Raw genomic sequence first — 56,745 nt, forward strand, 5'->3', positions numbered from 1 at the left:
AGGTAGTAATAGCGCTGCTCGCTCGGCGATTGTTGCGGACGGCCGGCGAAGACGAGACGGCTCACCGTGCTGATATCGCCGGTGTTGATGGTGCTGAGGGCGAAGGGCTTGCCGTTGGTGGTGACGAAAGTCGAGCCGAGCAGCGGGTCGGTGAACTGGAAGAAGCTGCGCGTCGCGTCGAGTGGGCCGAGCACGTCCAGCGTGACGTTGAAGCCGAACGGCGTGGCCGAGCCACCGACGCCGCGGAAAACCGGATAGTTCAAGGCACCGACCAGCCCGCCGCCGGTTGGCGGGTCGAAATACATCATGCCGGCCTCGAACTGGACGAGGTCGGTGGTCGCCAGTTCAAACGCGGCGCTTGCCGTACCAGCGAGCGGTCCGCTGAGCGCCAAGCTCGCGAATGGCGCGGCCGACTGGAATGTCACCGTGGCACCGGCTGGCGGCGTCGCCGTCAACAGCAGCGCCGCCGGCGGCTGGCTGTTGGCGATCTGCAGGCTGTTGGAGGCGTCGTCGAACAGCACCGTCGTGGACAGCGTGAACAGGTCGGGCTGAACCTGGAACGTCACGCTCTGCCGGAATGCCAGCGAGAAGGACTCCCCCACCGTCGGCGACGAGGTGCCTTGCCCGGTGACCGAGACCAGGATCGGCGCGATGCTGAGCGGCTCGGGAAACCAGCCGATCTGGGTTCCGGGACTGTCGGCGAAGGCTTTGCGGATGCCTATCTCGAAAGCGTTCCAGTCGCGTGTCGCCGAAGGGACGAAGAACGCGATGTAACCAAGCTGACCGGGGTCGACCCAGCTCTGGGCGGTCAGATCGAATGTCGGGTCGGCGCGTGACTTATCCTGGAACAGAAAGGCGACACGTGCGCCGGCTAATGGGTCCGCCAGATAAAGACCGCTCGCATCGCGTTTGAAAGCGATCATCCCCACCTCCCATGCATTCTACGGCACTATCCGGCCATCTCCTGCCGCCGCTTTGAGTCGGGCGGAAGGACTTGGCGCAGCGCTTATATTACCAAGACGTAAAGTATAATTGTAAGACGAAGAAAGAGATTTGTAAAAGACTATATTTGGGTGGATTTCAAAATGAAATAAATTTTATCTATATGGTGACCCGGCTAACTCATCGGTATGAATGGGTTCTGATTTGATACCGAGCGGCGCAGTAATACGCACCTCAACAGAATCAATCACTTAGTATGACGAGTGGAATCATCTTATGCCGATGGCGGTCGCGTACGTAACCGCAAAAGCTATCCCGGCACCGGCGCGACGCGCTTCAGGGGCGGCTAGCCATTTGTCCCAATCCGAAAAACTCGCTGGGGAACATCGCCGCCAATCAGGGCGGCAAAATCTTTCCGCCCCTCTATGTCAAAGTTTATAGACGGCAAACTTTAGCCTGCTCTAATGGAGTTTCATGCTGTCTGGGGGGTGGTGGGGCAGGCAAGCATGGGGCCGTCGTTTGTGGGAAAACGACGGCCTTTCCTTTCGACGGCTACCTGGCTTCAGGGTTTTGCCGGCGCGCAAAATGTTCATAGGTGATTTGCCAGGGGTCGCTCTCGGAATCTCTTTCCTCGCCGATCCAATGGAAGCTGTCGGCAGTGATCTCGGTGAAACGCCATCGGGTTTTCAAACCGCGCGAGTCATTGCCGAGCTGGACGATGTCCTTCCCCTAGGTCCGCCCGACCTGGTGCGAGTGATCCCGGTTGAGCGGGTCGTTCCATATGATGTGCCAGCCATCGATCCCAGGATCGAAGATGCGCAATGTCGTGCCATACATCGTTGACGGCGCAGGCCGCTTGGGCCTGATCCAAACGTCCTGGATCGCGCGGCCTCCAAGCACCCAGCCAAAATGGCATTCTCCATTCCATTTCTGCGTTGTGCCGTCGTCGAGGTGGTGGACCGTATCCATTTCCCAACTTCCAACCAGCCATCCATACAGGGCCATGTCTTTCGCCCGGTCGGCTGGGGGACCTTCGGATCCGAGAGCGGTGAGAAACGGAGAAATCGTCATCGTCCTATGCCTTTCCAGCTAAACGAACCAAACTGCCTGAGCAGCCCTGCCGGCCATTGTCGCGCTCGCCCGCCGCAAGAGCGCCGCCTAGTGGAATTTTGCGATGGAGGCCCGTGTCGGCGTCGGAACATTGCCGCCACAACTTGCGGCGTTGCGGTGTCCAGGGCTTGGGGAAAATTGCTGTAGTTCCGCTATGAATGAGATCGTCTGCGAAACGCGATGGCGAGCGGACCCGCATGCGCATCCTTCGCGATATGCGCGCAGGATAGGCCATTTGGCTTAATTGCGAGATTGCTAATATGCTTGTACTTTGATCGTTGCTGGTCCCTCGAAGCCCCAGCATTGGCCGGCACGGCCCAGCGCCACCCCGAAGGCTGCAACCGTGCCGGCCTACCACGTGGCTGCCGTTCTCCACTTCGATCAATTCTAGCGTGTTGGCGCGTGCCAGCGACGACAGGTGCTAAGCAATCTTGCGTTTCGGCGAGGCGCTCTTTGTAGGCGGCCCCAACCCTTCCTGCTTGAGGCTCTTTTTCAGCACCTCGGCCAGGTTGATGACGTTCTCTTTCGGCTTCGGCGCGGGCTTCGGCGGCTGCTTGCCCCTGCGTTTGGCATCGATCATGGCGATCAGCGCATCTTCGTAGGTGTCCTCGAACTTCGAAGGATCGAATGTCGTCACCTTCTTGTCGATGAGCATGCCGGCGATTTCAAGCAGCTCGGGATCATATTTCTGCTTCTTCAAGCCATCGAACACGCTGTCCTGCGAGACCATTTCATTGTGGTTGCGCAGCTCGGTCATCACCATGCCCTTGCCATAGGGCTGGATCAGAACCTCGCGGCCGCGCTGATACAGCACGACGCAGGATCGTGCAGCGACGCCCTTGTTCTTCATGGCATCGCGGATCACGCAGTAGGCCTCCAGTGCAGCTCCATCGGCCGGGATCAAATAGTAGGGTTTCTCGAGATAGCGCGTATCGACCTCGTCAATCGACACGAACTCGCCGACCTCGAGCGTATGCTTCGACGTCAGCTTGAGCGCCTTGATGTCGTCGGGCTCGATCTGGAGGAACTCATCCTTTTCGACTTCGAAGCCCTTCACCTGGTCTTCCGCGTCGACCGGCTTTCCAGTGTCCTCGTCGGCGTAGACGCTTTTGACCGGGAGTCCGTCCTTGCGGTTCAATATCCTGAAATGAACCTTCGACGCCTCGCTGGTGGCGCCGACGATCTTCACGCCGCAGGACACCGAACCAACCTTCAAAAAACCCTTCCAGGCAGCACGCGGGGCGACCATTTTGCTCATCCTGTTTCCAGTCAGGGCAAACGGGTTTCCGTGCAAATCGTTCCTACGATTGGCTTCCCTGACAGGTGCGCAACACCTATCTCTTATCAACGAGCAACGCGGGCGGCAGAAATTGGCGCAACGATCTGGAAGTGCTGATCTCCCACTGCATGGCGGTCGCGTGCCCAAATGGCTCGGTGATCGCATGACGCGCCTTGGGGCGGTGATGTGCGAGGCGATCATCCATCACTATGGTCGCACCGAATTGCTGCGCCGCCTGGCACACCCGTTCTGGTTCCAGTCTTTCGGCGCGGTGATGGGGATGGACTGGCATTCCTCCGGCATCACGACAAGCGTTGTCGGCGCCCTGAAACGTGGCCTGTCTCCACTCTCCGACGAACTCGGGATCCATGTCTGTGGCGGACGTGGCGCACATTCGCGCAAGACTCCGCACGAACTGACATTGATCGGCGAGCGCGTCGGTTTCGACGGGTCGGGCCTGGCCAAGGCCAGTCGGCTGGTCGCCAAGGTCGATAGCGCCGCCGTTCAGGACGGCTTCGACCTCTACCTTCATGGCTTCATCGTTACCGACGATGGCGAGTGGGTCGTGGTGCAACAAGGCATGAACGGCGACAGCAAGGTGGCGCGTCGCTACCACTGGCTGTCCGAGGGGCTGACGAGCTTTGTCGACCAGCCGCATGCCGCGATCGAAGGCGCCAATCAGGGCGAGATCGTCAATCTGACCGACCGGCGCGCCGATGCTTCGCGTCACGGCCAACTGGAGCTGCTGCGGGATCTGGGTCCCGATCGCATCGTGAAAGAGTTCGCCTTGCTGGAGCACGGCTCGCCACCCGCTCCCGCGCAGCCCCTGCTGCCGCATCTGATCATGCCGGCCCATCACGACGTCCGCGAAAGCGATGTCGTCATGCGCCGCCTGCACGGCAATATCGCCGCCGCCGTCGAACGCGGGCCTGCGGATTTCCCGGAGCTGCTCTTGGTGCCAGGCGTCGGTGCCCGCACCGTGCGTGCATTGGCGATGGTGGCCGAGGTCGTGCATGGAGCGCCATGCCGGTTCTCGGACCCCGGCCGGTTCTCGCTGGCCCATGGCGGCAAGGACAGGCACCCGTTCCCCGTGCCGCTGAAAGTCTATGACGAGACGATCGGCGTGCTGAAATCGGCCGTTCACAAGGCCAAGCTCGGCCGCACCGAGGAAATCGATGCATTGAGACGGCTGGACGACCAGTCACGCCAGGTCGAGCGCTATGTCACCGGTCCCAGCCTGAAGGAAATCGTGGCAGGCGAGTTCGACCAGTCGCACATGCTGGGCGGACGCAGTGTTTTTGGATGGGAGCCACCGCCGCAAGCGCAGCCGGCTCGATCCGGCACCGAGGAATGACGTCAGCCGAAAGGCCCTATCCCTCGGCCCTGAAATTCTTTGCGAAGGCTCCAACAAATGCCGGAGCCTTCGCGTTTTACGGGATTTCAATAGAAGCGGATCCAGTAGGATTGGTGAAAACGTCTCCGGCGCCAGCGGCCTCGACGCCAGTAGCGACGGCAAACCACGCGCCATCCACGCCGCCGCCTCCATACACGCTGCCGCCTCCATCGATAGTACTGCACGGGTTCGACGTCATTCTGGCTATCAGGACCGGCTCCACAAGGTCGTCTACCGGCTTGTCCAGCTCATCGAGAATGCCGTTCCCCCGTGCTCGGGGTGCCAGCCACCGCCCTAACCGGGCAAGCTACCGCGACCACGGCCGCAGCGCTCGCGAGGCGCCCAGATGCCGAGCTAGATCTGTTTAAAAACCCGAAGTCGGTGTTGGTCGAGGTTCGCGGTGGCAAGAAACTTGCGAGTTTGGCGATGAAGACTTCACGCCGCGCCCGCCAAAAGCGGTCGCGCCGGAGGTCGTCAGATGTCGGCGACTCCCGGTAAAGGCCAAAACCGATCTACATGGCTCTATTTCACGCCGATGCCGGCAGTCAGGCCGCCATCGATTTTGTAGTCCGCTCCGGTGCAGAAACCGGCTTTGGCCGAACACAGAAAGGCGATGAGTTCCGCCACTTCCTCCGGCTCGCCGATGCGCCCGATGGGATGCGCTTCGCCGAAGCGCTTGTAGGCGGCCTCGACATCCGCATCGGTGCCGTTTTCGCCGCGTGCCGCTTTTTCCAGGATCGGGGTGCGGATCGAGCCGGGGCTCACGGAGTTGACGCGGATGCCGGAGCGCGCGTAGTCGAGCGCCAGCGAGCGCGTCAGCGTATGGATCGCCCCCTTGGTCGTCGCATAGGCGGCGACATTCTGCTGGCAAGCGTGACCCTGCACCGAGGCCACGTTGACGATGGCTCCGCCGCCCCGCCGGATCATTTCCGGAATGCCGAAATGCGCGGTCAGGTAGATCGAGCCGACATTGACCGACATTGCCTTGTTCCAGGTCTCGAAATCGGTGCTGGTAGCTGTTCCGTATGGATGGACCGCCGCCGAATTGACGATGATATCGAGGCCGCCGAACCGCTCGACGCCGGCCGCGACCGCATCGCGAACCTGATCCGGCACAGAGACGTCGGTGTCTATGACCAGCACGCCTGGCCCGGAGCTTTCCAGTTGCGCTTGCATCGCCGCGTTGGCCGCGCGGTCGATGCCACAGGCGATGATCGCGGCACCACCTGCCGCCAGGCGTATAGCGCTTGCGAGGCCAATCCCGGTCGTACCCGTCACCAGAGCGACCTTGCCGTCGAAATCCTTCATTGCGGGTACTCCGTTATTTGCTGTGGTCCTTAATGCATGTCGCCCAAAACTGGCCCCGGTTTTCGGGCAACGACATCCATAAAAACAAGGACCTAAAGCGCGTCGCCTGAATCCGCTCAAACGCGACGCGCTTTAGTTTGACACTCATTGCGGTCCAACAATAGGTTGCCGTCCTCGCAGAAGGAAAGCCGTAATGGAACAATGCTGGCGCTGGTATGGACCGAACGACCCGGTGACGCTCGATCATGTCAGGCAGGCGGGCGCGACGGGCATCGTTTCCGCCCTGCACGACATCTATGACGGGCGCGCCTGGCCGCTTGAGAACATTCTGGAGCGCAAGCGGATCATCGAGGCGGCAGGGCTGACGTGGTCGGTCGTCGAGAGCATTCCCGTCCACAATTCCTTCAAGATCGGTGCGCCGGAGCGCGAGCGCTACGCAGGCTACTATCGCGACACGATCCGCGCCCTTGCCAAGGCCGGCATCACAACGGTCTGTTACAATTTCATGCCCGTGGTCGATTGGACCCGCACCGATCTGGCCTATCGGCTTCCGACGACGGGCTACGCCCTGCGTTTCGATGCGATCGATTTCGCTGCCTACGACCTGTTCGTGCTGAAACGCAGGAATGCCGAGGCCGGCTACAGCGCCGCCCGCATTGCCGAGGCGGAAACGCGACTAAGGGAATTGAGCGACGAGCAGATCGACAGGATCGAGCGCAACCTCATCGCCGGCCTGCCGGCAACAGAGCGCAGCTACGACCGTGACAGTTTTCGCGAGGCCCTGGCGGACTACGATGCGATCGGTCCGAAGGAATTGCGCGACAACCTTGCCTGGTTCCTGCGCGAGATCATTCCGGTGGCCGAGCAGGAAGGGGTGCGCATGTGCATCCATCCTGACGATCCGCCCTTCTCGCTCTATGGCCTGCCGCGCATCGTTTCGACCGCCGCGGATGCACGTTTTATTCTCAACGCCGTCGACAGCCCCGCCAATGGCCTGACATTCTGCACCGGCTCCTACGGGACGCGCGCCGACAACGACATCGTCGCCATGGTCAAGGAATTCGCCGACCGCATCCATTTCGCCCATTTGCGCAACATCACCATCGAGGAGGATGGCTCGTTCTATGAAGCCGAGCATCTCGAGGGTGGCACCGACATGGCGCATGTCATCCTCGCACTGATGCAGGAAGAGGCGCGTCGCAGCAGGGAAGGCCGCGCCGACTGGCGCATCCCGATGCGCCCCGATCACGGCCACCTGCTTGCCGACGATATCGGCAAGACCAGGATCAATCCCGGCTACTCGCTGATCGGCCGGCTGAAAGGCCTCGCCGAACTGCGCGGCATCATGCGCGCCGTGGAGACGTTCGGGCTGGCTTGAAGTCATCAGACAGGCGGCGTGAGGAGGGATCCAGGCGCAACGGCCAACCTGCCGGGCCTTCAGTTCATGCGGAAGTCCGCATAAACGTCTCCGATCTACGTCTCGTCGCAACATGCATGAAACATCCGTTGGGATATTATTTTGCCCTCGGGAAACAATATGCAGCGCTGACTTTCTTCCGTTGGCGCCGAGATTGGGGTGCCCATTGCTTTGATCGGCTGCCCCTGCGTGGCACCTTGGATGCACGTCCACGCCTCGAGTGCTTGCCGATGGTCGCTTCTACTTCTCCTCGGCAAGGGCGGCGAAAAGAAGGAACCTGCCCATGCCCAGAATTGTGCCGGTACTCGATCTGAGCCGTCTCGAACAAGGAGCGTCCGAGCACCGCACCTTTCTCCTGGATCTGCGCACGGCGGCCCGCGACGTCGGCTTCTTCTATCTCAGCGGCCACGGAATTTCGGCGTCAGAGACTGATGAAGTGCTCGATGCCTCGCGCCGGTTCTTCGCCTTGCCGGAGACCGACAAGCTGGCGATCGAAATGGTCAAGTCCTCGCAGTTTCGCGGCTACACGCGCGCCGGCGGTGAACTGACCAAGGGCGCTGCCGACTGGCGTGAACAACTCGACATCGGCGTCGAGCGCCAGCCCATCCCGCAAGGGCCGGGAATTGCGCCTTGGACACGGCTGCAAGGACCGAACCAATGGCCCTCGGCATTGCCCGATCTCAAGCCGGCGCTGCTGGCATGGCAGACCAGGGCTACGGCTGTGGCGATCCGGCTGCTGAAAGCCTTCGCGCTGTCGCTTGATCAGCCCGAGGACGCCTTCGACGCGATCTACAGGGACTCGCCCAATCATCGCATGAAGATCGTGCGTTATCCCGGGCGTGACGCGACGGATGGCGACCAGGGTGTCGGCGCGCACAAGGATGGCGGCTTCCTGACGCTGCTGCTGCAGGACGACAACAAGGGGCTGCAGGTTGAATATGACGGCAGCTGGGTGAATGTGGACCCGCTCCCCGGAACTCTTGTCGTCAACATTGGTGAACTGCTCGAATTGGCGTCGAATGGCTATCTGCGCGCCACCGTTCACCGCGTCGTGACCCCGCCTGCCGGCGTCGAGCGAATTTCCGTTCCCTTCTTCTTCAGCGCGCGGCTGGATGCGACGATACCGCTGCTGAATTTGCCCGAGGAACTGGCGGCCGAAGCACGCGGACCGGCAAGCGACCCGGACAACCCATTGTTCCGCGATGTCGGCACTAATGTCCTGAAAAGCCGTCTGCGTTCGCATCCCGACGTGGCGCGCCGCCACTATGCCGATCTTCTCCAGACGGGAGCGGAGCGCCCGTGAAGCCCAAAGCATGTCGCCCAAAAGTGGCCCCGGTTTTAGGCGGACGACATGCATAACAAAGCCTCGATGCCGAACGGATTTTCGCCATTTTGCGTGTTCTTTGGAACGTTATTCGTCGCCAAGTCGCGGAAATAAGCTCAGAAAGGCAAAATCGTTCGGCGGTCTCCTCCCATTCCGCTGAGCGGTGTTCCCCTCTGAAGGTTTGAACCTTCTTTTGGCCGGGCCGCATTCGAGCCCGGCCATTTTTTGTGCCGCGGTCATGGATCGCAAAACGGAATTGCTGCAAAAACCCGACGCGGCGCAACGGAATACCTTCCCGGGTTGGGCGGACCGGCCGATCCTAAAGATCAGGATTCGAGCGATGGCGCTCGACCATATTGATCGGTCGGAACGATTTTCATGACACAGAAACAATTGCGGCTTGGCGCTTTCATGCGCCCCGTCAGCCTGCACACCGGCGCCTGGCGCTATCCGGGCGCCTATCCCGACGCCAATTTCAACTTCGCGCATCTGAAGCGCTTCGCCCAGACCCTGGAGGCGGCGAAGTTCGACGCCTTCTTCATGGCCGACCATCTGGCCGTTCTCAACATGCCGATCGAGGCGCTGCGGCGCAGCCACACGGTTACGTCGTTCGAGCCGTTCACGCTGCTGTCGGCGCTGGCCGCCGTCACCGATCATATCGGGCTGGTCGCAACCGCATCGACGACGTTCGACGCGCCCTACCACATCGCCCGCCGCTTCGCCTCGCTGGACCATATCAGCGGCGGCCGCGCCGGCTGGAACATCGTCACCACATCCAACCCCGATGCGGCGCTCAACTTCGGCATCGACGAACATGTCGAGCATGACGAGCGCTACCGGCGGGCACGGGAATTCTATGATGTCGTGACCGGCCTGTGGGACAGCTTCGCTGACGATGCCTTCATCCGCGACGCTGAAAGCGGTCTCTATTTCGATCCTTCCAGATTGCGTGTGCTCGATCACAAGGGCGAGCATCTCTCGGTGCGCGGGCCGCTCAACATCGCCCGGCCAATCCAGGGCTGGCCGGTCATCGTCCAGGCCGGCGCGTCGGAGGCAGGGCGGCAACTGGCGGCAGAGACGGCGGAAGTCATTTTTGCCGCGCATGCCGACCTCGCCGCGGGCCAACGTTTCTTCGCCGACGTCAAAAGTCGTGCGGAGAAACTCGGCCGCTCGCGCGACGACATCAAGATCCTGCCCGGCGCCTTTGTCGTCGTCGGTGACAGCGTCGAGGACGCGCAGTCCCAAGCGGGCGAAGCTCGACAGCCTCGTCTATTACGAGAGCGGCATTGCTTCGCTGTCGATCGCGATCGGGCATGACGCATCCGGTTTTGATCCGGACGCGGCCTTGCCCAAAATCCCCGAAACCAATGCCAGCAAGAGCGGCCGCGAGCGTGTCATCGAACTGGCGCGCAACGAGAACCTGACCGTCAGGCAGCTTGCCCAGAGGCTGGGTGGCTATTCCGGCCTTGCTTTCGTCGGTACACCTCAAACGATCGCAGACGAAATGGAGGAATGGCTGGCCACCGAGGGCTCCGACGGGTTCAACATCATGTTTCCCTATCTGCCCGCCGGGCTCGACGACTTTGTCGAGAAGGTCGTGCCCGAACTGCAGAGTAGGGGGATCTTCAGGCGGCAGTACGAGGGAACGACATTGCGCCAGAATCTTGGCCTGAAGCGGCCGCCCAACCGGTTTTTCGAGTAGAGTGTCCTTGACAGCGAGGTCGTCCCCAAATGTCAGCCCAGACAAACACCCGCATCGTGCTTGCAGCGCGACCGCAAGGCCGGCCGAAGCCAGGCGATTTTCGTATCGAGACGGTTAAAATTGTCGAGCCGGCGGAGAACGAACTCCTCCTGCAGATCCTCTATCTGTCGCTTGATCCCTATATGCGCGGGCGGATGAACGACGCCAAATCCTATGCCAAGCCGGTCGAGATCGACGGCGTGATGGAAGGCGGTACGGTTGCGCGTGTCGTCAGATCCCGCCACGCCGGCTTCGCTGAAGGCGATGTCGTCCTGTCGCACTCGGGATGGCAGAGCTTTGCACTGTCCGACGGCGTCGGGCTGCGCAAGCTCGAACCCGCGGCGGCGCCCGTCACCACGGCACTCGGCGTTCTCGGCATGCCGGGCTTCACCGCCTATGCCGGCCTGCTCACGATTGGACAGCCAAAGCCTGGCGAGACGGTCGTCGTGGCGGCGGCCAGCGGCGCGGTCGGGTCAGCCGTTGGACAGATCGCCCGCATCAAGGGCGCGCGTGCCGTTGGCATTGCCGGCGGAGCTGACAAATGCGCTTTCGTGCGGCAGGAGCTCGGCTTCGATGCGGTCGTCGATCACCGTGCCGATGATTTTGCCGCGCAGCTGAAGGCGGCGTGCCCTGATGGCATCGACATCTATTTCGAGAATGTCGGCGGCCCTGTCTGGGATGCGGTGTTCCCCCTGTTGAACGATTTTGCCCGCGTGCCGGTCTGCGGGTTGATCGCGCAATACAATGTCATCGCGGAGTCCGGCATCGATCGGCTGCCGACGCTGATGCAGCAGGTACTCCACCGAAGCCTGACGATCAGGGGGTTCATTCAGCGTGAATTCGTCGACCAGCGCCCGGCTTTCTACCGCGACATGGCCGACTGGATAGCATCCGGCCGCGTTCGCTACCGGGAAGATATCGTGGATGGCATAGAGAACGCTCCGCGAGCCTTCCTTGGCCTTCTCGAGGGTAAGAATTTCGGCAAGCTCATCGTGCGGGTCGCCGAAAGTCCCTGAGGGCTTTGCCCAAGAGGATTTTCGGGGTTTCGAATCCAGAAATGGTCGCTCAATCCTTGGCCCGCATGGATACTCTAACTTGTTGACGCTCCCATCGGGCTCGACGTTCTTGAAAGAACCGTCCAATAGTCGAGTGCTTTCAACTGCTCGACACCATCCAGCACCATGCTGCCTGCGACATAGACGATGACCGCAAGGCCGAGCCAGCCGATCCAGCGATGCCTGGCCAGCAGCGCCGCCACCAGCGTCGAGGCGACCGCCATCAGAACCACCGACAGGATGAGGCCGAAGACCAGCGCATCCATGTCGTCGCTGGCAGCGCCTGCCACGGCGAGCACATTGTCCAACGACATCGAAACGTCGGCAACGACGATCTGCACGATCGCTGTGCGCAGCGCCTTGGCCGGTCGTGTCGCTGCAAGGAAAGCCACGGTCGGATCGGCGTCTGCACCGTCCCCGTCATCGGCATCGCCGGCGGATCGCAATTCCCCGAACATGTTCCAGCAGACCCAGAACAACAGCAGGCCGCCGACCAGCATGATGCCCGGGATCGCCAGCAACTGCACGGCCACCACGGCAAAGACGATGCGGATGACAGCCGCTGCGGCGATGCCGGCGATGATCGCCTTCTGCCGCAGCGCCTTTGCCAGGCCCGCGGCCGCCATGCCGATCACCACGACATTGTCGCCCGACAGAACGAGATTGATGGTGATGACTTCCAGATAGGCTGTGATCGTCGCCTGATCGATCCCAAGGGACATCCGGTAAGCTTCCCTGTCGTTCGCAGTTTTTCCTACCCTAAGCAGGGACTCAGCAAGACGAATGGATCCTACCATGCATATGGGGCTTCGCTTCCGGCAAGATAGGGGTAGCCTGTTGCAACCGCACCTCGCCCTGCGGCAGCGTCAATGGCGGCATGAACTCCAGCACATTATCGGCCTGGACGCGGCGGCGGCATTCCCTGCGCCGTTGTCGATGCGCATGATCGGGTGGTGTCTCGGTTTGAAGGCTCGCTGGTCGCGATCCGGGCCGAACTCCTGTATGCTTTCCGCAAAGCATGGGGGAGGCTTCATGCCATATGCCGTCCAGACATGCCCGGATGACGTGGATCGCCTTAATGCGCTCCTCGTTGGACGCAACTGCGCCGAAGCCGGGCCACGCGGATGGCATAGCGAGCGCTCTGCCAAGGAATAACGGAGGTGTGGGCAATGGCTGAAGATATGCCCGTTCAACCAATTCGCCGCGAACTCCTGCTTGGAAGCTGGCGAATGACGTCTTGGATGACGAGAGACGTTTCGACCGGGGAGCGGCAGCCAGCTCTGGGTCAGGAACCTCATGGCATCGTCATCTATACACCTGAGCGCGTCATTTTCTTTATCCTTAGGAACAATCGCAATCGGCCGCAGCGTTTGCCACCATCCGACGAAGAGAAGATTGCGTTGTTCGACTCGATGTTCGCCTATTCGGGCAGCTATACGGTTGAGTCAGATCGCGTTGTCCATCATGTCGACATGAGCTGGAATGAAGCATGGAGTGGCACGGAACAGGTGCGGTTCTGCAAAGTCGACGAACATACGCTGACTTACACCTCGCCCCCCACCCAAAATCCGTTCGACGGGCGCGAGATTATTCACGAAGTGACCTATGTGCGAGAGAAATGACCCTGGGTCGATCTGCCTCTCAGGTCTCGGCATCGACCGCATCGCAAGATTTCAAACTGAGATACTACCTGATGGCGAGCAGAGTCGACATTGCGTGAGGATGTCACTATATACCGGCGGCTTCGACCCGCGCGCCTCAGGGCAGCGCCGCCGAAGCGACTGTAAATGTGTTACGGATTGCGCCATCTATTGTGACGAAATCGGCTAGGAAACCGGAAAAAAGCAAATAGAAACAGTGGCGCAAAGCTGGGCGTGATCCCAGCCAACGGTACCGATCCCTCAGAAACAGAATGCTCTTGACCCCTCGATTTCCTTTGACGCTGTGGACCTTGGACAAGATCGGCTTGCCGGCTGGCGACGACTCGGTTCGTATGGGAGCATGCATCCTTTGCGGGGTGTCGGCGTTTATGATTACCAACCGGCTTTGCCGCCAGGGAACAGCAGTATGAGTGAACACGCGATCGAGTTCTTGCGGGGATGGATAGGCGAAAAGGTCCACTGCCAGTCATCCCACGCCAGGATCGACAAGCAGGCCGAGTCTCTGGCCAAGGAATGCGCTGCCAAGGCGGCAGAGGTCGGCATCCCTCTGGAGGATATCCAGGAAGAGGTCGGCGACATTCAGGAACTGATCGCCTCCCGGCTCGAGGAAGCGGCCGAGGCCGACGAGAACCAGCAGGCCCCCAGCAAAGCCGCGGAATAGCCGCTTAGAGCAATTCCAGGAAAACTGTCTGAAACGCGGGCTATTCGGCCCGCGTCTTCGTATTAATCATCCCCTCCGCCAAATTTCTCTTTCAGCCACACTTTCGGCAACGCCGGCACGAAATTGCCGTCGCGTCCGCTCATGTCGTCATTGGCGACCAAGGCGTTGAGGATCGATTCCTCCACGCTCTGGATCACCGCATCGAAAAACGGATCGATGTCGGTGTCGGGAACAAAATCGGCGCTAGCGATGCGGCCGGATGGTGCCAGCGCCGCGCTCGCATTGGCGGTCGAGAAGGCGATAAAGATGTCGCCTGAACTGTGATAGCCGAAGCCGCCGGTCATGGCGACGCCAAGCGGCACACGGCGGGCCAGCCGCTTCATCTGATGCGGCAGGAATGGCGCGTCGGTGGCGATGACGGCGATGATCGAGCCCTTTTCGGCACGCGGTGCGCCCTGCCGGATCGCCGGCTCGGCAAGCTCTGGCCCTGCGCGCAGGCCGCGAACCGTAAAATTGTGGCGCTTGCCGAAATTCGACTGCACGAAGGCGCCGACAGTGTAGGCGCGGCCGTGCCATTCGACGATGCGCGACGCGGTCCCGGATCCGGCCTTGAAGCCGAAGGTGATCATGCCGGTGCCGCCGCCGACGCTGCCTTCCTCGATCGGCCCGCTGGCCGCACCGTCAAGTGCCTGCGCAACATGCTCTGATGTCAAATGGTGGCCGTTGATGTCGTTGAGGAAGCCGTCAAAGGTCTCCGCCGCCACCGGCAGGCCCCAGGCGCTGTCGAGTGCCGCCGGCAGCACGCTTTGCATCCAGCGCAGCGTGCCATCGCGTGAAACACCGCATGAATGCGTGTTGGTGATGGTGATCGGAAAGTTGAATGCGCCGGTTTCCTCGACGATGTGCGAGCCGGTCAGTTCGCCATTGCCGTTCTGGCTGAAGATGCCGGCAAAGACCGGCGTGGCGAGATCGGCGCGCGGCCTGGGCAGGATCGCGGTGACGCCGGTACGCACCGGTCCCTGGCCGACGACGAGCGCTCCATCGCCTGAAATCAGCGTCGTGTAACCGACGGCAACGCCCGGCACATCGGTGATCGCGTTGAACGGACCGGGTGTGCCGTCGAAACCGGTGCCGAAACGCCGCGCGCGCGGCTTGCCGGAAGGCGTTGCCAGATGGTTCGGATTGTCGGTCATGATCTCAGAACAGCGATCCCTGATTGCCGGGTTCTTTGGCCTTTGCCGCCGGCTTGGCCACGGCTTTCGGTCTTGCCGTGCCGCTGGTGGCAATCGCATCGGCGGTGCCGTCGGCGAACTCCAGCGAAAGCGCCATTCCCGACGCCACCTCAGCCGCATGTTTGATCACTGCCCCATCGGCGTCCTTCACCAGGGCGAAGCCGCGCGCCAGCACTGCCTTGTGCGAAAGCGTGGTCAACAGGCGATCGGCCTGGCTCAATTGTCCGCGCAGGCGCTCGAGCCGGACGGAGATCACCCGATCCTGTCGCCGCGCCAGCGCTGCCAGCGTGTCCCCTTGCAGCTTTTGGCGCCGCACGATCGGGGCCGGCGAAAGCCGCGTCGCGGTGCGCGAAAATCGTGCGCGACGTTCGCGCACGATGGCAAAAAATGCCGCTTGCGCGCGGGCGAGGTCGCGGCCGGTCAGCGTGCGGGCTTCATTCATGCGCCGCGACAGCGTGGCCGGCGTCAGCCTTTGGCCTTGAAGCCGCGCCCGCTTGCGGTCGACGCTGACGGACAGCGCCCGGCCGAGCCGGCTTGTCGCCTCGTCGAGGCGGCGGCGCGGCAGCGCCAGCAATTGATCGGGCGAGGGCAGCGCGCGGGCGGCGGCACGCGCGGCTTGCCGCTTGCGCTCGAAATTGCGCAAGACCGCCGCCTTGAGCCGCGCACCAAGGCTGGCAAGCGTCGCTTCGAGGTCGGCCTTCACCGGCACCGCAATTTCGGCGGCACCTGTCGGTGTCGGGGCCCGGCGATCCGCGACGAGGTCGATCAGCGTCCAGTCGGTCTCGTGGCCGACAGCCGAGATCACCGGAATGGCGGAGGCGGCAACGGCACGCGCCAGCGCCTCGTCGTTGAAGCCCCAAAGGTCTTCGAGGCTGCCGCCGCCGCGCGCCACGATCAGCAGATCGGGGCGCTGGATGGCACCGTCCCAGGCCAGCGCGTTGAAGCCATTGACAGCGGCGGTCACTTCCGCGCCCGCCGTCTCGCCCTGCACGCGCACCGGCCAGACCAGCACATGCAATGGAAACCGGTCCTTGATGCGATGAATGATGTCGCGGATGACGGAACCTGTCGGCGAGGTGACGACGCCGATGACGCGCGGCATGAACGGCAGCAACCGCTTGCGGCCGGGGTCGAACAGGCCCTCGGCCTGCAGCCGGCGCTTTCGCTCTTCCAGCAGCGCCATCAGGGCGCCGGCGCCGGCTGGCTCCAGATTGTCGATGACGATCTGGTAGTTCGATTTGCCGGGATAGGTGGTGAGCTTGCCGGTGGCGATTACCTCCATCCCCTCCTCGGGGCGGAATTTCAGCCGGCTCATCGTCCCCTTCCACACCACGGCATCGAGCCGCGCGCGGTCGTCCTTCAGCGCAAAATAGGCATGACCGGACGAATGCGGCCCGCGATAGCCGGATATTTCGCCACGCACCCGCACATTGCCGAACACGTCCTCGACCGTGCGCTTCAGCGCGCCGGAAATCTCGCTCACCGTGTATTCGGTGGCGTTCGTGCGTGATTCGGATGCTGCCTCGCTCATTGGCCGATTGGGGAACGGTTGAACGCCCACGTCAAGGCGCCTGTGACGGACCACTACGTCATAACGCGATGTTAAGCCTGCTTTGATTGAGTTGCATCCAACGAAGCTGGCCAAGGACGCATGAGCGCAAGCGGACATCGCAGCCCATTGACGTATCAGGTCACGCTGACCGTGCTGGCGCTTGCCGCTTTTGCGCTGGTCATGGTCGTCGGATTTGGCTTCTACGCGGCCGTGCAGACCGATCGTGCCTCGCTTGAGCGACAAAAGGTATTCTTCGCCAACGGTTTGCAGGATCAGATCGCTACCGTGGAGCGCGAGCAGGAAAGTATCTCGGTCTGGGACGATTCCATCCTCAACGCCAAGGCCGGCAACCAGCAATGGATGGTCGAGAACATCAGCGTCTGGATGTATACCTACTACGGTCACAACCGTGTCTATGTGCTGGACGAGGCAAACCGGCCGATCCACGCCATGCAGGAAGGCAAGGTGATGCCGCTGGCCGTCTACGGCGCGGATGAGCCTGCTTTGCGCCCCACCATCGAAAAGCTGCGCCAGCTGATCGCTCAACCGCCGCAACAGAACGCATCCGGCGGCCCGACCAAAATGGTCGCCGAGGACCTCGTGTCGCTTGGGGGCAAGCCGGCGATCCTCAGCATCGCACCGCTGGTGCCGAGTTCGGACCGCGTCACCCAGGCGCCGGGCAGCGAATATCTGCATGTCTCGATCGAGTTCATCAACGACGCTGTCATCGGCAAGATCGCCGAAAAATATCTGCTCGATGGCGCGCACCTGCTGCTGTTGTCGCAACCGGTCAGCTCCGCCGCCATTCCGCTGATGAATTCACGCGGTGTCATTCTCGGCTACATCGGCTGGGATCAGGAGCGCCCCGGTCTGACGCTGGTGCGCAAGGCGGGCCCGGCGTTGGTCGCCGGCGTGCTGCTTGCCGCGGGTGCATTGATCTTTCTTCTGCGGCGCCTGCGGCGGACATCGCTGGCGCTGCAGACCAGTCAGGCGCAGGCGCAGTATCTCGCCTTTCACGATACGCTGACGGGCCTCCCCAACCGGGCTCTCTTCGAGGACAGGTTGCGGCGGGCCTTGCTGACGACCGGGCGCGATACGGCAAGGATGGCGCTGTTTTATCTCGATATCGATCGTTTCAAGCATGTCAACGACACGCTCGGCCATCCCGCTGGCGACGAGCTTGTGCGCCAGACGGCAACCAGGCTGCAGCAGACGATCCGGGAAATCGACACGGTGGCGCGGCTCGGCGGCGACGAGTTCGCGATCATTCTGGTCGATGTTCGCGACATCAGGGCGGCCGAGGATGTTTCGGAACGGCTGCTGCGGAAGATGCAGGAGCCGTTCAGGCTGATGGACGATCAGGTCTTCGTCAGCGCCAGCATCGGAATTGCCCTGGCGTTGGGTCCGCAAGTCGATGCTGACGATTTGCTGCGCAAGGCCGACATTGCGCTTTACGAGGCCAAGAAGAACGGCCGCGGTCGCCATCAGATCTTCGCCGGCGACATGGACGACCTCCTGCTGCACAAGCGCAAGGTCGAGAACGAGCTCCGCAGCGCCCTTGCTGGCGGGACCGGGATAAAACTGGCCTATCAGCCGATTTTCGCCGCGGATGGCAGGACGATCGCCGGCGCCGAAGCGCTGATCCGCTGGGCGCATGAGATCCATGGCGCGTTGCCGCCGCAACAGTTCATCGCCATTGCCGAGGAACGCGGCATGATCGGCGAGCTCGGCAAATGGGTGCTGGCCGAGGCCTGCCGGTTCGCCGTCGGCACGCAATTGCCCTGGGTTGCCGTCAACGTCTCGCCGCTGCAACTGCGCGACGCCGGGTTCGCCGACGAGGTTGCGTTGATCCTTGCCGAGACCGGGCTGGCGCCGTCGCGGTTGCAACTCGAGATCACCGAAAGTGTGCTTCTGGAAAACAACGACACCACCAGGACGGTACTGGCGGCCTTGCGCCAAACCGGCATCGGGGTCGCGCTCGATGATTTCGGCACCGGCTATTCTTCGCTGAACTACTTGCGCCGCCATGCCATCGACAAGCTCAAGATCGACCGTTCCTTCGTGCGCCTTCTCGACAATGATCGAAACTCCACCGCGATCGTCAAGGCGTTGGTCGACCTTGCCATCGCTCTCGACGTCGAGGTCACCGCGGAGGGGGTCGAGACCGAGGAGCAAAAGGCCCTGCTCGTCGGCATGGGCTGCCATCAGTTGCAGGGCTATCTGCTGTCACCGCCGCTGGAGCCGGCCCAGATGCTGGCCCTGGCAGGCCCTTCGCCCGGCGAGGGCAGATCGGCTTCGGCCCTTGGTTGATCTTCCTGTCAGGGAGGATCTGGCCTACCAGCCCGGCAGGATCTGGTTCGGCTTCGTCCTCTTCATCTTGGCATAGGCGAGGGCGGCGAAGTCGAATGTCCCGGTCTCTTCGCCGATCGGCACGGAAATATTGTCCAGGCTTTCCGAAATGTGGCGGGCAAGCGCATCGACGATCTCCGGCCGCGACGTCTGCCCGCGCATGATGCCGATACGGCAATCGGGCAGGGCGCCAAAGCCGTCGGCTTCACCCAGCACCCGCATGCCGGGCCTGAGCGCGCATTCCGGCAACACCGAGATCGCCAGGCCAGAAAGTACGGCGGCGGTGATGACAGTTGCCGAGAAGCTGGTGAACAAGATGCGATAGTCCCGGTGCTGCTGGTCTAGCACGTCGACGGCGGCGCGCCGCCAGATGCAATTCGGCCGGCCGAAGGCCATCGGCAGCGTCGGCTGCTCGTGCGTCGCATGGTTGGCCGAGGTGACCCACAGCAGCGGCTCGCGCCGCACCACTTCCGACTGGCCGCGTACATCATTGTGCGTCACCAGTGCCAGGTCGAGATTGCCGCGCTTGATATGCTCGACCAGCCCTGGCGTCGGCTCGCAGATGACGGTCAGTTCGACGCGCGGATTGGAGCGCGTGAAGCGCGCCATGATCTCGGGCAGGAAACGGTCGGCATAGTCGTCCGGCGTGCCGATGCGGATCGTGCCTTCGAGCCGCCGGTCGTCGAAGGCGGCCAGTGTTTCGCGGTTGAGATAGAGCAGCCGCCGCGCATAGGAGAGCAGCTTGTCGCCCTCCTCGGTCAGCCTGTTGGTACGCCCGTCCTTTTCGAACAGCGGCTTGCCGATCCGCTCTTCCAGCCGGCGCATCTGCATCGATACTGCCGACTGTGTCCGGTGCACCTCTTCGGCCGCCCGCGTAAAGCTGCCGGTGTCGGCAATCGAGATGAAGGTCTGCAACTGATCGAGATCGAGTGGCGCTTTCATCGGTCCAATCCATCACTAGTGTTGATGCCTAGGATTAGAAACATTCGTTGGATTAATCAATCGGTCGATGGCAAATTGTCATTGTCCACATGAAGGCATGTGAATCGAAGCCGAAACGGTCGCTGTCGTCAGCGCCGATGGCAGGGCTTTGTCCGTTCGAGTCTGAAGGAGACCGACATGACCACGTTTGATTTCGCCACCGAGACCTCGCGCATTACCTCGCGTCCGGCCGTTGCGACGCGCGTGGCAAACACCGTCTCCAACGTTTACCGCGCCTGGAAAAACCGCCGCGCCTTCTATCGCCTTGGCGAGATGTCGGATTCCGAACTCGCCGATATCGGCCTGACGCGCGCCGATCTCCATGTCGCCATCGACATACCGTTTGGCCGCGATCCGACGAAGATCTTGCGCGAAATCGCCAGCGATCGCGTCGAAACGATCGAGCATTTCGCCCGCAAGGGGGCCTGATCGCCTGGCTTGGTTGCTATCGCACCGGTTGCCGTGAACCTTTTTAAGGTTCGACGCGACTGACGAGTATGCAGGCCCCCACTCCCTGCCGGATCCCCGCCGGCCCGCCTGCACGCTGGCCCGGTCCTCCCAGGACCGGGCTTTTCTTTTGAAGTGCCGATCGGTGCTACCGCCGATCCATGTCCCGCTTGAACTGGTCGAAGATCGTTTCCACGCCCTTCTGGTACTCGTCACGCTGCTGGGCGCCGGTCTCGAACATCTTGCCGAACAGGTCGTCGAACGGGTTCCTCGGCCGGCCGCTCGGATTGGTCTGCGGCTGCGGCGCCTGCCGCTGCGGTGGTGCCTGTGGCTGTTGCGGTGCGGGCTGTCCGCCCCCGCCGAAGCCGCCACCACCTTGTCGCAGCATCTCCTCGAAGATCTTGCCGAGTGGGTTGTCGCCATAGGGGCTCTGGGTCTGCTGCGGTTGCGATTGCTGCGGCTGCGGCGCTCCACCGCCGAACATGTCCTGCAGCACCTTGCCGAGCGGATTGTCGCCATAGGGATTGGGTGCCTGCTGCGGATGGCTTTGCGGCTGCGGGGCACCGCCGCCGAACATGTCCTGCAAAACCTTGCCGAGCGGGTTGTCCATCGGATTCTGCGGCTGCGGTGCCTGGCGCGGCTGTGGAGCGGGGGCTTGCATGCCGCTTTGCCGCATCATCTGCTCGATGATCTCGCCGAGCGGATTGTTGCCGCCGCCAAGGCCGCCGGCCGCCTGCATCTGATTTGTCGTCTGCTTGAACAGCCCGCCCATGACCATCGAGGCGATGGTCGGCAGCATCTGCTGCAGGATCTGCTGGCTGACGCCGCTGGCTTGCGCTGCCTGGCTAGCCACGGCCCGCGACAGGTCCTTCGAGCCGAACAGGTGCCCCAAAATGCCGTTGCCCTCATCGACGCCTTGCGGCGAGAAGGCTCGGGTCGCGTCCTCGAAATACTTGGCGTGCTGGCCGCTCGCCATCGCCGTCATGAAGGCGCCGAGCCCATAGGGATCGGCCGTGTTGCGCTGCAGCCCCTGCGAAAAGGCCGGCAGCAGAGCGGCAACGGCTGCCTGTGTCTGCTGCATCGAAAGCCCGTATTGCTGGGCAAGGGCCTGCATGCCGTTGCCGTTCTGGGCCTGGGCCAGCATATCGAACAAGGTAGGCATCGGCTTTCTCCTCCGGGAAATCCTAGGGTGGAGAGCCTAATTCGTTTCGATGGCCGATTGAAGCGGCTTTTGCCAATCAATCGGCCGCGCCTGCACTCGCAGGGTTAGTAGGCGTATTCCATGAAGACCGGCTCGATCGAGCCGCCCCAGCGCGTGTGGTAGGCGGAGAGCATCTCCTCGGCGCTGGTGGTGCCGCGTGCGACCACTTCATCGAGCGTGTTGAGGAACGAGGTCTCGTCATAGCCGTCGCGGTTCTTGCGGCCGCGGTTCTTCAAGCCCATGCGCGAGATGACCATCACGTCGCGGGCGATCTCGCGCAGCGTGGTGTTGCGGAAGGGCGCTGAAATGCCTTGTTCCGGCACCGCGTTGCGCATCGCCAGCACTTCGTCATATGTCCAGCTTGAGGTCAGTGCCTCGGCGGCGTCGAGCGCTGCCTCGTCATAGAGCAATCCGACCCAGAAAGCCGGCAACGCGCAGATGCGCCGCCACGGCCCGCCATCGGCGCCGCGCATCTCGAGGAAACGCTTCAGCCGCACGTCCGGGAACAGCGTCGACAGATGGTTCGCCCAGTCGCCCATCGTCGGCAGCCCGTCCGGCACTTCATTGCGCGCGGCGCCGGCCATGAACTGGCGGAAGGTGATGTGCGTCATGTCGTGATAGTGGCCGTCGCGTATGACGAAATACATCGGCACGTCGAGCGCCCATTCGACATAGTCGGCGAAACCGAAATCGGGCGAGAAGCAGAATTCGAGCAGGCCCGAGCGCTGGTTGTCGGTGTCGCGCCAGATGTCGCCGCGCCAGCTCTGCAATCTGTTCGGCCGGCTCTCGGTGAACGGCGAATTGGCGAACAATGCCGTCGACAGCGGCTGCAGCTTCAGCGACACCTGCATCTTGCGGCGCATGTCGGCCTCGCTCTCGAAATCGAGGTTCACCTGGATCGTGCAGGTGCGGTACATCATGTCGAGACCCTTGGTGCCGACCTTGGGCATGTAGCGCGTCATGATCTCATAGCGCGACTTCGGCATTTTCGGCGTCTCGGCCAGCGACCATTTCGGGCTGCCGCCGAGGCCGAGAAAGCGGATGCCCATCGGCTCGGCGATCTCGCGCACCTGTGCCAGATGCGCATTGCCCTCGCGGCAGGTCTGGTGGATCGTCTCCAGCGGCGCGCCGGACAGCTCGAACTGGCCACCCGGCTCTAGCGAAATCGCACCCTGGCCGGTCGGTTCGACCAGGCCGATGATGCGGCCGTCATCGATGATCGGATCCCAGCCGAGTTTCTGCTGCATGCCTTCGAGGATGGCGCGGATGCCGCGCTCGCCGCCATAGGGCACAGGCGCGTTGCCATCGACATAGAACGGGAATTTCTCGTGCTCGGTGCCGATGCGCCACTTGTCGCGCGGCTTGTTGCCTTCGGCCAGATGCTCGACGAGTTCATCGACGCCTTCGATCGGGCGGAAATCGGTAGTGTCGCGCGCCATGATAGAGCCCTCCGCACATAATCCCGAAGATCGGCTTTCGATTATCGGAAAGGATCACGTGCCCCTTCAAGTGTTACAGCGTCCTTTGCGCGTCCGAAAGGACACGCGGAGTTGTAGGACGGTCGGACGACCGCCGGCGCTAGATGGACGAAATGTCAGTAGTCGATCAAGCGAAAAATCCTGAGCCACAGGTCAACAGGAATTGAACGATACTGCGCTCTCCGTCCCTTGCAAGGAATGAAGTCTCACCAGTCTCCGACGGTTGCCTGGATCACCGAAAGTGCTGCCACCGCCGCCGTATCGGCGCGCAGGATACGCGGTCCGAGCGGAATGGCCGTGACGAAGGGCAGGGCGCGCAGCATCTTGCGCTCGTCATCGGAGAAGCCGCCCTCCGGCCCGACCAGCAGCCCGAGCTTCTTTTCCTTGACCGCCTGCAGAGCCGGCAGCGGATTGTTGGTCGAGGCGTCCTCGTCGCAGAAGATCAACCGCCGCTCTCTGTCCCAGCCGGTCAGCAGGCGGTCGAACTTTTCGGCTTCACACACCTCCGGCACCGCCAGGATGCCGCACTGTTCGGCGGCCTCGACGACATTGGCGCGCAGGCGATCGATGGAAGGTTTTGCCACTTGCGTGTGCTGGGTGATGACCGGCTGCAGGACACCGGCGCCCATTTCGACCGCCTTCTGCACGAGATAGTCAAGCCGGCCCTGCTTCAGCGGCGCAAAGCAGTAGATGAGATCGGGCAGTGGCGGTTGCGGCCGTTGCAGCGTCAGCACCTTCAGCCGCACCGCCCTTTTTGTCTTCGCCGCGATGGCCGCCGACCATTCACCGTCACGACCGTTGAACACCAGGATTTCGGCGCCTTCGCCAAGCCTCAGCACATGCAGCAGATAGTGGCTCTGCTGCTGACCGGCATCGAACTCGATCTCGGGCCCGAGGTCGTCGGGCACGAACAGGCGTTGCATCTTGTAATTGGCGCGCATCGCCGAGGAATGAGCGAGCCGCCCGCCGGCGTCAAGCCTCGGCGGTCGGATGCCACACCGGTCGAAAGCCATGCTGCAAGACGGCGAGCGTCGTGGCCGGCGTCAGCAACGCAAGCGCCTTGCCTTCGAGCAGGCTGAAATCGCGGGGTGGGCCATATCCGGCAAAAGACCACCGCAGCGCCTTTCCGCCGCGCAAGGCATAGGCGGTGCCGCTATCAGCAAGCATCGCACCGTCGGGAAGACCCGTAAGGTCCTCGAGGGCCAGTATCGGTGGCTTGCCACCGGACGCCAGCCGCTCCTTGTGCAGCCGCTTGTCGACCTGCGGCGCGCGTGGCTCGGCAATGCCGAAGGCATCGCCGAAGCGGCCGACGAAATCCTTGGCCCGTTCGCGCTGGCAAAAGAAGCAGGGGCGATGCCCGGCCGCCAGCGCCGTTACCTCGTCGAGGAAGAACAGCTCGGTCCAGCCCGCTTTGCCACCCAACTGGTCGTCGCTCTTCCGGTTGCGCCCCATCGGCTCGCGCCGCACGTCGCGGAATTGGCAGATGCAGATGATCCAGGCCGGAAGCGCCCAGCGCTTTTTCAGCAGCGTCTTTGTCTCGGGATCGTGGATGATGCCGCGATTGCCGGTGAACAGCCCGCGCTCGGGCACGGCGTGGATGGCGCCGAACGGATCGACCCGGTTCTGCAGTGGCATAGTTTTCTCCCGCAACACGCATCTTGGCTGCAATGCTGGCGGCATGATATCGCTCCTCGCATCATTTTCATGTCAGCAGGGTTTTGCGATGCGGGTGCTGGTGGTCCAGAACTACGACAATACCGGTCTTGGCCAGGTCGGCGCGGCCCTGGCGGAAGCGGGCGCCGACCTCGATCTGCGTTTGCCCTACAAGGGCGATCCCCTGCCGGATGATGCTGGCGGGCACGACGCCATGGTGGTGCTCGGCGGTGGCCAGAACGCGCTGGACGACGACGATTATCCCTATTTCCCGGCTCTGCTCGAACTGACCCGCGATTTCGCCGACAAGGACCGTGCCGTGCTCGGCATCTGCCTCGGCAGCCAGCTCGTTGCCCGCGCCTTCGGTGGCGAGAACCGCATCGGCGGCGCCAACGAGTTCGGCTGGCACGGCGTGTCGCTGACGCCGGACGCCAAGGCCGATCCGGTGCTTGGCGCGTTGCCGGAAAAATTCTCGATCTTCCAGTGGCACGACGACACGTTCGTGCTGCCTGAGAACGCCGTGCGGCTCGCCGGCAATGATGTCGCCGAGAACCAGGCGTTTCGCGTTGGCCGCGCCGTCTACGGCTTCCAGTTCCATTTCGAGGCCGACCGGCCGATGGTGCAGGACTGGAGCACGTCCTTTGCGCCGACCATCGCCGCGCGCCATCCCGACTGGGCCGGCAAGCTCGATGGCGAAATGGCCCGTAACGGGCCTGATGCCGACGCTGCCGGCCTGGCCATTGCCCGCGCCTGGGTGGCGACGATCTAGGGTGCGTTGATATTCAGGTGATGCCGGCCTGCAAACGCCGGCTTCCTGCACTTCCGGTGCTCACGTACCCAAAAGTACGCTCCGCTCCGGTTCTCGGAACCCATCGTTTTCGGCTCGGCCTGACCTGAATCTCAACACACCCTAATTTGAGCACCCCAGTGTCCTGCCGCGTGACATAATTGGCACGCGGCGGTGAAACCGCCTGGGGAAAACCCCTTTCATCCTTGGCTTGTGTCCGCCCGTCATCCTAGAAGGCGCGCGCTCTGCATCGGCTGTGCAACCGCGGTGAACCTTTGGTGTGACCCGCGCGACACACCGTCGATACAGAACGCGCCTAGAAGCGCGAAATCGTCGAAACTTTGAAGCGAATTCTCCGTTTCAACGCATTGGTAACCGCCTGGTGCACAGATGCAGCAAGCTCAACAAGAGATGACGTCCGTGAAAGCAGCGCTTCTGTCCTTTGCTATGTTGTCCGCCATCGTGCTGTGCGGCCTCGGCATCTATTCCGCCGACGCAGCCAACAACCACAACGCCGTCGACGGCTACGGCGTCACCGCCTCGCTTCGCTAAAAGCCGGAGCGTTTTTCGCGTCCCTGGACGCGCCGCGCTCAAGCTCCCTTCGTCGTCCCAGCCTCCTTGATCGTGATCGTCAGGATGCGTTTGTCCGGGCCGTCGACGACGAGCGCGCTGAGCATGCCTGATTGCCAGGCAAGCGTGTCGACATTGACGCGGTTGGCCATCACTTCCGCTTCCGGCACCGGCGTGTGCCCGTGCACCACGATCTTCGGGAACAGGCCCGGATAATTGTGGAAGATGTCGCGGATCCACATCAGATCCTGCGGATTTTGCCTTGCCAGCGCGATGCCCGGCCTGATGCCGGCATGGCAGAAGAAGAAATCCCCGAGCGTCAGCGAAAGCCGCAGCGATCGCAAAAAATCGATATGGGTTTGCGGCACCGCCTCGACCAGGGATTCATGTCCTTTGCGCACGGCGGCCTCGGCTTTGCCGAACCACATGCTGGTGCCTTCACTGATCGCCACGCCGTAGGACAGCGCCGTCTGGATGCCGCCGAAACGGATGAAAAGCCCTTCCGGGTCGGGCTTCTTGAGAAAGTCGAGAAAGCCGACGTCGTGGTTGCCGGCCAGCATCACATGGCGCGGGTCGCGCTCTCGCGCCTCGATCAGGAAGTCGATGACGCCTTTGGAGTCCGGTCCACGGTCGACATAGTCGCCAAGATGGATGACGCGCCAGTCGGCAGGCGCATCCCGCTCGATCTCATCCTCGATCCGCTGATGCATGGCGGCCAACAGGTCGAGCCGGCCATGCACGTCGCCGATCGCATAAAGACGCACACCTTCCGGCCCATGCGCGTCGAGAAAATGGATGCCGGGTTCTGCCAACTCTGCGCCGTCTCCGTGGTCAGGCTGTCACGGACTTAGCGCCGGAGCTGGTCCTTGCCCATGTCGGTGACCAGACGCTTTCCGCACAGCGCCAGCGTGATGTCCATCTCCTTGCGGATGATTTCCAATGCCTTGGTAACTCCTTCCTTGCCGAGCGCACCCAGGCCGTAAAGAAATGGCCGGCCGATATAGGTGCCCTTGGCGCCGAGGCAGAGCGCCTTCAGCACATCCTGGCCGGAGCGGATGCCGCCATCCATGTGCACTTCGATCGTGTCGCCGACCGCGTCCGCAATCTCCTCCAGCGCCATGATCGAAGACGACGCGCCATCGAGTTGCCGCCCACCATGGTTGGAGACGATGATAGCGTCGGCGCCGGTCTTGACCGCCATCAGCGCATCTTCCTTGTCGAGAATGCCCTTGAGGATCAGCTTGCCGCCCCAGCGTTCCTTGATCCAGGCGACATCCCTCCATGACAGATGCGGATCGAACTGCTCCGTCGTCCAGGAGGACAACGAGGCGACGTCGCCGACGCCCTTGGCGTGGCCGACAATATTGCGGAAGGTGCGGCGCTTGGTGCCGGCCATGCCCATCCACCAGCGCGGGCGAATGGCGATGTCGGCGATGTTGGCCAGCGTCATCCTGGGCGGCGCCGAAAGTCCGTTGCGGACATCCTTGTGGCGTTGTCCGAGGATCTGCAGGTCGAGCGTCAGCACCAGCGCCGAGCACTTCGCCGCCTTTGCCCGGTCGATCAGGTCGAGCACGAAATCCTTGTCGCGCAGCACATAGAGCTGGAACCAGAATGGCTTCCTGGTCACCGAGGCGACATCCTCGATCGAGCAGATGCTCATCGTCGACAGGGTAAATGGCACGCCGAACTCCTCGGCCGCCTGCGCCGCCAGCATCTCGCCATCGGCATGCTGCATGCCGGTCAGGCCGGTCGGCGCCAGCGCCACCGGCATTGCCACCTTCTCGCCGATCATGGTCGATTCCAGCGAGCGGTTGCTCATGTCGACCAGCACGCGCTGGCGGAATTTGATCTTGGCGAAATCCTCCTCGTTGGCCCGATAGGTGCTTTCCGTCCAGGCGCCGGAATCGGCGTATTCGAAGAACATTTTTGGTACGCGCCGGCGCGCGAGGTCCTTGAGATCGGCGATTGTGAGGATTTGGCTCATGAGGGTTCCCGCTTATCAGTCCTGGGAGCGTCTGCGTGTGAATTCATCTGGCCCCTTCAGACCGTTGCCTGAGCCTCAGCCGCGAGACGCGTTGCCAGTCGCCGCTGCGCTCGGCCTCGGCCATCGACCGCTCGACATAGATCATGTGGTCCATCGCCGCTTGCCGCGCGGCCGCAGGGTCACCGGCCTTCACCGCGGCATGGATCGCCCGGTGCTGGGCAAGCAGCGCGTCGCGCGCGCCGGGCACGGTGAACACCAGCAGCCGGTTCTGGAACACGCCTTCCGACAGCAGCCGGTAGCAGGAGCGCAGCGTGTGCAAGAGCAGGATGTTGTGCGCGCACTCGCAGATCGCGTGGTGGAACTCGACATCGATTTCGGCTTCGTCGTCGAAATCGCCGGTCCGGTGCGCTTCATCCATGCGCGCCATGATGCGGTCGAGCAGCGCCAGATCCTCCGGAGTGGCGCGTCGCGCCGCATACTCGGCCGCGACGCCCTCGATCTCGCGGCGGTATTCCAGGTAGTCGGCCACCGCCTTGCGATGCATCGAGATCAGGTCGGCCACCGGCTTGGTGAACAGCTGGCCAATGATGTCGGCGACATGCGTGCCGCCGCCGGCCTTGGTCGTCAAAAGGCCGCGCCCTTCGAGCGCCTTGAGAGCATCGCGCAGGATCGGCCGCGACACGTCGAACTGGCGTGCGAGCTCGCGCTCGCCAGGCAACCGGTCGCCGGTGCGCAGCACGCCTTCCAGGATGAGGCTCTCGATCTGCTGCACCACCTCGTCGGCGGTGCGCGAATGCTCGATCCTGGAAAAAATGTCGCTCAACAGAATGCCTGGAAGGTGAACCGCTGTCGTGCAGGATAAAGCCTGCGTCGCCAACTGGTCAAATTATTTATCCAATTGGTCGAAGCGGGTCGATTTTGACGCCTGACGCCATATCGTCTTCGGCTAAACTTTGCTGTTTGCGTCATCTGGCCATTGGCCCTAGAGGGACGCAATGTAAGAGGGTCTAGAGAACCCCGGGGGACAAGCCGTGTCAGACGACCCGTCCAATCTCGAGTTCCAGCCGCGCGCCAAGGGCAGCGTCATGGGTTTTCCCGCGCATGAGGGCCGGCCCGGTGCGCTTGGCGAGGTCCATGCCCGGCCGCATCCGCTGATCGACAAGCCGCGTGTCCTGGTGCAACTCGCCTTCATGACCGAGGGCGGATCCGGTGTCGACCATGCGGTGCTGTCCGAACTGTCGCGGCGTCTGGGCATTGCCGCGCCCGACCGCCAGGCCCGCCACCACGCCATGAAGTGGGGCAAGGGCTCGCTGCGCTGGGAGCGGCACACGGAATTCTCGACCTACCTGTGGGAAGGCCCGCTCTCCGAAAGCGGCAGGGCGCTGGAGGACTCGCCGTTCGGCAACGGGTTTTCCCCGCCGGGAACCGTCATCTCGGGGATCAGGCTCGAAATCCGCAAGTGGACGCAAGCGAGCGAGCGGCTGATCGCCGGCTTCGACCCGACCAGCCTGTGCTATTCGCTGGTCGAACGCGGCAACGCCGCCATCGTCACCGATTTCCGCCAGGATGGCGACGGCATGACCCGCATGCTGGTGCTCGACCGCGGCCTGACGCCGGCGCGAACCGGGGCGCTGTCGCAACGGCTGATCGACATCGAAACCTACCGAACGCTGGCCATGCTCGGCCTGCCATTGGCGCTGACCCTGTCCGGCCGCGCCCGCCGCATCGAGGACAGGCTGGCGCAGACCACGCTGGAGATGAAGGTCGCCGAAACCCGCGACAGCCAGACGCTGCTGGCCGACCTGACCGAGCTCGCCGCCGAACTGGAAGCGGACGCCGCGTCGAGCCTCTACCGTTTCGGCGCCAGCCGCGCCTATGACGGCATCGTCGTCGAGCGGCTGGAAGCGCTCGAGGAAGAAGCCGTGCCCGGCTACGACACCTGGGGTGGGTTCCTGCAGCGCCGCGTCGCACCGGCCATGCGCACCTGCCGTTCGGTCGAGGAGCGCCAGGCCAATCTGTCGCGCAAGCTGACCCGCGCCACGACGCTGCTGCGCACCTGGGTCGATGTCGAGGTCGAGAAGCAGAACCGCGACCTGCTGGCGTCGATGAACAATCGCGCCCGCCTGCAACTGCGCCTGCAGCAGACCGTCGAAGGCCTCTCGGTCGCCGCTGTCTCCTATTATGTGGTCGGCCTCGTCGGCTATGTCGCCAAGGGCGCCTCGATCTTCGGCCATGCCTTCGCGCCGGAGGTCGTCACCGCGGCCTCGGTACCCGTCGCCATTCTGCTGGTGTGGTGGGGCGTGCGCCGCGTACGCCGGATGCATTCCGAACCCGGCAAGCCGGCGGGCGAATAGGGCTGTACAGCGGCAGATTGCCGCTGCGGAAGCCTGTCCGGCGGTGACTTTGGGCTTTCCGCCAAAGCGGGATTTGCAACCGGCGCGCTTCACTGGTAAAAGATTTTGACCAGTCAAGCAAAACGAGGCTGCTGATGTCCGGCCTGGCCATGCCGAAACCAGACGACGCCACGATGCGCCGGCGCGACGAGATCGTCGCCGACATGCGCATCATCGTACCGGGCGAGGGCGTCGTCGACGCCGCCAATTCCATGCGGGCCTTCGAGAGTGATGGCCTGACCGCCTATCGGCAGTTGCCGCTGGTCGTCGTGCTGCCACAGACGGTGGCGCAGGTTTCCCGCGTGCTGAAATACTGCAACGACCGCAACATCCGCGTCGTGCCGCGGGGCTCCGGCACCTCGCTGTCTGGCGGCGCATTGCCGCTGGAAGACGCGGTGCTGCTGGTCATGAGCCGTTTCAACCGCATTCTTGCGATCGATTTCCCCAACCGGGTCGTCGTCGCTCAGCCGGGCGTCACCAATCTCGGCATCACCACCGCCGTCGAGCAGGAGGGCTTCTACTACGCCCCCGATCCATCCTCCCAGATCGCCTGCTCGATCGGCGGCAATGTGGCAGAAAATTCCGGCGGCGTGCACTGCCTGAAATACGGCCTCACCGCCAACAATGTGCTCGGCATCGAGATGGTGTTGATGAATGGCGAGGTGGTGCGGCTCGGCGGCAGTCACCTCGATGCGGAAGGTTACGACCTGCTCGGTGTGATGACCGGTTCGGAAGGTCTGCTCGGCGTCGTCACCGAGGTCACCGTGCGCATCCTGAAAAAGCCGGAGACCGCACGCGCCCTGCTCATCGGCTTTCCGACCAGCGAACAGGGCGGCCAGTGCGTCGCCGACATCATCGGCGCCGGCATCATTCCGGGCGGCATGGAAATGATGGACCGGCCGGCGATCCATGCCGCGGAAGATTTCGTCCATGCCGGCTATCCCCTGGATGTCGAGGCGCTGCTGATCGTCGAGCTCGACGGGCCGAGCGTGGAGGTCGACCACCTGATCGGCCTTGTCGAAGCTATCGCCTACAAGAACGGTTCGACCACCTGCCGCATCTCGCAGTCGGAGCAGGAGCGGTTGAGCTTCTGGGCCGGCCGCAAGGCGGCCTTTCCGGCGGTTGGCCGCATCTCGCCCGACTATTACTGCATGGACGGCACCATCCCGCGCAAGGAACTGCCGCGCGTGCTTGCCGGCATGCGCGAGCTGTCGGAGACATACGGTCTCGGCGTCGCCAATGTCTTTCACGCCGGCGACGGTAATCTGCATCCGCTGATCCTTTACGACGCCAATGTGCCGGGCGAACTCGACAAGGCCGAAAGCTTCGGCGCCGACATATTGCGGCTCTGCGTCAAGGTCGGCGGCGTGCTCACTGGCGAACACGGCGTGGGCGTCGAGAAGCGCGACCTGATGCCGGAGATGTTCAACCAGATCGACCTCGACCAGCAGATGCGGGTCAAATGCGCCTTCGACCCCAACCACCTGCTCAACCCGGGAAAGGTCTTCCCGCAGCTACGCCGCTGCGCCGAACTCGGGCGCATGCACATTTCCGGCGGCAAGCTGCCGTTTCCGGACATTCCGAGGTTTTGAGAGGAAATGTCGGCGCTTGAACACCCCCCTCTGTCCTGCCGGACATCTCCCCCGCAAGGGGGGAGATTGGCTGGCCGCAATGCTGGTGCTTATCCTTCAACCAAAGGAATTTGCGAAAGCCGTGGTGACGATCTGATCTCCCCCCTTGCGGGGGAGATGTCCGGCAGGACAGAGGGGGGTGGGAAGGATCGCGGCATCTCCACACCTCTGTTTGGCGCAGGCTTCGCCCAATACCCGAGTGAGGTCTGAATTGCTGTTCAAACAATCCTCGCTGGACAAGATCGCGCGCAAGGAAGTGACGCTCGCCTTTCGCCGCTGGAAGCGGCCGACGGTCAAGGCCGGCGGGCGGGTGAGGACGGCGTCGGGCGTCGTGCTGATCGGCGATATTGCGATCGTGGACATGTCCGCACTGACGGAAAAGGACGCAACTGCGGCCGGCTTTCCGGCACTCGGAGCTCTTCAGGAGATGCTGGGCTCCGATGACGGCACTCCGGTCTACCGCATCGAACTCAACGGTATCGAACCCGACGAACGCGTTGCCTTGCGTGGCGAGGCCTCGCTTTCCGATGCGGATTGGCACGCCCTGACCGCACGATTTGCGCGCTGGGACAAGACCGCACCGGGCCACTTCCCGTCGATCCTGCGGACGATCGGCGCCCACCCGGAAGTGTGGGCGGCTGAGCTGGCTGCGATGGCCGGCGTCGAAACGCTGAAATTCAAGCAGGATGTCCGCAAGCTCAAGGAACTCGGCCTCACCGAGAGCCTCGAGATCGGTTACCGGCTGTCGCCAAGGGGCGAAGCCGTGCTCGAAAAGCTCCGGGAGCACAGGCTTTGACGTCTTTTACCCCGACCACATCGGACGAAGTCCTGTCCACCGTCGCATGGGCGGCGGCGGAGGAATCGCCGCTCGAAATCCTTGGCCATGGCTCCAAGCGCGGCATTGGTCGTCCGCAACAGTGCGAACACACACTCGACCTGTCCAAGCTCACAGGCGTTACGCTCTATGAACCGGCCGAACTGGTGCTGTCGGCCAAGGCCGGCACGCCGCTGGCCGACATCGAAACACTGCTGGCGGAAAACGCCCAGCAGCTTGCCTTCGAGCCGATGGACTACGGCCCGCTGCTTGGTGGCGAGCCTGGCAAAGGCACCATCGGCGGTGTGCTTGCGGCGAACCTTTCCGGCCCGCGCCGGCTGAAGGCGGGCGCGGCGCGCGATCATATCCTGGGCATCAATGCCGTTTCCGGCCGTGGCGAGGCGTTCAAATCCGGCGGCCGCGTGGTCAAGAACGTCACCGGCTACGATCTGTCAAAACTGATGGCCAACAGCTGGGGCACGCTGGCCGCGTTCACGGATGTCACCTTCAAGGTGCTGCCCGCCGCCGAGACCGAGGTCACGCTCGCTGTCCGCGGCCTGCTCGACGATGCCGCCGCCGCCGCCATGGCGCTGGCGCTCGGCTCAAGCGCCGAAGTGTCGAGCGCTGCCCATCTGCCGGAGCGCATCGCCGCGCGCGTCGCCGGCGGCACGCTTGGCAGCGAGGCCGCGACGTTGCTGCGCGTCGAAGGTTTTGGCCCTTCCGTCGCCTATCGCATCGCCGCTCTGAAAACGCTGCTCGGCAAGGCTGGACCGCTGGAGGAGATTTCCGGCGAGGCTTCACGGCTGATCTGGCGAGATGTGCGCGATTGCAGGCCCTTCGCCGACGGCACCGAGAAGCCGGTCTGGCGTGTGTCGATGACGCCGGGAGAGGGCCACCAGATGGTTCTGACGCTGCGCATGCAGGCCGCCGTCAGCGCGTTCTATGATTGGCAGGGCGGGCTGGTGTGGTTACGCATGGAAGAGGGCGACCCGGAAGCCGCTTTGCTGCGTGGGCTGTTGAGAAAACATGGCGGCGGCCATGCGACGCTGGTGCGCGCCGCCCCTTCCCATCGCGCCGCCCTGCCGGTTTTCGAGCCGCAGGCGCCGGCGCTGGCCGCACTTAGCGCGCGGCTGAAGCAGGAATTCGACCCAAGAAACATCCTCAATCCCGGCCGCATGGCCTAGGACTAGATCGCGATGCAGACCAATTTTTCGCTTGCCCAGCTCGCCGATCCGCATGTCGCGGAATCCGAGAAGATCCTGCGCAAATGTGTGCATTGCGGCTTCTGCACCGCCACCTGCCCGACCTATGTCACGCTCGGCAACGAGCTCGATTCGCCGCGCGGGCGCATCTACCTGATCAAGGACATGCTGGAGAACGGCCGTCCCGCCGACAAGGAGATCGTCACCCATATCGACCGCTGCCTGTCCTGCCTTGCCTGCATGACCACTTGTCCCTCGGGCGTCAACTACATGCATCTGGTCGACCATGCCCGTGCCCACATCCAGGAGACCTACAAGCGGCCGCTGCTCGACCGCCTGACCCGCGCCATGCTTGCCTTCGTGCTGCCCTATCCCGCGCGGTTTCGCGCAGCACTCAGGCTGGCGAGGCTGGGCAAGCCGTTCATTGGCCTGTTCGGGAAGGTCCAAGCGCTGAAGCCGCTTGGCGCGATGCTCAAGCTCGCGCCGGCATCGATCCCCAAAACGTCACCGATGGCCTCACCGGGTATCCATGCCGGGCAAGGGGCCAAAAAAGGCCGCGTCGCCATCCTCACCGGCTGCGCGCAATCGGTGCTTGATCCCGCCATCAACGAGACGACGATCTCGCTGCTGACGCGGCTCGGCGTCGAGGTCGTGGTGCCGCCGGGCGAGGGCTGCTGCGGCGCGCTGGTCCATCACATGGGGCGGGAACAGGCGGCACTCGCTTCGGCGAGGCAAAATGTCGACGCCTGGACGCGCGCCATCGAACAAAGCGGGCTCGATGCCGTCGTCATCACCGCATCCGGCTGCGGCACGACGATCAAGGATTATGGCTTCATGCTCCGTCTTGATCCGGCCTATGCCGACAAGGCGGCGCGGGTGTCGGCGCTGGCCAAGGACATCACCGAGTATCTCTCAGGCATCGAGCTGCCCGAGCCGGTGCGCAAGCCGGGCACGGTCGTTGCCTATCATTCGGCCTGTTCGATGCAACACGGCCAGAAGATCACCCGCCAGCCGAAGGAATTGCTGACCAAGGCCGGATTCATCGTGCGCGAGCCGCGCGAGGGCCATCTGTGCTGCGGTTCGGCCGGCACCTACAACATCCTGCAATCCGAGATTTCGGCCAAGCTGCGCGACCGCAAGGTGAAAAACATCGAGGCCACGGGGGCCTCGATCGTCGCCACCGGCAACATCGGTTGCATCGCGCAGATCGCGTCCGCGGCGAAGATGCCGGTGGTGCACACGATAAAGCTGCTCGACTGGGCCTATGGCGGGCCGAAGCCGGAAGGCGTTGCGGAAGACAGCCCGATCGCCGCCGAGTAGGCCTCGTGGCCCGTCTCGGTGCTTACTCGGCCGCCAGCCTGTCGGCCGTGCCGTATGTCGCTTCATAGAGCGCGCGCTGCCGGCTGAGCGCCACCATCGTGTTGCGCAGCAGGATCGCCACCGTGATCGGGCCGACGCCGCCCGGCACCGGCGTGATCCAGGAGGCGACCTCGCGCACGCTTTCGGTGTCGACGTCGCCGACGGTACGGCTGGAACCGTCAGGGCCGATCTCGGAATTGATGCCGATGTCGATGACGGCAGCGCCCGGCTTGACCATGTCGGCCTTGATCAGTCGCGGCTTGCCGACGGCGACGAACAGCGCATCGGCGCGACGCGCATGCGCGGCAACCGATCGTGTCATGTGATGGCAGACCGTCACCGTAGCGCCTTCGCTCATCAGCAGGAAGGCGATCGGCTTGCCGACAATTTCGGAATGGCCGACGATGACCACTTCCAGCCCCTTGAGGTCGAGGCCGGTCTCCTTCAGCAGCTCGACCGAAGCGGCGGCCGTGCAGGGCGCGAGGTCGAGCTGGTTGTAGACGATGTTGCCGATCGAAGCCGGATGCATGCCCTCCACATCCTTGAGCGGATGCACCGCCGCCTGCAGCGTCCGGACCGGGATATATGCCGGCACCGGCCGCTGGATGATGATGCCGGTGACCCGCGGATCGGCGTTCAGGCCGTGGATGGCCGCTTCCAGTTCGCCTGATGTGATGGTGGCGGGAAAGCGCCGTTCCTCGAAATCGATGCCGGCCAGTTGCGCCTTGGCGCGCTGGTTGCGCACATAGACATCCACCGCTGCGGTGTCGCCGACGGTGATCGAAATCAGCTTGGGCGGAAACCCCTCGGCTTTGGCGATCGTTGCATCCTCGCGCACGGCGGCAATGATGCGCTGGGCAACCGGGCCGCCCTTGAGATAGCGGCTGTCGTCGGACAGGGACATGGGCGAACTCTTTTGCTTGGTTGCCGCCGACATAGCAAAAGAACATCGCCAAGGGCAGCACGAAAGCGAACCGTCATGCTTTTTGCGCGACGTGCCGACCAGGGAGTGTCGCTGACCCTCAGGCTCCGGTCGAAACGGAAAGGGCAGCGCGGTTTCCCGTGCTGCCCTTCCTGACTGGCCGCATCCCCATACGGCCCGTCCCCCGTATCTTCAGACTGGTCGCCAAAAGCGAGGTGCTTTGCCGGCCAAGTGATTCGTCGCCGGAACTATATCACCTCGACAGTGGTTCCGACATTGACCCGTTCATAGAGGTCGACCACGTCCTCGTTGCGCATGCGGATGCAACCGGACGACACCGCGCCGCCGATCGTCCATGGCTGGTTGGTGCCATGGATGCGATATTCGGTCGTGCCGATATAGAGCGCGCGTGCGCCGAGCGGGTTCTCCAGGCCGCCGGCCAGGTAGGTCGGCAGGTAGCGGCCCTTGGCGGCTTCGCGCTTGATCATCTGCGCCGGTGGGCGCCAGTCCGGCCACTCGCGCTTGTTGGTGATCTTGTGCGTGCCCGACCATTCGAAGCCGGGTTTGCCGGTGCCGACGCCGTAGCGCCGTGCCTTACCGTTCTTCTCGACCAGAAAGAGGAAATTCTGGGTCGTATCGATGACGATCGTGCCCGGCTTCTGCGGGCCGTCATAGGCGACTTCCTGCGGCAGGTAGATCGGGTTGATCTGCGGACGCATGACCATCCGCTTGGAAGGCGGCTGCACGGCCGCAGTCTGCACCCGGTCAGGCTGCCCCGGTTGAGCGTAGCGCAGGCGCGGCTGCTGCACGACCTGGCGGTTCTGGCGAACGATGCCGGGCGCATGGCCAAGCTGCAGCACCCAGGGGGCGGAAAGGTCGGGGCTCACCATAACCGGCGGCCTGTCGGCGTAGCGATCGCCGGCGGTTGAAGGCGTGACGCCCGAGGCAAACACAGCCGCGGCGCCGAGCACGGGAAACAGAACTGTCTTCATCGGAACGCACCTTGATCGTCTGAAACAACCGGGTGGAACGCCCCCGGTTCGGCGATCATTGGCGCGTAAGCAGCAACCGAAACATGAATCGGAATGCGTAAAATGCGCTGTTGTCAGTAAACCTCTTGGTGTGGTTACCGCTGGGTTCAGGAATCTGGTAAAGCCGCAGTAAATGCAGCGCAAAGGCGCGTTAACGGACGGATTTTTGGCTATGGAAAAAGAAAACACCGGCCTGCTCGCCGGCCCCGACGGTGTCGCGCGTTGCTTCTGGCACGGCAATCTGCCCGACTATCTGCATTACCACGATCATGAATGGGGCCGGCCGGTGGCGGACGACCGCAGGCTGTTCGAAAAGATCTGCCTCGAGGGTTTCCAGTCGGGCCTGTCGTGGCTCACCATCCTGCGCAAGCGGGAGAATTTTCGCGAGGCCTTCGCAAATTTCGAATTCGACAAGGTCGCCGCCTTCACCGACAAGGATGTCGAGCGCCTGCTTGGCAATGCCGGCATCATCCGTCATCGCGGCAAGATCGTCTCGACCATCAACAACGCCAAGCGTGCCCGCGAGATGGCCGACGAATTCGGCTCGCTGGCCGCCTGGTTCTGGAGGTTCGAACCCGGCAAGGACGAGCGTCCCGAAATCGTCGACCTCGCCCATCTGCGCGCCAACCCGACCACCGCCGTCTCGGTTCGGATATCGAAGGAGCTGAAGAAGCGCGGCTGGAGCTTTGTCGGCCCGACCACGGTCTACGCCTTCATGCAGGCCATGGGCCTGGTCAACGACCATCTCGAGGGCTGCGTCTGCCGCAAGCAAGTCGAGAAAGAGCGAAAGGCTTTCAAGCGGCCGAAGTAGCGGCGCTTGCATCCCTTTTGGTGAGTCGCCCGAAGGCGCGGGTGGGTACCTTCAGGTGCCGTTGGCGCTGGCCAGGAAAAGCCCGGCGACAATCGCCACCACCGTGGCCACGGTCGGGTAGATCACCAGCAGGCCGGTCATCAATGCGTCGCGCATGGATGGTCCCTTGCCGGTGTCGGCCGGTATCTCGAACGGACCGGCGGCCTGGCTGACGATTTTCTGGGCGTGGATGTCGGCTGGACGCAGGCGCGCGGGCAAGTCGCCTGCGCTGCCGTCGATGGCATGGAATCTTGCTGTGCTGGTCATGGCCCGAACCCCTTCGTGTCGGCGCGACTTATCGGCTGCGATTGTGTCGGCACGATGCCGCACCCATGGCGGGAATGTTTCATTTTCGGTGCGTTTTTGTTTCGGGGCGGTTCGCCTCTGCCTTCTCCCGACAGGGAGAGGCAAGGCGGCAAACCCTTGCCGCACAAAGCTGCATCGGTTAGGACACGCGCGCTGCGGAAATAGGAAATTTCCTATCGCACAGCGCCACGAAACACCGAGTACCCATTCCATGGCCGACAAATCGGAAAAGACGAAAGCGCGGCTGCCGCGCGGTTTTGCCGACCGCAGCGCCGAAGACATCCGCGCCGTCGAGAAGATGATGGCGACGATCCGCTCGGTCTATGAGCTCTATGGCTTCGAACCGGCCGACCAGCCGCTGATCGAATACACCGATGCGCTGGGAAAGTTCCTGCCCGACCAGGACCGGCCGAACGAAGGCGTGTTCTCCTTCCAGGACGATGACGACCAGTGGCTGTCGCTGCGCTACGACCTGACTGCGCCGACGGCGCGTTTTGTCGCCGAGAATTACGAGCGGCTGCCCAAGCCGTATCGCAGCTACCGCTCCGGCTGGGTGTTCCGCAACGAGAAGCCAGGCCCCGGCCGCTTCCGCCAGTTCATGCAGTTTGATGCCGACACGATCGGCACGCCGGGCGTGGCGGCTGACGCCGAGATGGCGATGATGATGGCCGACGTGATGGAAGCGCTCGGCATCAAGCGCGGCGACTACGTCATCCGCGTCAACAGCCGCAAGGTGCTGGACGGCGTGCTGGATGCGATCGGCCTTGGCGGCGACGACAATGCCGGCCGCCGGCTGACGGTGCTGCGGGCGATCGACAAGCTGGACAAGCTAGGGCCGGAAGGCGTGAGACTTCTGCTTGGGCCGGGGCGTTGGGATGGCGGCAAGGAAGGCGAGGGCGACTTCGCCAAGGGCGCCGGGTTGAATGACGGACAAGCCGAGGCGGTTCTTCGTGCGACAGCGAGGAATGCACAGGCTGGTCAGGATTCCAGCGTCAGCACGAATGCGGTCTACCAGGAAGGCGTTGGCGAGCTCTCGACGATCGAAGCCCTGGTCCGGGCCGCGGGATACGCCGAAGACCGCATCGCCATGGACCGTTCCGTCGTGCGTGGCCTAGAATACTACACCGGCCCAGTCTTCGAGGCCGAACTGCTGGCCGAGATCCCCAATGAGGACGGCCAGATCGTCCGCTTCGGCTCGGTCGGTGGCGGCGGCCGCTACGATGGCCTCGTCTCGCGCTTTCGCGGCGAGCCGGTACCGGCGACCGGTTTCTCCATTGGCGTCTCCCGGCTGATGACCGCGCTGAAGAACCTCGGCAAGCTCGACAGCGCTGATGTGATCGCGCCGGTCGTCGTGCTGGTCATGGACAAGGACACCGACAGCCTCGGCCGCTACCAGAAGATGGTGGCGGCGCTGCGGGCTGCCGGCATCCGTTCCGAAATGTATCTCGGCGGCGCCGGCATGAAGGCGCAGCTCAAATATGCCGACCGGCGCGGCTGCCCGGTCGCAATCATCCAGGGCGGCGACGAGCGCGCCAAGGGCGAGCTGCAGATCAAGGATCTGATCGAAGGCGCGCGCATGTCGGCCGAAATCACCGACAACGCCGAATGGCGCGCCGCGCGCCCAGCCCAGGTGACGGTGGCGGAAAGCGAACTGGTCACTGAGGTGAAGAAGATCTTGGCGGCGCAGGCCGCCGATCGCGCCAAAGGTGGCGCTTGAACACCCCCCTCTGGCCTGCCGGCCATCTCCCCCTCAAGGGGGGAGATTGGCAGCTTGAGGCTCGGCGCCTCTTCTTCAACGCTGGAGATTGGCGAAAGCCTACGCGACATCCAATCTCCCCCCTTGAGGGGGAGATGGCCGGCAGGCCAGAGGGGGGTGCCTCGCGCCCGTCTGATCAATGACCTCCCGCTACCCTGCCATATCAGCCGACATCATCAATCTCTTCGCCGAGCGCAACACGCATGCGGTCGAGGTTGCCGTGCTGCAGCCGGCCGATCCGTTCCTCGACATGGCCGGTGAAGACCTTCGCCGGCGTATCTTTCTCACCGAAAGCGAAACCGGTCAGGCGCTGTGCCTGCGGCCGGAATTCACCATTCCGGTCTGTCTCGACCACATAAGATCGCAGGCGGGCACGCCGCGCCGCTATTCCTATTTGGGCGAGGTGTTCCGCCAGCGCCGCGAAGGCGGCAACGAGTTCTTCCAGGCCGGCATCGAGGATTTGGGCGATCGTGACACCGCCGAGGCCGATGCCCGTTCGCTGGCCGACGCACATGCGCTGCTTGCCCTGGTGCTGCCCCGCCAGGCGCTGGCGATCACGCTCGGCGACCAGACCATTTTCGAGGCCGTGCTGGCCGCCCTTGGGCTGCCGCGCGGCTGGCGCATGCGTCTTGCCCGCGCCTTCGGCTCGGCGCCGATGCTGCAGGCAGCACTCGCCGATCTAGCCAACCCGCCACGCAACGGCCAACTCTCCGGTCCGGTCGCTTCCCTTGTCCTCGACGGCGATCTCGAAGGTCTGTCCGCGCACATCGCCAGTGGCATGGAAGAGGCCGGCCTGTCGGCCTCCGCTGGGCGCTCGCCAGCCGACATAGCGCGTCGACTGATCGAGAAAGCTGAGTTGCGCAGCGTGCGGCTATCCAACGAGGCCTTCGCGGCACTAAAGAGTTTTCTGGCGATCGACGTGCCGCTCGACGGCGCGGCCCAGGCGTTGGCGACCTTCGCCGCCGGTGCCGGGCTCTCGCTGGGCGCCGCGCTGGAGAATTTCGCCGCCCGCGCCAAGGCGATCGAAGCGCATGGCTTGCCGACGGGAAGGATCCGCTACGACGCCGCCTTCGGCCGACCGCTCGACTACTACACCGGCCTGGTCTTCGAAATCGCGGCGCAAGATGGCGAACGGCCGCTCGTCGGTGGCGGCCGCTACGACCGGCTGCTGACGCTGCTTGGCGCCAAGACGCCGATCCCCGGCGTCGGCTTTTCCGTCTGGCTCGATCGCATCGACGCATTGCGGGAGACGGCGCCATGATCACCCTGGCAATCCCGTCGAAAGGCCGGCTCAAGGAGCAGGCGCTGGAGGTGCTGGCCAAGGCCGGGCTCGCCGTCAGCCTGCCCGGCGACGAGCGTTCCTACCGCGCCCGCATCGAAGGCTCGGAAGGCATCGAAGTGGCTTTCCTGTCGGCTTCCGAGATTGCTGGCGAGATCGGCCAGAGCGCGGTCGATCTCGGCATCACCGGCGAGGACCTGGTGCGCGAGAACCTTGCCGACTGGGAAACCCGCGCCGAAATCGTCGCCCGTCTCGGCTTCGGCAATGCCGATGTCGTGGTCGCCGTGCCCGACATCTGGCTCGACGTCGACACCATGGCCGATCTTGACGACGTCGCCGCCGATTTTCGTCAGCGCCATGGCCGGCGGCTCAGGATCGCCACCAAATACTGGCGGCTGACGCAGCAGTTCTTCTCGCTAAAACACGGCATCCAGGTCTATCGCATCGTCGAGAGCCTCGGCGCGACCGAAGGGGCGCCGGCGGCGGGCCTGGCCGATGTCATCGTCGACATCACCACCACCGGCTCCACGCTGCGCGCCAATCATCTCAAGGTGCTCGGCGACGGCCTGGTTTTGCGCTCGCAGGCCTGTCTGGTGGCGTCAAAAAAGACGCGCGCGGCGGCGGATGAGGCGCTTCTGCGCGATGTGGCCGCGAAGATGGCGGCCATCGTCAGCTGAGGATGCCCTCCAGTACCATCGACGGGATTTCCACCATCCCGGCGGGCTGATAGGCTCGACCCGTCCTGGGAGGAGACAGCGATGCCGATCAATCTCGACGAGCTGAAGAATGCCACCAATTTGCGCGGGCGTGGATCGCGCAATGGCGATGTCTTCGTGGCACCCGTCGACGGCAAGGCGCATGTTTCCGGCGAGCGCTCGACGCCGCTGCTCAACAAGACTGTTCCCGCTCTGTTTTCCGACACCGCCAGTAAATACGCCACGCTCGATGCTGCGGTCTTCGTCGACCAGGACAAGCGCTTCACCTGGAGCGAACTGTCGGACACGGTCGATGCGCTGGCCGCCGGCTTCCTGGCGCTGGGCCTTGAAAAGGGCGATCGCGTCGGCATCTGGTCGCCCAACCGATGGGAATGGCTGGTGACGCAATTCGCCACCGCGCGCATCGGCCTGATCCTGGTCAACATCAACCCGGCCTATCGGCTGACCGAACTCGACTATGCCTTGAACAAGGTCGGCTGCAAGGCGCTTGTGACCGCGGTCAAGTTCAAGACCTCCGACTATCTCGGCATGATCGAGACGCTGGCGCCGGAGCTCGCGACAGCCACCCCCGGCAAGCTTAAGGCAAAGCAGCTGCCGGCGCTGAAGATCGTCATCCGCATGGGTGAGGACAACTCACCCGGCATGTTCAATTTCGCCGATGTGCTGGCCATGGCCGGGCGCGACGAGCATGACAGCCTCGACCGCATCTCGGAGGGGCTGAAGCCCGGCGACGCCATCAACATCCAGTTCACGTCAGGTACGACAGGGGCACCCAAGGGCGCGACGCTGACCCACAACAACATCGTCAACAACGGCAATTTCGTCACCTCGGCGATTAAGCTGACCGTCGACGACCGGCTGTGCATCCCGGTGCCGCTCTATCACTGCTTCGGCATGTCGATGGGCACCATGGGCTGCGTGTCGAAGGGCTCGACCATGGTTTTCCCGGGCGAGGGGTTCGATGCCGGCGCCACGCTGAAAGCGGTGGCGAATGAGCGCTGCACCGGGCTTTATGGCGTGCCGACCATGTTCGTCGCGCTGCTCGATCATCCGGACTTCCAGTCCTTCGATCTCTCCAGCCTGCGCACCGGCATCATGGCCGGCTCGCCATGCCCGATCGAGGTGATGAAGAAAGTGGTGTCGCTGATGCATATGTCAGAAGTGACGATCGCCTACGGCATGACCGAGACAAGTCCGGTGTCGTTCCAGAGCGGCGTCGACGACCCGCTGGAAAAACGCGTCTCGACGGTCGGCCGCATCCACCCCCATGTCGAGGTCAAGGCGGTCGATGCCGACGGCGCCACCGTCGCCGTCGGTGCGCCGGGCGAACTGTGCACGCGCGGCTATTCGGTGATGAAGGGCTATTGGGACGACATCGAGAAGACCCGCGAGGCGATCGACACCGATGGCTGGATGCACACCGGCGATCTCGCCACCATCGATGCCGAGGGCTATTGCAACATTGTCGGCCGGGTCAAGGACATGGTCATCCGCGGCGGCGAGAACGTCTATCCGCGCGAGGTCGAGGAATTCCTCTACCGCCATCCCAAGGTCAGGGAAGTGCAGGTGTTCGGCATTCCAGACCCAAAATATGGCGAGGAGCTGTGCGCCTGGATCGTGCTCAAGCCAGGCCAGATCGCCACCGAACAGGAGATCAAGGCCTTCTGCGCCGGCCAGATCGCCCACTACAAGATCCCGCGCCACATCCGCTTCCGCACCGAACTGCCGATGACGGTGACCGGCAAACCGCAGAAGTTTCTGATGCGCGAGGCGATGGTCAAGGAACTGGGATTGGTGACGCAGAAGACGGCTTAAGGGGAGCAGCGCTTCGATTTTGAATGCAGCCAAGGTCGCGATCCCGCGGCATCGTTTGGAGCCGCGGGCTGACGTTGTTTGTGAGGGTCGAATGGGGGTCTGCCGGACATTGGCGAAGGTGCTCCCCATGGGTTTTCAGCAAGTTTCGCAGGCGCATGGGGGCTTGAATGAGTGTTTTCCAACGATCGGTCACCTCTTATGCGATGCCCTTGGCCGCCTTGATGATGGCTGTCGCAGTCAGGGCAAGCGGGCTGTCGGTGGATGAAGGTTCGCTGGGCGTCAGGATCCTTGTCGGAGGGCTTTCGAGTGCCATTATGTTCACCACCATTTTCGTGGTGCTCGACCATGCAGAGGCGGTGGCTCGGCGTGTAGGAGAACCCTACGGCACGTTGGTACTGACTTTTGCCGTGACGGCAATCGAAGTGTCGATCATCGTTTCCATGATGCTGCATGGAGAGAACAACCCCACGCTTGCACGTGAGTCCGTCTTTTCAACGATGATGATTACATCTACCGGCGTTGTCGGCATGTGTCTCGCGCTTGGCGGCTGGCGTCATCGCAAGCAGGCAATTGTTCGACAAGGGACCAGCGCATATTTGGCGGTTCTGGCCGCACTGACCGTCATGACGCTTATTTTGCCAACCTACACACAAACTACGGGCCCTGGCACATTTTCAGCTGCTCAACTAGGCTTCGTAGCCGTGCTTTCAGTGCTGCTCTATGCAAGTTTTGTGTTCGCTCAGACTGTCCGGCACCGAGACGACTTCGTCCAAGGGCAAGAACACGACGCTTCGATGCGGACCGCCCCTCACGAAAGCATCGCTGTCAGCACTTTGCTCCTGTTGATCGGGCTGATTGGAATTGTCATGCTCGCCGAGCAAGTCGCCGCAGGTGTTGAAGATACGCTCGTTGCCTACCAGGTGACCCAGTCCGACAGTATTGTGGGAGCATTGATCGCCGGGTTGGTTTTGATGCCGGAGGCCATTTCGGCGGTTCGCGCTTCACTTCACAATGAGCTGCAACGCGGCTTGAATGTTGCGATGGGTTCCGCATGCGCTACAATTGGTTTGACAATACCTGCGGTCGCAGCCGCCAGCCTGCTGACGGGGAGAGGATTAACCCTTGGGCTTCCATCGACTGATGCAGTACTTCTAGTTTTAGCACTCTTCATATGCAACGTGAGTTTTAGTACCGAAAGAACAACATTCCTGACTGGCATGGTCCATATCGTGGTATTTTTTACGTATATATTTCTTATATTTATACCATGACCGGTTTGCGCCCAGATCCGCGGTTGTCTGTGATTTAGGAATTCGGAATCGGAGGCTGCGCGCTGATGTTGGACAATTACGAGGTGGACGAGTTTGGCGTGATCCACCAGATCGACTTCACCCCGATCAAATACGACAAGCAATACATTTCCTATTACGAGGACCTGAGTGACCGGACCATCAAGCTCGGGTATCAGCGACTTGGCTGGGTGCTTGGAATCACCGGCGAGATTCCCCGGTCCGTGTTGGAGATTGGATATGGCACGGGCACATTCGTCGAGGCCGCGAAAATAACCGGAGTGTCCGACTGCGCCGGCTGCGACATCGCCAAGTTTCCGCTGCCCAAGGGCGTCCGCTTTGTCGATTGGGATGAGGCGCTCGCCAGCTCGTGGGATCTCGTCGCCATGTTCGACGTGCTGGAGCACATCCCGGATCTGGGTTTCCTCGCCCGCCTTCAGGCCCGCTATCTGGCCGTCGCCGTCCCTTATTGCCGCTGGCGCGAGCTCGGCGCCGACGGCGACGCGTGGTTCCACACGTGGCGCATGCGTCTCCCCAACGAGCACCTGCACCACTTCGACCGTGACTCGCTGGTGGCACTCCTCGCACACAGCGGCTTCGAGTGCGTGACACTGAACTGCTTCGAGGACGGAATCAGACTGCGGTCCGGCGAAGCGGGTCCGAAATATTCTGTCCGGCTTCTTTAGAAAGCTATAGGCGAGTTCCCCCCGCGCGCTCGACCGAGCGTGCGAAAACGGGCGAGTGAGGTATGGCCTTGTTGTTGAGACGCGGCAGGGTCGGCAAAAAAAGGCGCGGGCCACGGCCCGCGCCTTTTTTCGTATTCAAGCGTCCAAACCTCAGTCCTTCTCGAAGACACGCGCCTTGGCGACGACGCCGGCAATGGCGCCGCCGATCAACGGTGCGACGATGAACAGCCAGAGCTGGCCGATCGCAGCACTGCCGGAAAACAGCGCCGGGCCGATCGAGCGGGCCGGATTGAGCGAGGTGCCGGTGACCGGGATGATGGCGAAGTGCAACCCTGCCAGCGTCAGGCCGATGACCAGCCCAGCGAACGCCGTCGAGTGCTTTTCAGCGGTGACACCGAGGATCACGGTGACGAAGGTAAACGTGCCGATCAGTTCCCACAGGAACGCAGAGCTGACGCCCCATTTCGCCACGTCCCAGCCATTGGCGCCGAAGCCGCCGGTGTGTCCGCCAGCCTGGCCGGAGACGATGATCCACAATGCCAGCGAGGCCAGGATGGCGCCGATGATCTGCGCAATCCAGTAGGGGATGACGTCCTTGGCCGGCAGCCGGCCGGCAAGGAAGACACCGAGCGTCACCGCCGGATTGAGATGCGCACCTGAAATCGGGCCGATCGCATAGGCCGCCGCAATGAGACCGATGCCGAATGCCAGTCCGATGCCTTCCTGGCCGAGCGGCAGCGCACCGCCGAAGCCGCCCGTCACCACCGAAGCCGTACCGATGAACACCAACAGAAATGTGCCTAGAACTTCCGCCAGATAAGTCTTCATTGCCCTCTCCTCGTAGCGATCCGCCGGTCCACGTTTTCCGTGCCGCGAATCATGGCGGCAAGAGTATTCCCAACCGAATAACTTGGAAAGCAGAGCGGTTGCACCAGATCGCGTACTTGCAGGCGCCAGTTACGAACATTAGAAACCTGTCATCTATTGATTGATCTGTTGTTGCTGACCAAGGACATTTACTGGTCGGGCGATCAGCCTGCCTCGGTCAAGACAACCTCGTCGGCATGAGACAGAAGCGGGGTTCAATCCAGTCGCGAAAGGCTCTAAGAGCAGGCCCGGAGATCATGTGCTCGATTTGATGGAATGACGAATGCGACTGGGCGGACGGCTGGCTGCGGCCATCGAAGTGCTGGAAGACATCGGCCGGCGTCACCGGCCGGTTGCGGACGCGCTGAAGGATTGGGGCCTGTCGCACCGGTTTGCCGGCGGCGGCGACCGCGCGGCGATCGGCAACATCGTCTATGACGGCTTGCGCCGAAAGCGTTCCGCCGGCTGGCTGTTGGGGGAAGACACGCCGCGCGCCATCGGCTTCGGCGCGCTGCTGCTCGAATGGGGCCAGACGGCGCAGTCGCTGAACGATGCGCTCGACGGTGACAAATTCGCGCCGCCGTTGCTGACTGCCACCGAGCTTCAGGCCATTTCCGAACGCCGGCTCGCCGATGCACCGGCCGCGGTGCGGGCCGACATACCCGATTGGTGCGTGCCGCTTTTCGAGAAAACCTTCAGCGACACCTGGGCTGATGAGGGGGCGGCGCTGGCGACGCGACCGCCGCTCGACCTCAGGGTCAACACGTTGCAGGCCAACCGTGACAAGGTGCTGGCTGAACTGACCGGAACCGGCGCCAAACCAGCCGCCATCGCGCCGCAAGGCATCCGCATCCCGCCGATCGATGGCGACGGCAGGCACCCCAACGTGCAGGCCGAGCCGGCTTTCCAGAAAGGCTGGTTCGAGGTCCAGGACGAAGGCTCGCAGGTCGTGGCTGCCCTTTCCGGCGCCGAGGCCGGCATGCAGGTGCTCGACTTCTGCGCCGGCGCCGGCGGCAAGACACTGGCGCTGTCGGCTGCGATGGACAATCGGGGCCAGATATTTGCCCACGACGCCGAAAAGGCGCGGCTGGCGCCGATCTTCGACCGCATCCGTCGCTCGGAAAACCGCAATGTGCAGGTCGTCACCAAGCCGGCCGAACTCGCTCCGCTCGGCAACCATATGGACATCGTGCTGGTCGACGCGCCTTGTACCGGCAGCGGCACCTGGCGGCGCCGTCCCGATGCCAAATGGCGACTGACGCAAAGACAGCTCGACGCCCGCAAGGGCGAGCAGTCGGCGATCCTGGAAGCCGCCAAAGCCTACGTCAAGTCAGGCGGCTTGCTGGTCTACATCACCTGCTCGGTGTTCGACGAGGAGAATGGCGAGGAGGTTGCGGCATTCCGGCACCGCAACAGCGGCTTTGTCCCGGTCGATCATCGCGCGCTCTGGGACAGCCGTTTTCCCGGCCATCAGACGGCCGTGCGGATCGGTCCGGCCGGCGACGTCTCGCTGTCGCCGGCGTTGAGCGGCACGGATGGGTTTTACTTCTGTGCGTTGCGCAAGGCGAACTGACGCTGCCGTTGACAGGCGGCGATAGCGCCCCAGTTGCAGATGCGGCGCGTCTGGCCGCGATCGCGGGATAGGATTCTTGCAAAGATATCTGTCGCTTCTGCTTTTCGTCATTGTGGTGCTCGGCGGGGGCCTGCTGATCGGTTATGCGACGCTGCCGGGTGCCTGGTATGCATCGCTCACCAAGCCGCCCTTCAATCCACCCAACTGGGTTTTTGCACCTGCCTGGACACTCCTCTATCTCCTGATCGCCGTGGCCGGCTGGCGGACATGGCTGCAAGCGTCGTCGGGAGCCGCGATGAAGATCTGGGCCGTCCAGCTGGTGCTGAACTTGCTATGGTCGCCGACCTTCTTCGGAGCCAAGATGATGGGGCTCGCGCTTGTTGTGATCGTGCTTCTTCTCGCCAGCATTGGGCTGTTCATCGCCACGGCCTGGAACCGCGACCGGGCATCCGCATGGCTGTTCGCGCCATATGCGGCATGGGTTGCGTTTGCCACCTTGCTCAACGCATCGCTTCTCTGGTTGAACTAAGATCGGTTTGCTGCAGTGCAGCAAAAGCATTTGCCTGCCGCCCATGCCTCTGCAATAAGCTTATCCGCATAAAGAAAGGCAGCGGCCATGGCAGCAAAGATCGTACCCGCCCCGGACTATGAGGATCGCGTCAGAACCTCCTTCGCGCGCCAGCAGGCCATGGCCACGATCGGCGCCGAACTGACGCTGGTGACGCCGGGCATCATCGAGATCGAGATGCCTTATTCGGCGGCACTGACCCAGCAGCACGGTTTCCTGCATGCCGGCGTCATTTCGACAGCGCTGGACTCGGCCTGTGGCTATGCCGCGTTCTCGCTGATGCCGGAAAACTCCGGCGTGCTGACCATCGAATTCAAGGTCAATTTGCTGGCGCCGGGCAGGGGCGAACGCTTCCTGTTCCGCGGTTCGGTGACAAAACCCGGCCGCACCATCATCGTCGCCGACGGCCAGGCCTATGCCTTTGCCGCCGACGGCGAGGCCAAGCTGATCGCCACCATGACCGGAACGATGATGACGGTGGTCGGGCGTGATGGCATCGAAGGCTGATCCGATGGGCAAGATTGTGCGGCTTGGCGGCAAGGGCGTCCTCTTCGTGATGGCTGCCGAGGCCGAGTATGGCCCGCACCTCAAGCGGCTGTTCACGCCGCTGATGACCGGCGTTGGACCGGTCGAGGCCGGCGTCAGGCTGGGCGCCGAACTCTCCTTGCTGAAGTCTCGGAAGACCCTGCCGGACCTCGTCGTATCGCTCGGCTCGGCCGGCAGCCGGACGCTGGAGCAGACGGAAATCTACCAGGCCGTGTCGGTTAGCTACCGCGACATCGACGCCTCGCCGCTCGGCTTCGAACAGGGCGCGACGCCTTTCCTTGACCTGCCGGTGACCGTGCCGCTGCCGTTCAGGATACCCGACCTGAGGGAGGCAACGCTGTCCACCGGTGGCGCGATCGTCACCGGCGCCGCCTATGACGCAATTGCCGCCGACATGGTCGACATGGAGACTTTCGCTTGCCTGCGCGCCTGCCAGCTGTTCGACATCCCGCTGATCGGGCTGCGCGGCATTTCCGACGGCGCGGCGGATCTGCGGCACGTCGGCGACTGGACCGAATATCTACACGTCATCGACGAGAAACTGGCCGCAGCGGTCGGGCGGCTGGAACAGGCGATCGGCGATGGCTTGCTGAGCGCCTGACCGGAAATAGCATCAAGCCGCCAGGCTCTCCGGATCGCCGAAATCGATGCGCGAAATGCGCCCGCGCACGGCGCCGCTCGCATCGACATAGTCGATCGCTCCTGGCGTATGATCGAGTTTCCAGGAGCCGGTGGGGCCATCTTTCCATTCGACCTTGTAGCCGTGGTCGAGCAGCATCCAGATCCCATGGAAAAGGGTACCATCCGGTAGCAGCATATGCGCCCGGTTCTCGTTTTCGTAGTGGATGAAGGCGTCCTTGCCGCCCATGTCGATGACATGCGTGGTGCCAACCATGATAACGGCCAGCATGTTCCTGTCGAGAATTGTCATGGTCCCTGTCCGTGCTTGAGTTCGAAAGAGCCTCGACGGGATGTTTATCGTCAAGTATCTTGACTATATGGAGTTTGGAGAAAATGGTCAAGGAGCTTGACGAAAAAATCGACACCCTGCCCGATCACGTCGGCTGGCGCCTTTGGCAGGCAAGCCGCGCCTGGCAGACCGAATTCGCCGCCGCGATGCGCGCCGCCGGTCACGGCTGGTTCACCGAAGCACGCGCCGGACTGCTTGGTCACATCACCAGGAACGGCATGCGCCAGTCGGCGTTGATCGAACGCTCGGCAATCTCCAAGCAGGCGATCCAGCAACTGCTCGACGGCCTCGAGGCGGAGGGGATCGTCGAGCGTCTGCCCGATCCGCAAGATGGCCGCGGCAAGATGGTGCGTTACACCAGCAAGGGGCTGGATGCCTTGCGCGACGGCGATCGGGTCAAGATGGAGATCGAGCGGCGCTATGTCAGTCGCATTGGCGAGGAGCGGTTCACGGCGCTGATGGGCGCTTTGCGAGCACTTGCGGCCGGACAGGCTGCGGCGAAGGATGAAGACACTGGCGCTGAAGGTGAAGTCGTGGAATCGAAGTGACAGCAAGGCCCCGCAACCCATTGCGTCGACTCATTTCTTTCTCTAAACGCTCGCCATGAAAACAGCCAATCATCCCGACACCGTCCTGATTGTCGATTTCGGCAGCCAGTTTACGCAGCTCATCGCCCGCCGCATCCGCGAGGCCGGCGTGTTTTCCGAGATCGTGCCGTTCCAGTCGGCCGAGGCGGCGTTCGAGCGCATCAATCCGAAAGCCGTGATCCTGTCCGGCGGCCCCGCCTCGACGTCGGACATCGGCAGCCCGCGCGCGCCGCAGATCGTCTTCGATGCCGGCGTGCCGGTGCTTGGCATCTGCTATGGCCAGATGGCGATGTGCGTGCAGATGGGCGGCGTCGCCGAAAGCTCCGATCATCGCGAATTCGGCCGCGCCTTTGTCGAGATCGAGAAGGACAGCCCGCTGTTCGAGGGCCTGTGGGCGCCCGGCCAGCGCCACCAGGTGTGGATGAGCCACGGTGACCGCGTCATCTCCTTGCCCAAGGGCTTCGAAGTGTTCGGCAAGTCCGAAGGCTCGCCCTTCGCCATCTTCGGCAATGTCGAGCGCAAGATGTACGGCATCATGTTCCACCCCGAGGTCGTGCACACCCCGGACGGCGCAAGGCTGCTGCGCAATTTCGTTCACAACATCGCCGGCATCGAGGGCGACTGGACGATGCGCGCCTACCGCGAACACGCGGTCGAGGCGATCCGCAAGCAGGTCGGCAAGGGCAAGGTCATCTGCGCCCTGTCGGGCGGGGTTGACTCGTCGGTCGCCGCACTTCTGATCCACGAAGCAGTCGGCGACCAGCTGACCTGTATCCTTGTCGACCACGGGCTGATGCGCAAGGACGAGGCTGCGGGCGTGGTGGCGATGTTCCGCCAGCACTACAATCTGCCGCTGATCCTGGTCGATGCCGCCGACAAGTTCATCTCGGCGCTGGAAGGCGAGGCCGACCCGGAGAAGAAGCGCAAGACCATCGGCCGGCTGTTCATAGAGGTGTTCGAGGAGGAGGCGAAGAAACTCGGCGGCGCCGACTTCCTGGCGCAAGGCACGCTCTATCCCGATGTCATCGAGAGCGTCTCCTTCACCGGCGGCCCGTCGGTGACCATCAAGTCGCACCACAATGTCGGCGGCCTGCCCGCGCGCATGAACATGCAGCTGGTCGAGCCGCTGCGCGAACTGTTCAAGGACGAGGTGAGGGCCCTTGGCAAGGAGCTCGGCCTGCCCGAAAGCTTCATCGGCCGGCATCCGTTCCCAGGCCCTGGCCTAGCCATCCGCTGTCCCGGCGGCATTACCCGCGAGAAGCTGGAGATCCTGCGCGAGGCCGACGCCATCTATCTCGACGAGATCCGCAAGGCCGGCCTCTACGACGCCATCTGGCAGGCCTTCGCCGTGCTGCTGCCGGTGCAGACTGTCGGCGTGATGGGCGATGGCCGCACCTACGAGTTCGTCTGCGCGCTGCGCGCCGTCACCTCTGTCGATGGCATGACGGCGGATTTCTACCACTACGACATGGCGTTCCTGGGTTCCGCCGCCACCCGCATCATCAACGAAGTCCGCGGCATCAACCGCGTCGTCTACGACGTCACCTCAAAGCCGCCCGGCACAATAGAGTGGGAATGATTCAGGCCCATCCGAACGCCGCCGATTATTCGCCATTATTCTCCTTAAGCATCTGAAAATAAAAAGATAATTATCCAGTAGCGTTCAACAGCTATCGGTAGGCAGAAATTGGCATCGGCGGGCTGCCTGACGGATCTGCCACATATTGCCGCTTGGGATTTTTCAAAGTACCGTCATGGCCAGTAAGGCTTGTGACGGTACTTTTTTGCCCGTAAGGAATTGAAAGTAAATAGAATTTTCTGTCGACAGGCCTCGAAAATACCCTGACGGTACTTTTTTGGAGGCAGCAGCTATGCTGACTGACGTCGCCATTAAGTCATTGAGACCAAAAGAAAAAGTCTACAAGGTTGCGGACCGCGACGGTATGTATGTCAAGGTCATGCCGAGTGGCGCGATCTCGTTTATGCTGGACTACAGGCTCAATGGGCGCCGTGAGATGGTGCAACTAGGCAGATATGGACGAGACGGAATCTCGCTCGCACTCGCTCGAGAGAAATGCCTGGACGCCAAGCGCGCCATCAGAGATGGGCGGTCACCAGCGATAGAGAAGCAGCGCGAGAAGCGTCGCCTGAAAGAGGCGAAGAGTTTTGGCGGGTTCGGGGAGAAGTGGCTCACCGCCGCGCCGATGGCCGACAGCACGCGCGCCATGCGGCGTTCCATCTTTGAGCGCGAGCTTCTTCCTGCCTGGCGCAATCGCCTGCTGGCGGAAATCACACCGGACGATCTACGAGCCCACTGCGGCAGCATCGTTGAACGTGGCGCGCCGGCGACCGCCATTCACGTGCGAGACATTCTGAAGCAAATCTACAGCTTCGCGATCCTGCACGGCGAGAAGGTGGCTAATCCGGCTGATGAAGTTGGACCCGCATCGATTGCCACGTTTGTGCCGAAGGACCGCTCGCTTTCGCCCTCGGAAATTCGCGTGATGCTAAGACAGCTCGAGCACATCGCCACGCTTCCCACGATCCGTTTGGGGATGCGGCTTTACCTGCTGACGATGGTGCGCAAAAGCGAGTTGCAGGACGCGGTCTGGGATGAGGTCGACTTCGAAAATGCGGTTTGGACCATTCCAAAGGAACGCATGAAGCGATCGAAGGCGCATAATGTCTACCTGTCGCGCCAAGCGCTCGACATCATGATTGCCCTGAAGACCTGTGCGGGAAATTCCAGATACCTTCTTCCATCGCGGTACGATGCGGATGCTCCGATGTCGCGTGCAACGTTCAATCGGATCACTTACGCAGTCGTCGAGCGCGCGAAGTCCGAGGGGCTGCCCCTCGAGCCGTTCACGGTTCATGACCTGCGGCGAACGGGCTCAACTCTGTTGAATGAACTTGGCCTCAACAGCGATTGGATTGAAAAGTGCCTGGCCCACGAGGACGGACGCTCGTCGCGTGGCGTCTACAACAAGGCCGAATACGAAATGCAGCGCCGCCATATGATGCAGGAATGGTCGGACATCATCGACGCCTGGGTCGTTGGCAAGAAGTTCGTCCCGACGCTCATCCCGCCGTCGATGCCCCTCTTGGAGCCTGATCCGGCTCTCTGATCGGCCGAGCCCGACGCTGCTTAAGGTCCGGTTTCGGAGCGCGCAAGATTGGCTTTGAGCGACGGGCCGCGAGCTATGCTTGAACCTCGCCCAGATCCCAAACCACGCATCTTGGAGTCAAGGCGAAGCGTCGCGGGAATTCGCCCCGCTGTTCCATTTCGTAGATCGTACTGTCGGCAAGCGGCACCATTTCACGCAGCTGGCGTCTCCGGATTGTGCGCTTCAGTGCTTCTTCATTCGATCGGGTCATCTCGTGCTCCTCAGCAACGAGTCGAAATTGAAGGCGATTGTGTTCGATGAGAAAAGTGCTTCAGCCCCGGCGTCGTGTCATCGGCGGTTTCGACCTGTGAAAGGGACAAGTCTGACCGGGTCTTGATCTTCAGATGTTCAGGTATGCATTGGCTTCGACCGAGCCCCCCGGCTTTCCAAGCAAAGGCAGCAACAACAGGAGGAGTTGACGAATGTCAGTTCCCAACCGCTGACGATCGTCGCTTGACACTCGGCCTTGCCAAGGCGCTGCTGACTGAGCCACGGTCTATCATTGTCGCCTGTAGCAAGGTTTCCTTGGCAGGACCCGTAGCCTCGCCTTGCAAACGAGCGATCAGATCTTCTGTCGCAGCTTTGGCTAAGTCTCTGATAGGCTGCGACACAACGGTCAGGGGCGGCGTCACCGCCGCCGTCCAGTCGGCGTCGTCAAAGCAGATGAGCGAAACCTTGTCGGGTATCGATAAATCCAGCTCCCGAAGAACGTTGAGAAGGACGAGGGCCACGGAACTGTCGGTTGCGAGAAAAGCGGTCGGACGGTTCGCGGACTGACAGAGCTGGCGCAACTGGCGAGCAAGATTCTCAGTGTCCCATCCTCCGAGGATAATCAGCTTGGGGACAATCTGGATTCCGGCGTCGTGGAGCGCTGCGCGGTAACCGTCGATACGCTCTCGAACGGAGGAAATCAGGTAATGTTGCTCCCCGCGAGAAGGAGCGTTGGACACAAGCGCGATGCGTCGGTGTTCTTGCTTGATGAGAGATGCCACCGCCTGATGGGCCGCGCGAAAGTTGTCAATCGCAAAGGTGTCGGCATTGAGTACCGGCACGCGTCTGTCGAGAAGGACAAAGGGGCAGCCCATGTCCCGCGCGCCGATGAGGTGATCCACCTCGATGCTGGAGGTTGGCGAAACAATCAGGCCATCGACACGGTTGGCGAGCAGCACGCGCACCGCGTCACGCTCAAGCTCAATATCCTCGTCGGTGTTGGCTAGAACCACACCGAAGCCATTTGCACTGGCTGTGTCTATGATAGCCCGAATGGCTCGCGCAAAATACAGATTCTCAATATCGGCTACAACGACGCCAATCATCTCGCTGCGGCCGGTCGCCATGCTGCGGGCGAGTTGGTTGGGCTGGTACGCCAGGCGTTTTGCGGCGTCGAAGACGCGCTGGCGCGTCTCAGCACCGGCATAGCCGTAACCGCCAAGCACCCGCGCCGCGGTTGCGCTTGAGACACCCGCCGCACGCGCAACGTGGGCGATCGTCGGCTGAGCGCCGGAGCGTCCATTATCCTTCATGGTCTGATCGCATCCGCGTTGCGGGACTCGTGCCCGTGCATGGCGGACAAATAGACCGCCGCGACGCCCCTTGACAACCCATTGGGAAATGTGAGAGCGTTATCACATGAGAGCGCTATCACATCTTGATCGCAAAAAGAGAGGCACTGTGAATCGATACTCCAACCTTGTCCCAACAGATGTCGATTTCCGTCGCATCACTGAAGCCGCCGTCGAGCAACGCGAACGGATCAGGCAAGTGGCCAAGGCCGCAGCTGATGGAATGCGCAACCTCTTCCTGATCGGTTGCGGTGGCTCCCTGAACGACTTCTCTGCCGCATCGTACCAGTGCGACCGAAGCGCCGGATTTCCGACTTTCTGCCTTAATAGCGAAGAGTTCAATCGCCGCCGTCCTGCGCTGCTCGGGCCGGGATCAGTGGTGCTTGTCGCATCGCACAACGGCACGACGGGAGAAACGATCGAAGCCGCTCGCTGGTCGCGCTCCGCCGGCGCCCGCGTCATCGGCTTTACTAAGAACGAGACGACCAAACTCGCCGCCGAATGCGATGACGTCTTCACGTACCACAGCGACCGAACCATCCTGGCGCCGAAGCAAGTGCTGATTGGCCTGATGGTGACGGCGCTTCTGAAGGAAGCCGGGGCAAAATTCGATTTCGCGGCATTGGAACAGGCTTTCGCTGCGGTGCCGGCAGCTTTTGAACTGGCTGTGCAGGAGGCGGAGGCGCGCCTCCACGAGATCGCCACTGACTTCGCGGCCGAGACCCTGACTT

Annotated in this window: 52 protein-coding genes and 1 pseudogene (2 of these 53 only partly in view); 31 read left to right on the forward strand and 22 right to left on the reverse strand. The window is 62.7% G+C overall.

Annotated features, from left to right (window positions below):
• The 3 genes from AC1D08_RS23355 to ku form a co-directional block, all read right to left on the reverse strand.
• Positions 1-923: the 5' portion of a hypothetical protein gene (locus tag AC1D08_RS23355; RefSeq protein ID WP_477424177.1), read on the reverse strand. It extends 9,298 nt beyond the left edge of the window; only the first 923 of its 10,221 coding nucleotides appear in the window; its start codon is at positions 921-923; its stop codon lies off the left edge, out of view.
• 748 nt (positions 924-1,671) lie between these two features.
• Positions 1,672-1,911 carry a hypothetical protein gene (locus AC1D08_RS23360; RefSeq protein ID WP_477424178.1) on the reverse strand — a complete coding sequence of 80 codons (240 nt, stop codon included), beginning with the start codon at positions 1,909-1,911 and terminating at the stop codon, positions 1,672-1,674.
• 562 nt (positions 1,912-2,473) lie between these two features.
• Positions 2,474-3,310, reverse strand: a complete 837-nt coding sequence (ku, locus tag AC1D08_RS23365; RefSeq protein WP_477424180.1) for a non-homologous end joining protein Ku — start codon at positions 3,308-3,310, stop codon at positions 2,474-2,476.
• 112 nt (positions 3,311-3,422) lie between these two features.
• Between ku and AC1D08_RS23370 the strand changes: the two genes are divergently transcribed.
• Positions 3,423-4,685: a DUF763 domain-containing protein gene (locus AC1D08_RS23370; protein ID WP_457154996.1), complete on the forward strand. Its 1,263-nt coding sequence runs from the start codon at positions 3,423-3,425 to the stop codon at positions 4,683-4,685.
• Between the two features lie 561 nt (positions 4,686-5,246).
• On the opposite strand, the gene AC1D08_RS23375 is transcribed toward AC1D08_RS23370, so the two are convergent.
• A complete protein-coding gene (locus AC1D08_RS23375; protein ID WP_457154361.1) occupies positions 5,247-6,032 on the reverse strand; it encodes an SDR family NAD(P)-dependent oxidoreductase in 786 nt (261 codons plus the stop codon).
• 193 nt (positions 6,033-6,225) lie between these two features.
• On the opposite strand from AC1D08_RS23375, the gene uxuA reads away from it, so the two are divergent.
• The 4 genes and pseudogenes from uxuA to AC1D08_RS23395 all read left to right on the forward strand — a co-directional run bounded on the left by uxuA (position 6,226) and on the right by AC1D08_RS23395 (position 11,530).
• Positions 6,226-7,410 (forward strand): mannonate dehydratase, encoded by a 1,185-nt coding sequence (gene uxuA, locus AC1D08_RS23380; protein WP_457154360.1) that lies wholly within the window; start codon positions 6,226-6,228, stop codon positions 7,408-7,410.
• A gap of 322 nt (positions 7,411-7,732) precedes the next feature.
• Positions 7,733-8,752 (forward strand): isopenicillin N synthase family dioxygenase, encoded by a 1,020-nt coding sequence (locus AC1D08_RS23385; RefSeq protein ID WP_477424182.1) that lies wholly within the window; start codon positions 7,733-7,735, stop codon positions 8,750-8,752.
• Between the two features lie 399 nt (positions 8,753-9,151).
• Positions 9,152-10,475, forward strand: a pseudogene (locus AC1D08_RS23390) (LLM class flavin-dependent oxidoreductase).
• 29 nt (positions 10,476-10,504) lie between these two features.
• Positions 10,505-11,530, forward strand: a complete 1,026-nt coding sequence (locus AC1D08_RS23395; RefSeq protein ID WP_457154311.1) for an NADP-dependent oxidoreductase — start codon at positions 10,505-10,507, stop codon at positions 11,528-11,530.
• 74 nt (positions 11,531-11,604) lie between these two features.
• Here the strand turns inward: AC1D08_RS23395 and AC1D08_RS23400 are convergent, their stop codons facing one another.
• Entirely contained in the window at positions 11,605-12,291 is a 687-nt protein-coding gene (locus tag AC1D08_RS23400) for a YjbE family putative metal transport protein (protein ID WP_457154310.1), read from the reverse strand.
• A gap of 447 nt (positions 12,292-12,738) precedes the next feature.
• On the opposite strand from AC1D08_RS23400, the gene AC1D08_RS23405 reads away from it, so the two are divergent.
• Positions 12,739-13,191 carry a lipocalin-like domain-containing protein gene (locus tag AC1D08_RS23405; RefSeq protein WP_457154309.1) on the forward strand — a complete coding sequence of 151 codons (453 nt, stop codon included), beginning with the start codon at positions 12,739-12,741 and terminating at the stop codon, positions 13,189-13,191.
• A 445-nt stretch (positions 13,192-13,636) separates the two neighbouring features.
• Positions 13,637-13,891, forward strand: coding sequence for a hypothetical protein (locus AC1D08_RS23410; protein ID WP_457151391.1), 255 nt, complete (start codon positions 13,637-13,639; stop codon positions 13,889-13,891).
• A gap of 62 nt (positions 13,892-13,953) precedes the next feature.
• Here the strand turns inward: AC1D08_RS23410 and AC1D08_RS23415 are convergent, their stop codons facing one another.
• Positions 13,954-15,084, reverse strand: coding sequence for a DmpA family aminopeptidase (locus tag AC1D08_RS23415; RefSeq protein ID WP_457151390.1), 1,131 nt, complete (start codon positions 15,082-15,084; stop codon positions 13,954-13,956).
• Between the two features lie 4 nt (positions 15,085-15,088).
• Positions 15,089-16,654, reverse strand: a complete 1,566-nt coding sequence (gene xseA, locus AC1D08_RS23420; protein ID WP_457151389.1) for an exodeoxyribonuclease VII large subunit — start codon at positions 16,652-16,654, stop codon at positions 15,089-15,091.
• A gap of 120 nt (positions 16,655-16,774) precedes the next feature.
• Between xseA and AC1D08_RS23425 the strand changes: the two genes are divergently transcribed.
• A complete protein-coding gene (locus tag AC1D08_RS23425; protein ID WP_477424186.1) occupies positions 16,775-18,985 on the forward strand; it encodes a bifunctional diguanylate cyclase/phosphodiesterase in 2,211 nt (736 codons plus the stop codon).
• 24 nt (positions 18,986-19,009) lie between these two features.
• On the opposite strand, the gene AC1D08_RS23430 is transcribed toward AC1D08_RS23425, so the two are convergent.
• Positions 19,010-19,966, reverse strand: a complete 957-nt coding sequence (locus AC1D08_RS23430; protein ID WP_457151387.1) for a LysR substrate-binding domain-containing protein — start codon at positions 19,964-19,966, stop codon at positions 19,010-19,012.
• 177 nt (positions 19,967-20,143) lie between these two features.
• On the opposite strand from AC1D08_RS23430, the gene AC1D08_RS23435 reads away from it, so the two are divergent.
• Positions 20,144-20,434, forward strand: coding sequence for a DUF1127 domain-containing protein (locus tag AC1D08_RS23435; protein WP_457151386.1), 291 nt, complete (start codon positions 20,144-20,146; stop codon positions 20,432-20,434).
• A 166-nt stretch (positions 20,435-20,600) separates the two neighbouring features.
• Here the strand turns inward: AC1D08_RS23435 and AC1D08_RS23440 are convergent, their stop codons facing one another.
• The 4 genes from AC1D08_RS23440 to AC1D08_RS23455 form a co-directional block, all read right to left on the reverse strand.
• Positions 20,601-21,614 (reverse strand): DUF937 domain-containing protein, encoded by a 1,014-nt coding sequence (locus tag AC1D08_RS23440; protein WP_457151385.1) that lies wholly within the window; start codon positions 21,612-21,614, stop codon positions 20,601-20,603.
• Between the two features lie 104 nt (positions 21,615-21,718).
• Entirely contained in the window at positions 21,719-23,092 is a 1,374-nt protein-coding gene (locus AC1D08_RS23445) for a glutamate--cysteine ligase (protein WP_457151384.1), read from the reverse strand.
• A 245-nt stretch (positions 23,093-23,337) separates the two neighbouring features.
• On the reverse strand, positions 23,338-24,072 hold the full coding sequence (locus AC1D08_RS23450) for a 16S rRNA (uracil(1498)-N(3))-methyltransferase (protein ID WP_477424188.1): 735 nt from the start codon (positions 24,070-24,072) through the stop codon (positions 23,338-23,340).
• Positions 24,073-24,103: 31 nt separating this feature from the next.
• Positions 24,104-24,766, reverse strand: a complete 663-nt coding sequence (locus tag AC1D08_RS23455) for a hypothetical protein (protein WP_457151382.1) — start codon at positions 24,764-24,766, stop codon at positions 24,104-24,106.
• An 88-nt stretch (positions 24,767-24,854) separates the two neighbouring features.
• Here AC1D08_RS23455 and AC1D08_RS23460 point away from each other — a divergent pair, with 88 nt between their 5' ends.
• Together AC1D08_RS23460 and AC1D08_RS23465 are read left to right on the forward strand one after the other, a co-directional pair.
• Entirely contained in the window at positions 24,855-25,553 is a 699-nt protein-coding gene (locus tag AC1D08_RS23460) for a type 1 glutamine amidotransferase (protein WP_457151381.1), read from the forward strand.
• A gap of 438 nt (positions 25,554-25,991) precedes the next feature.
• Positions 25,992-26,123 (forward strand): hypothetical protein, encoded by a 132-nt coding sequence (locus tag AC1D08_RS23465; protein WP_257784452.1) that lies wholly within the window; start codon positions 25,992-25,994, stop codon positions 26,121-26,123.
• A 38-nt stretch (positions 26,124-26,161) separates the two neighbouring features.
• Here AC1D08_RS23465 and AC1D08_RS23470 read toward each other — a convergent pair whose 3' ends face one another.
• The 3 genes from AC1D08_RS23470 to AC1D08_RS23480 are packed head-to-tail and all read right to left on the reverse strand — an operon-like array spanning position 26,162 to position 28,948.
• Positions 26,162-26,953: a metallophosphoesterase gene (locus tag AC1D08_RS23470; RefSeq protein ID WP_457151380.1), complete on the reverse strand. Its 792-nt coding sequence runs from the start codon at positions 26,951-26,953 to the stop codon at positions 26,162-26,164.
• Between the two features lie 35 nt (positions 26,954-26,988).
• Positions 26,989-28,125 (reverse strand): alpha-hydroxy acid oxidase, encoded by a 1,137-nt coding sequence (locus tag AC1D08_RS23475; RefSeq protein WP_477424190.1) that lies wholly within the window; start codon positions 28,123-28,125, stop codon positions 26,989-26,991.
• A 43-nt stretch (positions 28,126-28,168) separates the two neighbouring features.
• The gene (locus AC1D08_RS23480) at positions 28,169-28,948 is read right to left on the reverse strand and encodes an FCD domain-containing protein (RefSeq protein WP_457151378.1); all 780 of its coding nucleotides are present in this window, start codon (positions 28,946-28,948) and stop codon (positions 28,169-28,171) included.
• Positions 28,949-29,156: 208 nt separating this feature from the next.
• On the opposite strand from AC1D08_RS23480, the gene AC1D08_RS23485 reads away from it, so the two are divergent.
• From AC1D08_RS23485 to glcF, 5 genes are all read left to right on the forward strand, one after another.
• Complete coding sequence (locus tag AC1D08_RS23485) at positions 29,157-30,479, forward strand: DUF3422 family protein (RefSeq protein ID WP_457151377.1); 1,323 nt, start codon at positions 29,157-29,159, stop codon at positions 30,477-30,479.
• Positions 30,480-30,613: 134 nt separating this feature from the next.
• Entirely contained in the window at positions 30,614-32,110 is a 1,497-nt protein-coding gene (locus AC1D08_RS23490; RefSeq protein ID WP_477424192.1) for an FAD-linked oxidase C-terminal domain-containing protein, read from the forward strand.
• Between the two features lie 250 nt (positions 32,111-32,360).
• The gene (locus AC1D08_RS23495; RefSeq protein WP_457153562.1) at positions 32,361-32,945 is read left to right on the forward strand and encodes an ASCH domain-containing protein; all 585 of its coding nucleotides are present in this window, start codon (positions 32,361-32,363) and stop codon (positions 32,943-32,945) included.
• Positions 32,942-34,147, forward strand: coding sequence for an FAD-binding protein (locus tag AC1D08_RS23500; RefSeq protein ID WP_457153563.1), 1,206 nt, complete (start codon positions 32,942-32,944; stop codon positions 34,145-34,147). Before AC1D08_RS23495 ends, AC1D08_RS23500 begins: the two co-directional genes overlap by 4 nt.
• A 12-nt stretch (positions 34,148-34,159) precedes the next feature.
• Complete coding sequence (glcF, locus tag AC1D08_RS23505) at positions 34,160-35,485, forward strand: glycolate oxidase subunit GlcF (protein ID WP_457153564.1); 1,326 nt, start codon at positions 34,160-34,162, stop codon at positions 35,483-35,485.
• A gap of 22 nt (positions 35,486-35,507) precedes the next feature.
• On the opposite strand, the gene AC1D08_RS23510 is transcribed toward glcF, so the two are convergent.
• Together AC1D08_RS23510 and AC1D08_RS23515 are read right to left on the reverse strand one after the other, a co-directional pair.
• Positions 35,508-36,428 (reverse strand): bifunctional 5,10-methylenetetrahydrofolate dehydrogenase/5,10-methenyltetrahydrofolate cyclohydrolase, encoded by a 921-nt coding sequence (locus AC1D08_RS23510; protein WP_457153565.1) that lies wholly within the window; start codon positions 36,426-36,428, stop codon positions 35,508-35,510.
• A 266-nt stretch (positions 36,429-36,694) separates the two neighbouring features.
• On the reverse strand, positions 36,695-37,438 hold the full coding sequence (locus tag AC1D08_RS23515; RefSeq protein WP_457153566.1) for a L,D-transpeptidase: 744 nt from the start codon (positions 37,436-37,438) through the stop codon (positions 36,695-36,697).
• Positions 37,439-37,649: 211 nt separating this feature from the next.
• Here AC1D08_RS23515 and AC1D08_RS23520 point away from each other — a divergent pair, with 211 nt between their 5' ends.
• A complete protein-coding gene (locus AC1D08_RS23520; protein WP_457153567.1) occupies positions 37,650-38,288 on the forward strand; it encodes a DNA-3-methyladenine glycosylase I in 639 nt (212 codons plus the stop codon).
• 51 nt (positions 38,289-38,339) lie between these two features.
• On the opposite strand, the gene AC1D08_RS23525 is transcribed toward AC1D08_RS23520, so the two are convergent.
• Positions 38,340-38,594 carry a hypothetical protein gene (locus AC1D08_RS23525; protein WP_457153568.1) on the reverse strand — a complete coding sequence of 85 codons (255 nt, stop codon included), beginning with the start codon at positions 38,592-38,594 and terminating at the stop codon, positions 38,340-38,342.
• 250 nt (positions 38,595-38,844) lie between these two features.
• Between AC1D08_RS23525 and hisS the strand changes: the two genes are divergently transcribed.
• The 6 genes from hisS to AC1D08_RS23555 all read left to right on the forward strand — a co-directional run bounded on the left by hisS (position 38,845) and on the right by AC1D08_RS23555 (position 46,174).
• Positions 38,845-40,350 (forward strand): histidine--tRNA ligase, encoded by a 1,506-nt coding sequence (gene hisS, locus AC1D08_RS23530; RefSeq protein WP_477225539.1) that lies wholly within the window; start codon positions 38,845-38,847, stop codon positions 40,348-40,350.
• 178 nt (positions 40,351-40,528) lie between these two features.
• A complete protein-coding gene (locus AC1D08_RS23535; protein ID WP_457154629.1) occupies positions 40,529-41,650 on the forward strand; it encodes an ATP phosphoribosyltransferase regulatory subunit in 1,122 nt (373 codons plus the stop codon).
• Positions 41,647-42,345: an ATP phosphoribosyltransferase gene (gene hisG / locus AC1D08_RS23540; protein ID WP_457154628.1), complete on the forward strand. Its 699-nt coding sequence runs from the start codon at positions 41,647-41,649 to the stop codon at positions 42,343-42,345. Before AC1D08_RS23535 ends, hisG begins: the two co-directional genes overlap by 4 nt.
• Positions 42,346-42,426: 81 nt before the next feature.
• Complete coding sequence (locus tag AC1D08_RS23545) at positions 42,427-44,199, forward strand: AMP-binding protein (RefSeq protein ID WP_477424194.1); 1,773 nt, start codon at positions 42,427-42,429, stop codon at positions 44,197-44,199.
• Positions 44,200-44,366: 167 nt separating this feature from the next.
• Positions 44,367-45,470: a calcium:cation antiporter gene (locus AC1D08_RS23550; protein WP_477225541.1), complete on the forward strand. Its 1,104-nt coding sequence runs from the start codon at positions 44,367-44,369 to the stop codon at positions 45,468-45,470.
• A 65-nt stretch (positions 45,471-45,535) separates the two neighbouring features.
• A complete protein-coding gene (locus AC1D08_RS23555) occupies positions 45,536-46,174 on the forward strand; it encodes a class I SAM-dependent methyltransferase (protein WP_457154540.1) in 639 nt (212 codons plus the stop codon).
• A 150-nt stretch (positions 46,175-46,324) separates the two neighbouring features.
• Here the strand turns inward: AC1D08_RS23555 and AC1D08_RS23560 are convergent, their stop codons facing one another.
• On the reverse strand, positions 46,325-47,002 hold the full coding sequence (locus tag AC1D08_RS23560) for an MIP family channel protein (protein WP_457154925.1): 678 nt from the start codon (positions 47,000-47,002) through the stop codon (positions 46,325-46,327).
• Between the two features lie 322 nt (positions 47,003-47,324).
• Here AC1D08_RS23560 and AC1D08_RS23565 point away from each other — a divergent pair, with 322 nt between their 5' ends.
• The 4 genes from AC1D08_RS23565 (at position 47,325) to AC1D08_RS23580 (ending at position 50,329) form a co-directional block, all read left to right on the forward strand.
• The gene (locus AC1D08_RS23565; protein ID WP_477424196.1) at positions 47,325-48,614 is read left to right on the forward strand and encodes an RsmB/NOP family class I SAM-dependent RNA methyltransferase; all 1,290 of its coding nucleotides are present in this window, start codon (positions 47,325-47,327) and stop codon (positions 48,612-48,614) included.
• A 76-nt stretch (positions 48,615-48,690) separates the two neighbouring features.
• A complete protein-coding gene (locus tag AC1D08_RS23570; RefSeq protein WP_477225543.1) occupies positions 48,691-49,143 on the forward strand; it encodes a TspO/MBR family protein in 453 nt (150 codons plus the stop codon).
• An 87-nt stretch (positions 49,144-49,230) separates the two neighbouring features.
• The gene (locus AC1D08_RS23575) at positions 49,231-49,689 is read left to right on the forward strand and encodes a PaaI family thioesterase (protein ID WP_095088397.1); all 459 of its coding nucleotides are present in this window, start codon (positions 49,231-49,233) and stop codon (positions 49,687-49,689) included.
• 4 nt (positions 49,690-49,693) lie between these two features.
• Entirely contained in the window at positions 49,694-50,329 is a 636-nt protein-coding gene (locus AC1D08_RS23580; protein ID WP_457155433.1) for a 5'-methylthioadenosine/S-adenosylhomocysteine nucleosidase, read from the forward strand.
• A 12-nt stretch (positions 50,330-50,341) separates the two neighbouring features.
• Here the strand turns inward: AC1D08_RS23580 and AC1D08_RS23585 are convergent, their stop codons facing one another.
• On the reverse strand, positions 50,342-50,659 hold the full coding sequence (locus AC1D08_RS23585) for a hypothetical protein (protein WP_477225544.1): 318 nt from the start codon (positions 50,657-50,659) through the stop codon (positions 50,342-50,344).
• Between the two features lie 11 nt (positions 50,660-50,670).
• Here AC1D08_RS23585 and AC1D08_RS23590 point away from each other — a divergent pair, with 11 nt between their 5' ends.
• The 3 genes from AC1D08_RS23590 (at position 50,671) to AC1D08_RS23600 (ending at position 54,413) form a co-directional block, all read left to right on the forward strand.
• Entirely contained in the window at positions 50,671-51,246 is a 576-nt protein-coding gene (locus AC1D08_RS23590) for a MarR family winged helix-turn-helix transcriptional regulator (RefSeq protein ID WP_457154901.1), read from the forward strand.
• 55 nt (positions 51,247-51,301) lie between these two features.
• Complete coding sequence (guaA, locus tag AC1D08_RS23595; RefSeq protein WP_457154900.1) at positions 51,302-52,864, forward strand: glutamine-hydrolyzing GMP synthase; 1,563 nt, start codon at positions 51,302-51,304, stop codon at positions 52,862-52,864.
• A gap of 292 nt (positions 52,865-53,156) precedes the next feature.
• Positions 53,157-54,413, forward strand: a complete 1,257-nt coding sequence (locus tag AC1D08_RS23600) for a tyrosine-type recombinase/integrase (protein ID WP_477424198.1) — start codon at positions 53,157-53,159, stop codon at positions 54,411-54,413.
• Between the two features lie 73 nt (positions 54,414-54,486).
• On the opposite strand, the gene AC1D08_RS23605 is transcribed toward AC1D08_RS23600, so the two are convergent.
• Together AC1D08_RS23605 and AC1D08_RS23610 are read right to left on the reverse strand one after the other, a co-directional pair.
• The gene (locus tag AC1D08_RS23605; RefSeq protein ID WP_457155130.1) at positions 54,487-54,663 is read right to left on the reverse strand and encodes a helix-turn-helix transcriptional regulator; all 177 of its coding nucleotides are present in this window, start codon (positions 54,661-54,663) and stop codon (positions 54,487-54,489) included.
• 214 nt (positions 54,664-54,877) lie between these two features.
• Positions 54,878-55,975, reverse strand: coding sequence for a LacI family DNA-binding transcriptional regulator (locus AC1D08_RS23610; protein WP_477225546.1), 1,098 nt, complete (start codon positions 55,973-55,975; stop codon positions 54,878-54,880).
• 148 nt (positions 55,976-56,123) lie between these two features.
• Here AC1D08_RS23610 and AC1D08_RS23615 point away from each other — a divergent pair, with 148 nt between their 5' ends.
• On the forward strand, positions 56,124-56,745 hold the 5' portion of the coding sequence (locus AC1D08_RS23615; protein ID WP_477225547.1) for an SIS domain-containing protein. The gene runs 401 nt beyond the window's last position; only the first 622 of its 1,023 coding nucleotides appear in the window; its start codon is at positions 56,124-56,126; its stop codon lies beyond the right edge, outside the window.

The sequence above is a fragment of the Mesorhizobium sp. P2_E6 genome (assembly GCF_056403835.1).

Excerpts from the sequence above, each read along its gene's own strand:
- AC1D08_RS23360 (WP_477424178.1), bottom strand. The coding sequence starts at position 1,911 with ATGGATACGGTCCACCACCTCGACGACGGCACAACGCAGAAATGGAAT.
- ku (WP_477424180.1), bottom strand. The coding sequence starts at position 3,310 with ATGAGCAAAATGGTCGCCCCGCGTGCTGCCTGGAAGGGTTTTTTGAAG.
- AC1D08_RS23375 (WP_457154361.1), bottom strand. The coding sequence starts at position 6,032 with ATGAAGGATTTCGACGGCAAGGTCGCTCTGGTGACGGGTACGACCGGG.
- uxuA (WP_457154360.1), top strand. The coding sequence starts at position 6,226 with ATGGAACAATGCTGGCGCTGGTATGGACCGAACGACCCGGTGACGCTC.
- AC1D08_RS23385 (WP_477424182.1), top strand. The coding sequence starts at position 7,733 with ATGCCCAGAATTGTGCCGGTACTCGATCTGAGCCGTCTCGAACAAGGA.
- AC1D08_RS23395 (WP_457154311.1), top strand. The coding sequence starts at position 10,505 with ATGTCAGCCCAGACAAACACCCGCATCGTGCTTGCAGCGCGACCGCAA.
- AC1D08_RS23400 (WP_457154310.1), bottom strand. The coding sequence starts at position 12,291 with ATGTCCCTTGGGATCGATCAGGCGACGATCACAGCCTATCTGGAAGTC.
- AC1D08_RS23405 (WP_457154309.1), top strand. The coding sequence starts at position 12,739 with ATGGCTGAAGATATGCCCGTTCAACCAATTCGCCGCGAACTCCTGCTT.
- AC1D08_RS23410 (WP_457151391.1), top strand. The coding sequence starts at position 13,637 with ATGAGTGAACACGCGATCGAGTTCTTGCGGGGATGGATAGGCGAAAAG.
- AC1D08_RS23415 (WP_457151390.1), bottom strand. The coding sequence starts at position 15,084 with ATGACCGACAATCCGAACCATCTGGCAACGCCTTCCGGCAAGCCGCGC.
- xseA (WP_457151389.1), bottom strand. The coding sequence starts at position 16,654 with ATGAGCGAGGCAGCATCCGAATCACGCACGAACGCCACCGAATACACG.
- AC1D08_RS23425 (WP_477424186.1), top strand. The coding sequence starts at position 16,775 with ATGAGCGCAAGCGGACATCGCAGCCCATTGACGTATCAGGTCACGCTG.
- AC1D08_RS23430 (WP_457151387.1), bottom strand. The coding sequence starts at position 19,966 with ATGAAAGCGCCACTCGATCTCGATCAGTTGCAGACCTTCATCTCGATT.
- AC1D08_RS23435 (WP_457151386.1), top strand. The coding sequence starts at position 20,144 with ATGACCACGTTTGATTTCGCCACCGAGACCTCGCGCATTACCTCGCGT.
- AC1D08_RS23440 (WP_457151385.1), bottom strand. The coding sequence starts at position 21,614 with ATGCCTACCTTGTTCGATATGCTGGCCCAGGCCCAGAACGGCAACGGC.
- AC1D08_RS23445 (WP_457151384.1), bottom strand. The coding sequence starts at position 23,092 with ATGGCGCGCGACACTACCGATTTCCGCCCGATCGAAGGCGTCGATGAA.
- AC1D08_RS23450 (WP_477424188.1), bottom strand. The coding sequence starts at position 24,072 with ATGCGCGCCAATTACAAGATGCAACGCCTGTTCGTGCCCGACGACCTC.
- AC1D08_RS23455 (WP_457151382.1), bottom strand. The coding sequence starts at position 24,766 with ATGCCACTGCAGAACCGGGTCGATCCGTTCGGCGCCATCCACGCCGTG.
- AC1D08_RS23460 (WP_457151381.1), top strand. The coding sequence starts at position 24,855 with ATGCGGGTGCTGGTGGTCCAGAACTACGACAATACCGGTCTTGGCCAG.
- AC1D08_RS23475 (WP_477424190.1), bottom strand. The coding sequence starts at position 28,125 with ATGAGCCAAATCCTCACAATCGCCGATCTCAAGGACCTCGCGCGCCGG.
- AC1D08_RS23490 (WP_477424192.1), top strand. The coding sequence starts at position 30,614 with ATGTCCGGCCTGGCCATGCCGAAACCAGACGACGCCACGATGCGCCGG.
- glcF (WP_457153564.1), top strand. The coding sequence starts at position 34,160 with ATGCAGACCAATTTTTCGCTTGCCCAGCTCGCCGATCCGCATGTCGCG.
- AC1D08_RS23510 (WP_457153565.1), bottom strand. The coding sequence starts at position 36,428 with ATGTCCCTGTCCGACGACAGCCGCTATCTCAAGGGCGGCCCGGTTGCC.
- AC1D08_RS23515 (WP_457153566.1), bottom strand. The coding sequence starts at position 37,438 with ATGAAGACAGTTCTGTTTCCCGTGCTCGGCGCCGCGGCTGTGTTTGCC.
- AC1D08_RS23520 (WP_457153567.1), top strand. The coding sequence starts at position 37,650 with ATGGAAAAAGAAAACACCGGCCTGCTCGCCGGCCCCGACGGTGTCGCG.
- AC1D08_RS23525 (WP_457153568.1), bottom strand. The coding sequence starts at position 38,594 with ATGACCAGCACAGCAAGATTCCATGCCATCGACGGCAGCGCAGGCGAC.
- hisS (WP_477225539.1), top strand. The coding sequence starts at position 38,845 with ATGGCCGACAAATCGGAAAAGACGAAAGCGCGGCTGCCGCGCGGTTTT.
- AC1D08_RS23535 (WP_457154629.1), top strand. The coding sequence starts at position 40,529 with ATGACCTCCCGCTACCCTGCCATATCAGCCGACATCATCAATCTCTTC.
- hisG (WP_457154628.1), top strand. The coding sequence starts at position 41,647 with ATGATCACCCTGGCAATCCCGTCGAAAGGCCGGCTCAAGGAGCAGGCG.
- AC1D08_RS23545 (WP_477424194.1), top strand. The coding sequence starts at position 42,427 with ATGCCGATCAATCTCGACGAGCTGAAGAATGCCACCAATTTGCGCGGG.
- AC1D08_RS23550 (WP_477225541.1), top strand. The coding sequence starts at position 44,367 with ATGAGTGTTTTCCAACGATCGGTCACCTCTTATGCGATGCCCTTGGCC.
- AC1D08_RS23555 (WP_457154540.1), top strand. The coding sequence starts at position 45,536 with ATGTTGGACAATTACGAGGTGGACGAGTTTGGCGTGATCCACCAGATC.
- AC1D08_RS23560 (WP_457154925.1), bottom strand. The coding sequence starts at position 47,002 with ATGAAGACTTATCTGGCGGAAGTTCTAGGCACATTTCTGTTGGTGTTC.
- AC1D08_RS23565 (WP_477424196.1), top strand. The coding sequence starts at position 47,325 with ATGCGACTGGGCGGACGGCTGGCTGCGGCCATCGAAGTGCTGGAAGAC.
- AC1D08_RS23575 (WP_095088397.1), top strand. The coding sequence starts at position 49,231 with ATGGCAGCAAAGATCGTACCCGCCCCGGACTATGAGGATCGCGTCAGA.
- AC1D08_RS23580 (WP_457155433.1), top strand. The coding sequence starts at position 49,694 with ATGGGCAAGATTGTGCGGCTTGGCGGCAAGGGCGTCCTCTTCGTGATG.
- AC1D08_RS23585 (WP_477225544.1), bottom strand. The coding sequence starts at position 50,659 with ATGACAATTCTCGACAGGAACATGCTGGCCGTTATCATGGTTGGCACC.
- guaA (WP_457154900.1), top strand. The coding sequence starts at position 51,302 with ATGAAAACAGCCAATCATCCCGACACCGTCCTGATTGTCGATTTCGGC.
- AC1D08_RS23600 (WP_477424198.1), top strand. The coding sequence starts at position 53,157 with ATGCTGACTGACGTCGCCATTAAGTCATTGAGACCAAAAGAAAAAGTC.
- AC1D08_RS23605 (WP_457155130.1), bottom strand. The coding sequence starts at position 54,663 with ATGACCCGATCGAATGAAGAAGCACTGAAGCGCACAATCCGGAGACGC.
- AC1D08_RS23610 (WP_477225546.1), bottom strand. The coding sequence starts at position 55,975 with ATGAAGGATAATGGACGCTCCGGCGCTCAGCCGACGATCGCCCACGTT.